The following is a 56593-nucleotide window of genomic DNA, read 5'->3' as shown; positions in this document are numbered from 1 at the left end:
GCCCGGACCCGCCCGGCGCTGACGCCCGCGCAGGCGCAGACCTCCGCGTCGTCGGAGAGCTCGACCGGGGTGGCGACGCGGTCGGCCATGAGCAGGTCCCCCGGCTCGCGCGGGCCGAGCACGGTGCCGCGGTCGTAGTGCTGGGTGATCTGGCCGATCCGGGAGAGGTCGCCGACCAGGGTCGCGGCGACGATCACGCCGTCGCGGACGACGAGCTTGCGGTGGCTGCCGATGACCGGGTTGGTCACCTCGACGACCTGGCCGTCGGCCCGCTCCGGGTCGCCGAGGACGGCGACGTCGAGGTCGGTCGCGCGCAGGCGCGCGACGGTGCGAGCGCCGTCGTACGAGACGTCCTCGCCGGCGAGGTGCCGCGCCAGCAGGCCCGCCTGCTCCCAGGCGGGCGGCACGAAGCCGGTGACCTGGCCGCCGTGCTGGGCGCAGTCGCCGATCGCGTGGATGCGCTCGTCGCTGGTGCGGAGGTGGTGGTCGACCACGATGCCGCGGCGTACGTCGAGGCCCGCGCGGCGGGCGAGCGCCGTCGACGGCCGACCACCGGCCGTCAGGACCACCAGGTCGGTCTCGAGCAGGTAGCCGTTGTCGAGGGTGAGGCCCCGGTCGTCGAGGCGGACCGCGCGAGCCCCGGTGTAGACGGTGGTGCCGAGCCGTTTCAGGTCGCGCGCCAGGATCGCGCCGGCCTTGGCGTCGACCTGGCTGCGGAGCAGGTGCTCGCCGCCCTCCACGACCTCGGTCGCGAGCCCGCGGACGCTGAGGGCGCGGGCGACCTGGAGGCCGAGCAGACCGCCACCGACGACGACCGCGTTGCGCGCGTGCCGGACCTCGCGCTCGAGCCGCCGGCAGTCGTCGAGGGTGCGGAAGGCGTGCACCTTCTCGTGCAGCCGGCCGTCCATCCGCACCAGCCCGCGGATCGGCGGCAGCGTCGGGATGCTGCCGGTGGCCAGGACCAGCCGGTCGTAGCCGACCCTGCTGCGGTCGGCCAGCTCGACCTCGCGCTCCTCGCGGTGGATCTCGACGACCCGGGTGCCGAGCCGCAGGTCGACGCCGTCGGGCACGCCCAGCGCCAGCGCGTCCGGGCTGTGGGTGCCCTCGAGGACGGCGGACAGCAGGATCCGGTTGTACGGGGGGTGCGCCTCGTCGCCCAGCACCGTCACGTCCGGGAGCTCCTGGGCGAGGCGGCTGGCCGCCATCCCTGCGCCGACGATCACCGTCGTCATGCGCGAGCCTGCGCTGGTTTCGAGGCTCGCTTCGCTCGCACCTCAACCGGCGCATCGGTGGTTGAGGTGCGAGGCGCGCCAGCGCCGAGCCTCGAAACCACCATGGTCACCGCGCAGGCGCAGACCTTGAACTCGGGCATCCGGCTCGACGGGTCCAGGGCGTCGTTGGTGAGCCGGTTGGCGCCGACCCAGTGGAAGGGCACGAACACGGTGTCGGGGCGGATGGTGTCGACGACCCGCGCCGGTGCCTTCAGCTCGCCGCGTCGGGTGGTGATCACGACCGGCTCGCCGTCGTACGCCCCGATCCGCTGGGCGAGCATCGGGTGCAGCTCCACGAACGGCCCGTCGTCGGGCAGCTCACGGACGCGGCGAGTCTGGGCGCCGGACTGGTACTGCGCGAGCACTCGGCCCGTCGTCAGGTGGAGCGGGTACGCCGCGTCGACGGGCTCGGCGGGGCCGCGGTGCTCGACCGCGACGAACCGGGCCCGTCCGTCGTCGTGCGCGAACGCCTCGGCGAAGAGACGCGGGCCGGCCCAGAAGACGCCGTGCTCCTCGCGGATCCGGTCGTAGGTGATCTCGGAGTAGTCGGCCCGTCCCCCGGCCGACGCCCGGCCCAGCTCGGCGAAGACCTCCTCGGGGTCGGTCGCGAAGTCGTGGCCCAGCCGTGCCGCGAGCCCGGCCATCACGTCGAGGTCCGACCGCACCCCCTCGGGCGGCGCGACCGCCTGCTGGCGCAGGATCACCCGGCCCTCGAGGTTGGTCATCGTGCCGGTCTCCTCGGCCCACTGCGTGACCGGCAGGACGACGTCGGCGATCGCCGCTGTCTCGCTCAGCACGATGTCGGAGACGACGAGCAGGTCGAGGTCGTCGAGTCGTGACCGGACGTGGGTGGCGTTCGGCGCCGAGACCACGATGTTGCTGCCGAAGACCAGCAGCGCCTTCGGGCCGCCGTCGGTGCCCAGCGCGTCGAGGAGCTCGTACGCCGAGCGCCCCTTGCCGGGCACGGACTCGACCGGCACGCCCCACACCCGCGCGACGTGCTCGCGAGCGACCGGGTCGTCGATCATCCGGTAGCCCGGCAGCTGGTCGGCCTTCTGCCCGTGCTCGCGACCGCCCTGGCCGTTGCCCTGCCCCGTCAGGCAGCCGTAACCGGCGTTCGGCCGACCGGGCATGCCCAGCGCGAGCGCCACGTCGATCCAGGCGAGCACGGTGTCGGTGCCCTGCGCGTGCTGCTCGGCGCCGCGGGCGGTGAGGACCGTGACCTTCGCCGCCCCTGCCAGCAGCGTGCCCATGTCGCGCAATTGCGCGGCGTCGACACCCGTGACGCGCTCGACCCGCTCGGGCCACCACGACGCGGCGGCCCGGCGTACGTCCTCCCAGCCGGTCGTCCGGGCAGCGACGTACTCCTCGTCGACGGCGCCGGCCGCGTCCAAGAGGTGCAGCAGGCCGAGGGCGATCGGGAGGTCGGTGCCGGGCACCGGCTGGAGGAACGTGTCGGCCCGGTCGGCGGTCGGCGTGCGCCGCGGGTCGATCACCACCACGTGGCCGCCGTTCTCGCGGAGCCGGTCGAGGTGCCGCGCGGCCGGCGGCATCGTCTCGACGAGGTTGCTGCCGACCAGGACCAGCACGTCGGTGTGCTCGATGTCGGCCAGCGGGAAGGGCAGGCCGCGGTCGATGCCGAACGCCCGGTTGGACGCCGAGGCCGCCGACGACATGCACCAGCGACCGTTGTAGTCGACCTGGCTGGTGCCCAGGGCGACCCGCGCCAGCTTGCCGAGCTGGTAGGCCTTCTCGTTGGTGAGCCCACCGCCCCCGAACACCGCCACCGCGTCCGCGCCGTACGACGAGCGCAGGTCACGGAGCCGACCGGCGACGAGGTCGAGCGCCTCCTCCCAGCCGGCCGCACGCAGCTCACCGGTGGCGCGGTCCCGCACGAGCGGCGTGGTCAGCCGCTCGCGGTGACCGCGCAGCCCGGTGGCGGTCCAGCCCTTGCGGCACAGCGCTCCCTCGTTGACGGGGAACTCCGCCCAGGGCTGGACCTCCAGCTCGCGGCCCGCCCGCTCCAGCGACATGCCGCACTGGAGCGAGCAGTAGGGGCAGTGGGTCTTCGTCAAGGTCGGCCTCAGACCCCGACGACGGCTGACCGCCGCAGGTAGACCGCGTAGGTCACCAGGGCGCAGACGACGTAGTAGGCGGTGAAGACCACGAACGCGCCCTTCGTCGCCGAGAGCGGGTCGTCCACCCACGGCGAGCTGAACGCGATCGGGATCAGGAAGCCGCCGAGGGCGCCCGCAGCGCCGATCACGCCGAGCGCGGCGCTGGCCTGCTTGGTCGCCGCCATGATCGCCGCGGTCCGCGCAGGGGTGCCGGCCTCGGTCGCTGCCTCTGCGTCGCGCCGCCAGATCGCCGGGATCATCTTGTACGCCGAGCCGTTGCCGACCCCGGTGCACGCGAAGATCAGCAGGAAGAAGCCGAGGAACCACGGGAAGAGCGACTGGTTGTCGCTGGCGATCGCCGGGTCGGCGGCCGGGTTCGGCTCGAGCTGCATCAGCGTCACCAGGACGGCGAGCGTGAACACCACCAGGCCGCCGAACGCGATCAGGGTGATCTTCGCGCCGCCGTACTTGTCGGCGAGCCAGCCGCCGAGCGGGCGCATCACCGAGCCGACGCCGGCCCCGAGGAAGGCGTAGTAGGCGAAGTAGATGCCGGTGCCGAGCGGAGCGGGCTCGGGCACCCAGAAGTTCAGCTTGATCAGCAGCGGCATCGCGGCCGAGTAGCCGATGAACGAGCCGAACGTGCCGATGTAGAGGAAGGCCATGATCCAGGTGTGCGGCTTGCGCACCACCTGCAGCTGCTCGCGGGGCTTCGACGTGGCGCCCGTGAGGTTGTCCATCCAGAGGTACGCCGCGATGAACGCCAGCACCGCGAGGCCGGCGTACACGTAGCCGGCGGTCTGCAGGTGGATGCCACCCTCGCTGGCCTTGACGAGGCCGAAGATGCCGGCGCCGCCGACCATCACCGGCAGCAGCAGCTGGATGATCGAGACGCCGAGGTTGCCGCCGGCGGCGTTCAGCCCGAGGGCGGCGCCCTTCTGGGCGGCCGGGTAGAAGAAGTTGATGTTCGCCATCGAGCTGGCGAAGTTGCCGCCACCGAAGCCGGCGGTCGCGGCGATCAGGCAGAAGGCCCAGTACGGCGTGTCCGGGTTCTGGACCGCGACCGCGAAGAGGAGCGTCGGGACGAGCAGGAGCGCGGCGCTGATCATCGTCCAGTTGCGGCCGCCGAACCTCGGCACCGCGAACGTGTAGGGCAGCCGCAGCAGCGAGCCCACCAGGTTGGGCAGCGCCACCAGGAGGAAGAGCTGCTGCGGGGTGAACGTGAAGCCCATCTGCAGCAGGAACGCCGAGCTCACGCTCCAGATCAGCCAGACCGAGAAGCCCAGGTGCTCGGCGAAGATCGACCAGACCAGGTTGCGGCGCGCGACCTGGCGACCGCCGTTCTCCCAGAACTCGGGCTCCTCCGGGCGCCAGTCGTCGATCCAGTGGGGGCGCGGGGCCGGGGCTGCCGCGGTCTCGGGCGGGGCGCTGGCCCCGGTGTCGGTGACGGTCATGAGGGAGCTCCTGGGGGTGTCGGGTCCTCCCACGCTCGGCCGCCGACGTTTCACCCGCCTCGGGCCGCCGTACCGGAACCGTCAACTTGTCCTCACGACCTCACGCCGCGCACGACCTCACACGCCGCCCTCCAACGGACGGCGCCCGGCGGCAAACCGCTCGTCGTACGAGACACACCGCTCGTCGTTTCGACACCGCCACTCGGCGCGGATCCCGCTCGCACCCCTGCCCGGCACCCGCACGGCTGGGCAGGGTGACGGCCATCACATCCGACAGAGCACCACCCGGCCAGCGGAAGGTACGAGCCCGTGACCGACACCCCCCAGCCGCAGGACCAGCCGCACGACCCCATGCACGACCAGGCGGCCCGGCACGACCCGATCTACGACACGCTCCACCAGGAGCCCGACTTCGTCGAGCTCCGGCGTGCCTACCGCGCCTTCGTCTTCCCGGCGACCGTCGCGTTCCTGAGCTGGTACCTGCTCTACGTCCTCATGTGCAACTGGGCGACCGACTTCATGAGCCACACGCTGTGGGGCAACATCAACGTCGCCCTCGTCTTCGGGCTGCTCCAGTTCGTCACGACGTTCCTGCTGGCCTGGATCTACAGCCGCTACTCCACCAGTCGCCTGGACCCACTGGCACGACGGCTCGACGAGCAGTACGTCGCCGAGCTCGAGGGGAGGGGCTGACATGGATGGCGACCAGCTCCTCACCACCGGCCTCTTCCTGGCCGTCGTCGCGGTGACCGTCGGCATCACCTTCTGGGCGAGCCGCCAGACCTCGGGCGCGACCGACTTCTACGCCGGCGGCCGTGGTTTCTCGGGCGTCCAGAACGGCCTCGCGATCGGCGGCGACTACATGTCGGCGGCGTCGTTCCTCGGCATCTCCGGCGCCATCGCCCTGAGCGGGTACGACGGCTTCCTCTACTCGATCGGCTTCCTCGTCGCGTGGCTGGTGGCCCTGCTGCTGGTCGCCGAGATGCTCCGGAACTCCGGGCGCTACACGATGGCCGACCAGCTCGCGTTCCGGATGCGCCAGCGCCCCGTGCGCACCGCGGCCGCGACCTCGACCGTCGTCGTGTCGATCTTCTACCTGCTCGCCCAGATGGTCGGCGCCGGCGCCCTGGTGGCCCTGCTGCTCGGCGTCAGCAGCGACACCGCCAAGAACATCACCATCTTCGCCGTCGGCGCGCTGATGATCTTCTACGTCACCGTCGGCGGCATGAAGGGCACCACCTGGGTGCAGATCGTCAAGGCCGTGCTGCTGATGGCAGGGTCCGCGCTGATCGTGGTCCTGGTGCTCGCGAAGTTCGACTTCAACCTCTCCGACCTGCTCGGCACCGCGGCGTCCAACAGCGGCAAGCCGGGCTTCCTCGACCCCGGCCTGAAGTACGGCGTCAGCGAGACCAGCAAGATCGACTTCCTCTCGCTCGGCATCGCGCTCGTCCTCGGCACGGCCGGCCTGCCGCACATCCTCATCCGCTTCTACACGGTGCCGACCTCACGGGACGCGCGGAAGTCGGTGCTCTGGGCGATCGGCCTGATCGGCGTCTTCTACCTCTTCACCCTGGTGCTCGGCTTCGGTGCCGCGGCCCTGCTCAACAAGGAGGACTACGCGAAGGTCGCGGCGTCCGGCGGCAACCTCGCCTCGCCCCTGCTCGCCCAAGCGGTCGGCGGCGGCGACGGTACGACGGGCGGCGCGATCCTGCTCGCCCTGATCTCCGCGGTCGCCTTCGCGACCATCCTCGCGGTGGTCGCCGGCCTGACGCTGACCTCCTCGGTCAGCATCGCCCACGACATCTACAACGGCGTGATCCGCCGGGGCGAGGCCTCGGAGGGCGACGAGCTCAAGGTCGCGCGCTGGGCGGCGCTCGCCATCGGCCTGGTGGCGATCCTGCTGGCGATCCCGGCGCAGCGGCTCAACGTCGCGTTCCTGGTGGCGCTCGCCTTCGCGGTCGCGGCCTCGGCCAACCTGCCGGCGATCCTCTACAACATGTTCTGGAAGCGGTTCAACACCCGCGGTGCCGTCTGGAGCATCTACGGCGGCCTGATCTCCGCGGTCGGGCTGGTGATCTTCTCGCCGATCATGTCCGGCAAGGGTGTCGACCCGGTCACCGGCAAGAACCTGTCGCTGCTGCCGACCAGCATCGACATCTCCTGGTTCCCGCTGGAGAACCCGGGCATCGTCTCGATCCCGCTCGGCTTCTTCCTCGGCTGGCTCGGCACGGTCACCTCACGGGAGCCCGCCGCCGAGGACCGCTACACCGAGCTCGAGGTCCGCGCCCTCAGCGGTGCCGGCTCCGAGAAGGCCGTCCAGCACTGACCTCTCATCCACCGGTACCCGCCACGTCCTAGTGTGGCGGGTACCACTACTTCTGCCTCAGGAGAGATCCCCGTGAGTGACGAGACTCTGTCCAACCTCCTCAAGGAGGACCGCCGGTTCGAGCCGCCGGCGGAGATCGCCGAGCACGCCAACCTCAAGGAGGAGGCGTACGAGCGGGCGGCCTCGGACCGCGACGCGTTCTGGGCCGAGCAGGCCGAGCGCCTGGACTGGGCCGAGAAGTGGGACCGGGTCCTCGACTGGGACGACGCGCCGTTCGCCAAGTGGTTCGTGGGCGGCAAGCTCAACGCGTCGTACAACTGCGTCGACCGGCACGTCGAGGCCGGCCGCGGCGACAAGGTCGCGATCCACTGGGTGGGCGAGCCGCTCGACGACACCCGCGACATCACCTACGCCCAGCTCAAGGACGAGGTCAGCAAGGCCGCCAACGCGCTCACCGAGCTCGGCGTGCAGACCGGCGACCGGGTCGCGATCTACCTGCCGATGATCCCCGAGGCCGTCGTCGCGATGCTGGCCTGCGCGCGGATCGGCGCCCCGCACACGGTCGTCTTCGGCGGCTTCTCCGCCGACGCGCTCGCCTCTCGTCTCGACGACTGCCAGGCCAAGGTCGTCATCACCTCCGACGGCGGCTACCGCCGCGGTGCGCCGTCGGCGCTCAAGCCGGCCGTCGACGAGGCACGCACGAAGACCGACGTCGTCGAGAAGGTGCTCGTCGTACGCCGTACCGGCCAGGACGTCGACTGGGACGACGCCGTCGACGTGTGGTGGCACGACGCCGTCGACAACGCGTCGGCCGAGCACACCCCCGAGGCGTTCGACGCCGAGCACCCGCTCTACGTCATGTACACGTCGGGCACGACCGGCAAGCCGAAGGGCATCCTGCACACGACGGGCGGCTACCTGGTCGGCACGTCGTACACGCACTGGGCGGTCTTCGACCTCAAGCCTGAGACGGACGTCTACTGGTGCTCGGCCGACATCGGCTGGGTGACCGGGCACTCCTACATGGTCTACGGGCCGCTCGCGAACGGCGCGACGCAGGTGATGTACGAGGGCACGCCCGACGCTCCCGAGCGCGGCCGCTGGTGGCAGATCATCCAGGACTACAAGGTCACCATCTTCTACACGGCGCCGACCGCGATCCGCTCGTTCATGAAGCAGGGCCGCGAGATCCCGGACCGCTTCGACATGTCGTCGCTGCGCATCCTGGGGTCGGTCGGCGAGCCGATCAACCCGGAGGCCTACGTCTGGTACCGCCACGTCATTGGTGGCGACCGGACCCCCGTCGTCGACACCTGGTGGCAGACCGAGACCGGCATGATCATGATCAGCCCGCTGCCCGGCGTCACCCACGGCAAGCCCGGCTCCGCGATGATCCCGATCCCCGGCATCAGCGCCGACGTGGTCACCGAGGAGGGCACGTCGGTGCCCCACGGCTCCGGCGGCTACCTCGTGCTGACCGAGCCGTGGCCGTCGATGCTGCGCACCATCTGGGGCGACGACGAGCGGTTCAAGGACACCTACTGGTCCAAGTACGCCAAGGAGGGCTGGTACTTCGCCGGCGACGGCGCCAAGAAGGACTCCGACGGCGACCTCTGGGTGCTCGGCCGGGTCGACGACGTCATGAACGTCTCGGGCCACCGGCTCTCGACCACCGAGATCGAGTCGGCGCTCGTGTCGCACCCGAAGGTCGCCGAGGCCGCGGTCGTCGGCGCCAAGGACGAGGACACCGGGCAGGCCGTCTGCGCGTTCGTGATCCTGCGCGAGGAGGCGGGCGACGGTGGCGAGGACATCGTCGAGGAGCTGCGCAACCACGTCCGCAAGGAGATCGGCGCGATCGCCAAGCCCCGCCAGATCATGATCGTTCCCGAGCTCCCGAAGACCCGCTCCGGCAAGATCATGCGCCGCCTGCTCCGGGACGTGGCCGAGCACCGCGAGGTCGGTGACGTCACCACCCTCGCCGACTCCACGGTGATGGACCTGATCAAGGACAAGGAGTCCTCCGGCGGCACCGAGGAGTAGCCGACCCGGCGCCAGTTTGCCGTCGACCCGGCGCCAGTTTTGCATCGTGGTGCGCAAACTAGCGCCGGGTCGACGTTCGATAGGGTGGCCGCAGGTGAGCCGGGAAGTCTGGTCGGCAGTCCTGCCGTCGACCCTCGCCGAGGAGCACCGTGACCGATCGACCCGACGGCCACCCGCCTCAGGATCCGAGCCCGCGTGGTGGACCGCGTCTGTTCGCGCGCGGGTCCTTCCTCGAGAGCTCTCGTACGGCGGAGGTCCTCCGCGCTGAGACGACCGGCGGCCTGCTCCTGATCATCGCCGCGGGCATCGCGCTGGTCTGGGCGAACACCCCGTGGAAGGACGCCTACTTCGACCTCCGCGACGCGGTGGTCGGCCCCGACGCCGTCCACCTCGACCTGCCCCTCGGGCTCTGGGCGGCGGACGGCCTGCTGGCGATCTTCTTCTTCGTCGCGGGCCTCGAGCTGAAGCGGGAGTTCGTCGCGGGTGACCTCCGGGACCCGCGCCGCGCCGCCCTCCCGGTGATCGCAGCGGTCGGCGGCATGGCGGTGCCCGCGTTGATCTACGTGCTCTGGAACCTCGGCACCGACGACCTGAGCGGCTGGGCGATCCCGACGGCGACCGACATCGCGTTCGCGGTCGCGGTGCTCGCCGTGATCAGCACCCACCTGCCGTCCGGGCTGCGGACCTTCCTGCTCACCCTGGCGGTGGTCGACGACCTGCTCGCGATCACGGTCATCGCGGTCTTCTACACCGACGAGCTGCACCTGCCCTACCTCGCGCTCGCACTGGTGCCCATCGCGCTCTTCGGCGTCCTCGTGCAACGCCGGATCAGCTCGTGGTGGCTGCTCCTCCCGCTGGCCTTCGCCGCCTGGATGCTGGTCCACGAGTCCGGCGTGCACGCCACCGTGGCCGGCGTGCTGCTCGCGTTCACCGTCCCGGTCCTGCGCCGCGACGGGCAGGAGGGCCCCGGCCTGGCCGAGCACCTTGAACACCTGGTCCGGCCCATCTCCGCCGGCTTCGCCGTACCGGTCTTCGCCTTCTTCGCCGCCGGCGTCTCCATCGGCGGCTGGACCGGACTCACGGACTCACTCAGCGACCGGGTCGCCCTCGGCATCGTCTTCGGCCTCGTGCTCGGCAAGCCGATCGGCATCGTCGGCTGCACGTGGCTGCTGCACACCTTCACGCACGCCGACCTCGACGACGAGCTCTCCTGGACCGACGTGGTCGGGATGGCGATGCTCGCCGGCATCGGCTTCACGGTCTCGTTGCTGATCGGGGAGCTGGCGTACGACGACCACTCGGAGACCGGCGAGCGGGTGAAGGTCGCCGTGCTCTTCGGCTCGGTCGTCGCCGCGAGCCTCGCCGCCGTCGTGCTGCGCCTGCGCAACCGGGTCTACCGGCGGCTGTGCGAGATGGAGGAGGTCGACTCCGACCACGACGGCGTACCCGACCTGTTCGAGGGCAGCGAGCTCAGGGATCGGTGATCTGCTTCGGCAGCAGCGCGCCGAGCACCGCCGGCAGGGTGATCGCGCCCACGAGCGCTCCCTTCGAGCCCGGACCCTCGACCACCGCGACGATCGGGCTGTGCTCGGCGGCCATCAGGGCGGCGATCTCCAGCACCGTCTCGTCGGGACCGACGACCGGGAGCCGCGACTTCTCCTTGGGCAGCAGGTCGGCGACCGTCCGTCCCTCGAGCGCATCGCACATCGTGCTGACGAAGTCGTCGTCCACGACCCCGGCCAGGGTCCGGTCGTCGCGGATGTAGCCCGGGATGATCAGCCTCAGCACCTGGGAGCCCGGCAGCACGGCGACCGGGTGGTTGCGGTCGTCGACGACGATCAGGCCGAGCCGGTTCTCGCCGGTGATCAGGCGAGCGGCGTCGACCGCACCCCAGTCCTGACGGACGACCGGATAGGGCTCCGCGAGCTCACGCGCCTGCACGAGGGCGACGCTATCCCAGCACTGGCGATAGGGTCGGTCGCGGTGTGCCGGGAAGTCTGGTCGGCGTCTCAGACCCGACCCTCCAGGAGCCGCCCATGACCGCCGTCGCCGTCGCCATCTTCGTCGGCGCCTACGTGCTCCTCGTGACCGAGAAGGTCGACCGCACCAAGGTCGCCCTCGGCGGTGCGGCGCTGATGCTCCTGCTGGGCATCACGGACGCCGAGCACGCGTTCTTCTCCGGCGAGACGGGGATCGAGTGGAACGTCATCTTCCTGCTGCTCGGCATGATGGTGATCGTCTCGGTCCTGCGGCGCTCCGGAGTCTTCGAGTACGTCGCGATCTGGACGGCGAAGCGCACGCGCGGTCGGCCCTATCCGCTCATGGTCACGATGTGCGTCCTCACCGCCACGGCCTCCGCGCTCCTGGACAACGTCACGACGATCCTGCTCGTGGCGCCGGTGACGTTCCTGGTCTGCCAGCGCCTCGGACTACGCCCGGAGCCCTACCTCATGGCCGAGGTCTTCGCGTCCAACATCGGAGGCGCGGCGACCCTGGTCGGCGACCCTCCGAACATCATCATCGCGGCGCGCGCAGACCTGAGCTTCAACGACTTCCTGGTCAACCTGACGCCGATCGTCATCGTGCTGATGGCGGCGTTCTGCCTCCTGTGCCGCTGGATGTTCCGCTCCTACTTCGTCTACGACCCGGAGCGGGCTGCTTCGGTGATGCGGCTCAACGAGCGGGAGGCGATCACCGACCGGATCCTGCTGGTCAAGGCGCTGTCGGTCCTGGCCCTCGTGCTGCTCGGCTTCGTCCTCCACCCGGTGCTGCACTACGAGCCGTCGGTGGTCGCGCTCCTCGGGGCCGGGCTCCTCCTCCTGATCACCGACGTCGAGACCTCGGACGCGATGCGGGAGGTCGAGTGGCCGACGCTCGCCTTCTTCGGCGGCCTGTTCATCATGGTCGGCGGACTGGTCGAGGCAGGGGTGGTCGACCGGATCGCGACGGCACTCGCCGACGCGACCGAGGGCCGGCTCGGGCTCGCAACGATGGTGCTGCTCGGCGGGTCCGCGGTGCTGTCCGCGATCGTCGACAACATCCCGTACGTCGCCACGATGAGCCCCATCGTCAGCGAGCTCGCGGCCGGGCACGGCGACGAGGGCCACGTGCTGTGGTGGGCGCTGGCGCTGGGCGCGGACCTCGGCGGCAACGCCACCGCGATCGGGGCGTCGGCCAACGTCGTCGCCCTCGGCATCGCGGCCCGCGAGGGACACCCGATCGGGTTCTGGCAGTTCACGAAGTACGGGCTGGTCGTCACGGCCGTGACCGTGGCTCTGTGCGTCCCGTACCTGTGGCTGCGGTACTTCTGAGGATGCCGGTCGGTAAGGTCGTCCCATCAGCGACCGAACGACCCGAGGGATGCGCATGGCCCAGCAGGTGAACGACGACGAACCGACCATCGGCCGGCTGGTCCACGACGCCACCAAGGACATCTCCACGCTGGTCCAGAAGGAGATCCAGCTCGCGAAGTCCGAGCTGAAGGTGAGCGTCAAGGCCGGCGGGATCGGCATCGGCATGTTCGCGGCCGCCGTCTTCCTGCTCGTGCTGGCCATCATCATGCTGTCGGTCTCGATCGCCTACTTCATCAACTGGAACGGCGACGGCCTCGCCCTGCACTGGGCGTTCCTGATCGTGTTCGGCTTCTACGTGGTGCTCGCAGGACTGCTGGTCTTCCTCGGCGTGCGCAGCGTCAAGAAGGTGCGTGCGCCCGAGAAGGCCATCGAGCAGGGACGCGAGATCCCCAAGGCCCTCAAGGGTCAGACGAGCTGACTACCCGGCACAGTCGCCGGTGCTGACCTGCTCGGACCGGCTGACTCCCTCGGCCGCCGCCTGGGCGACCTGGTCGGCGGTCAGCGCATAGCCGGTGTCGTGGTCGTTGACCGACGCCGCGAAGACGACGCCGACCACGTCGCCCTTCGAGGAGACGATCGGGCCGCCGGAGTTGCCGGGACGGATCAACCCGCGCAGCGAGTACACGTCGCGGATGACCGAACCGTTGCCGTAGATGTCCGGGGACCGCAGCCGCTGCTTGGCCCGGATCCGCGCAGGCTGCACGTCGTACGGGCCGTCCTCGGGGTAGCCGAGGATCGCGACGCCGGTGCCGGCTCCCGCGCTGCGGTCGAAGGGGAGGGTGGCGGTGTCGCCGCTGTCGAAGGCGAGGACGGCCACGTCGACGTCGGGGTTGTAGTAGACGACGTCGGCGTCCAACGTGGTGTCGCCGACGACCACCTCGGGGTCCTTGACGCCGGCGACCACGTGGGCGTTGGTCATCAGGCGGTTCTGGGCGTAGAGGAAGCCCGAGCCCTCGACGCCGCGCCCGCAGGAGTTGTCGCCGTGGATCTTGACGACGCTGGCGGCCGCGCGCTCGACGTCGGGGTCGTGCAGCAGCCGCTTGGGACCGGGACCGACCTCGACGATCCGCTCGGGGGCGAACGGCTCCAGGTAGCGGGGGAAGAAGCTGGTGCCCACGACGTTGTTGAAGGCCTGGAGCGCACCGTCCGCGGTGTCGGGCAGTGCCTCGTCGACGTGGGACAGGACGGTCGACTCGCGTACGAGCGGGGTGATCCCACCGATCCGCGAGCCGGAGATCGCGACGCCCAGGGCCCAGGCGACGATCAGCACGGCCACAGCGCTGAGCAGGGCGCCACCGACGGCGTCGAGCGCCCGGACCGGCTGCCAGGTGATCTTGTCGCGGATCCGGGAGCCGACGAACTGGAAGATCGCCTGGCCGAGCGACGCCGCCAGGATCACGATGAAGAGCGCGCCGAGGGAGACCTTGATCGACGGGTTGGCGTCGCCGAGGGCGGTCGGCGCCAGCCAGACCCCGAAGAGACCGCCGAGCAGCAGCCCGGTCGTGGCGAACGCTCCGGTGATGAAGCCCTGCCAGTAGCCGGAGAGCGCGTAGGCGAGGACGAGCACGACGAGCAGCCAGTCGAGCAGGTTCATCGTTCACCCCCGCGGCGCTGTTCGTCGTCGATGTCGAGCAGGTCGGCGGAGCGGCGTTCCTGTCCGGTGAACATATAAGCGGGTAGATCCCGAATGCGCGACTCGTTCCAGGGGACGGACCATCCCAGGAAGTCCAGGAGGCGGGCGATGATGCCGCCCGTGAAGCCCCACAGGATGACGTCGTGGTCGGGTCCGATCAGGAACCCGGGGCTGCGGTAGTCGCCGATCGGCATCCGGACGGTGACCCGGTGCTCGGGGTCGACCAGCTCGGCCAGCGGCACGTGGTGGATGGCGTGCACCTCGGCGCGGCTCACGACCGACACCTCCGTGGGCTCGCTCCACCACCCGAGGACCGGGGTGACGGCGAAGTTGCTGGGCGGCAGCCAGAGCTCGGGCAGCCGCCCGAAGATCGTGACCGAGCTCGGCTCGACGCCGACCTCCTCCTCCGCCTCACGCAGGGCGGCCTCGACCACGTCCTCCCCCGGGTCCAGGGACCCGCCCGGGAAGGACACCTGGCCGGGGTGCGAGCGCATGTCGTGGGCGCGCTCGGTGAGGAGCAGCTCGCCGCCCTGCGGTCCGTCGCCGAAGAGCATCAGCACCGCGCCGCGGCGGGCGTCGCTGCCGGGCGGTGGGACGAACCGGGTCAGGTCGGACGCCTCGATCTCGCGGGCCGCCTGCTCGACCGGGCGCAGCCACTCGGGGAGCTGGGGCGCGTCCGGAGCGCTCACAGCGCGATCCCCAGGTGGTCGTCGACCAGGTCGACCAGGTCGTCGACCGAGTCGACGCCGCCGGGGACCACCTCGACGTCCCCGTCCGCACTGACGAACAGGAAGATCGGGATGCCCAGGAACCGCGGGACGGGGTCGTTGCCGTTGATGTCACCGCCGGGGTCGGCGAGCAGCGGGTAGGCCACCCCCGACTTCTTCGCGAGCTGGAGCGCCGCGCCCGGCTGCTCGTCCTGGTAGTCGATCCCCAGCACCGGCACCTGGTCGCCGTACTGCTGGTAGAAGTCCTGGACCGCGGGCATCTCCTTGCGGCACGGGCCGCACCACGACGCCCAGAGGTTGACGATCATCGGGCCCTGGAGGGTCGAGAGATCGACGTCGGGTCCGCCACCCAGGCAGGGCAGCGTGAGGTCGGGCAGCCCGCCGTCGGTCGCGTCCCCGGGGGCACAGTCCTCGACCGCGGTCTCGCTCTTGAGCTTGCGCAGCTCCGGGGTGTCGACGTCGACCTTCGACTGGCCGGGCGGCTTGACGTCGTCGGAGTTGCACCCGGACAGCAGGAGCGCGGCCGCCGCCGTGGCGGCCAGCAGCGCACGCCTCATGCGCGGCCTTCGGTCTTGACCAGATTGGCCGCGGCCTCGGGGTCGGTCGGCCCCTCGCCGTACGACGGGCACCAGTGGGCGACGGTGCACGCACCGCACGCGGGCTTCTGCTTGTGGCAGACCCGGCGGCCGTGCCAGATCAGGTGGTGGCTGAGCATCGTCCAGTCGCGCTTCTCGAAGAGGTCGCCCACGGCGTGCTCGGCCTTGACGGGGTCGGTCTCCTCGGTCCAGCCGAAGCGGCGCGCGAGCCGGCCGAAGTGGGTGTCGACGGTGATGCCGGGGATGCCGAACGCGTTGCCGAGCACCACGTTGGCCGTCTTGCGGCCGACGCCGGGCAGCTTGACCAGGTCGTCGAGCCGGGGCGGCACCTGGCCGCCGTGGTCCTCGACCAGCGCGGCGCTCAGCTTGAGGAGCGACTCGGTCTTGGCCCGGAAGAACCCGAGCGGCCCGATGATCCCCTCCAGCGTCTCCCGGTCGGCCGCGGCCATCGCCCGGGCGTCGGGGTAGGCCGCGAAGAGGGTCGGGCGGACGGCGTTGACGCGCTTGTCGGTGGTCTGCGCGGAGAGCACGGTGACGACGAGCAGCTGGAACGGGTCGTCGAAGTCGAGCTCGCACTTCGCGTCCGGGTAGGTCTCGCCCAGGACGCGGTCGATCTTGCGCGCACGGCGCACGAGACCGGTGCGCGTCTCGGCGGTGGGGGCAGGCACGGCGCAAGCGTACGGCGACCCGGGGACACTCTCCGATTCGGCTCGGACCCGGCGCGGATTCGCCCGGTCGGGCGACTTGCGGACGCCGGTGCACCCTGTGAGGTTTCCCACTGGCTAGGATCTACGCGGAACCCGTGTGCTCACGGGTCATCTTCACGAGGAGGATCCGTGGACAACGACGTACTCCGTCAGGCACCGCTGTTCAGCGCGCTCGACGACGAGGCCGCCACCGCCCTGCGCGGCTCGATGGCCGAGAGCCGCCTGCGCCGGGGGGACGTGCTGTTCCACGAGGGCGACTCCGGCGACAAGCTCTACGTCGTGCTCGACGGCAAGGTGAAGCTCGGGCGCACCTCCTCCGACGGTCGCGAGAACCTGCTCGCCATCCTCGGTCCCGGCCAGATGTTCGGCGAGCTCTCGCTCTTCGACCCGGGCCCGCGCTCGGCGACCGTGACCGCGGTGACCGACGCGACCTTCGCCTCGCTGTCGCACGAGGACCTGCTGCGCTGGCTCGAGGGTCGCCCGGTGGTGGCCCGCGGCCTGCTCGCGCAGCTCGCCGGCCGCCTGCGCAAGGCCAACGACGTCGTTGCCGACCTGGTCTTCTCCGACGTGCCCGGCCGGGTCGCCAAGGCGCTGCTCGACCTCGCCGACCGCTTCGGCCGCACCGCCGACGACGGCATCCACGTGCACCACGACCTCACGCAGGAGGAGCTGGCCCAGCTGGTCGGCGCCTCCCGCGAGACGGTCAACAAGGCGCTCGCCGACTTCGCGTCGCGCGGCTGGCTGCGCCTCGAGCCCCGCTCGGTCGTGATCATGGACGTCGAGCGGCTCGGCCGCCGCGCCCGCTGAGAAAGTTCGTCTGCACTGACCCCCGGACCACCCCGTCGCAGCGTCTGACGGGGTGAGAGGGGGCTCGGACCCGTGACCGGACCGTACGACGAGGACGCGTTCCGCGCGTTCGTGCTGGCGCGCACGCCGGCGCTGTCGCGCACGGCGTACCTGCTCACGGGCGACGCCCACCTCGCCGAGGACCTCGTCCAGACGGCGCTGTTCAAGGCCGCGAAGGGCTGGCACCGGATCGAGGGCGACCCGGAGCCGTACGTCCGGCGCATCCTCTACACGCAGAACGTCTCCTGGTGGCGCCAGCGCCGCCACGTGCGCGAGCACCACCTCGGTGGGTACGACGCGGCCGCCGCCACCGCCGACACCGACCTGCGCCTCAGCCTCGAGGAGGCGCTCGCCCGGCTCACCACCAAGCAGCGCACCGTGCTGGTGCTGCGCTACTTCGAGGACCTCACCGAGGTGCAGACCGGCGCCGCCCTCGGCATCAGCGCCGGCACGGTGAAGTCGACGACGCGCCAGGCCCTCGCCCGGCTCCGCGCCCTCGCCCCCGACCTCGCCGAGCACGTGGGAGACCCGCGATGACCCTCCATGACGAGCTCGAGCGGATCGCCACCCGGGCGCCGGTGGCCGACGTCCCCGACGACACCTGGCCCCGCGCCCGACGCGCCCGACGCCGCGACCTCGGTCTGACCGTCGCCGGCGTCGCCGCCGTGCTGGCGCTCGTCGCCGGCGCCGTCGCCTGGCTGCCCGACCACCTCGACCCGCCCGTGGCGGCCACGGGGTCCCTCGGCGTTCCCGACCAGCTGTACGGCGTACCGGAGCGGATGTCGGACCGGGAGAACGACGGCTCGTGGATGCGCGACGAGGTCACCGACGACCCGACCGTCGTCGGCGTCGGCGCCGCCGCGTGGGTGACCGACCAGGGGTTGCCGGTCGTGGTCGATGCCGAGCGCGGCGACTACCACCTGCTCGACCTGCGCGACTTCGCCGGCAACAACGAGACCTTCGCGCGCGGCCTCGGCGTCCCCGTGGTCGCGCTGTCGCCCGACGGCACGGAGCTGGCCTACGGGTACGCCGTCTTCGGACCGCACGCCGCGGACGCACCGATCCCCAGCGGGGTGCGCGTGGTCGACCTGACGACGGGCGCGCTGCGCGAGATCCTCGTGCCGGGCGAGGAGGGCACCGCGATCGACCGGATCGAGTGGTCGGAGGACGGGCGCTGGCTGGCGTTCACCGGCCGGCCGCAGGACACCTGGACCGCGGGGACCATGGGCTCGCGGGGACCGGGCGTGATCGGCCGCGTGCCCCCGGGGTCCGACACGGCCACCGTCCGGTCGCTGGCGGCCGCCGACCCGGGCATCACGATCAACGACCTCGGCTCCGTCGGGCTGGACGTCGGGACGTTCAAGGTGTGGTCCGGCAAGCAGGTCATGGAGCCGGACGCGCTGCTCGACGCGCCGCTCAGCCAGCGGCTCGGCACCACCGCCGACGGCCTCGAGGTGCGGCTCCCGGACGACGCTGTGGTGGTCAGGCCCGCGGTCGGCGCCGAGCGACCGGTCATCGACGTACCTGCCGAGATCGCGCCGTCCCTCTCCCTGGCGACCGCCCTGATGACCGCGGACCGCCCGACCGTCGAGCGACCGGCGCCGGACTGGCCGTGGAGCGACGAGCACCGCGCCGCCGTCGTCGGGCTGTACGCCGGACTCGGGGTCGTCTTCCTGATCGCCCTCCGCCGGACCCGCCGCCGCCACCGTCAACGGGTGGCGAGGTAGGCGAGCTGGGCCCGCACCGACCACTCGGCGGCGCCCCAGAGGGACTCGTCGACGTCGGCGTACACGACCTCGACGACCCGGCGCGGCAGCGCCTCGTCCTCGGCCAGCTCCGCTGTCAGGGGTACGCCGAGCTCGCGCAGCGCCGCCTCGACCTGGGCCAGCCGCTCGCGGCGGTGCGCGAGGTAGAAGTCGAGCACCCCGAGCGCGTCGTCGAGCACCGGGCCGTGGGCCGGCCACAGCGTCCGCACCTCACCGGAGACGACCAGCGAGCGCATCCGCGCGATGGAGTCGAAGTAGGGGCCGAGCTGCCCGTCGGGGTGGGCGACCACGGTCGTGCCGCGGCCGAGCACCATGTCGCCGGTCAGCAGCGCCCCGTCGCCGGGCAGCACCAGCGAGATCGAGTCGGCGGTGTGGCCGGGGGTGGTCAGGACCCGCAGCGACAGCCCGTCGACGGTGAGGTCCTCGCCGTCGACCAGCGGCGGCGCGTCCACGCACAGCGCCGGGTCCAGCGCCCGCACCGCGCACCCCTTGCGGGCCGCGAACTCGGCCGCGACCTCCGCGTGGTCGAAGTGGTGGTGGGTGAGCAGCACGAGTCCGACGTCCCCGAGCTCGGCGGTCAGCCGCTCGAGGTGGCCGTCCTCGATCGGGCCGGGGTCGACGACGACCGACGCCGACGCGCCCGGCTCCTGGAGCACCCAGGTGTTGGTGCCGTCGAGCGTCATGATCCCGGGGTTCGGCGCCAGCAGGCACCGGCCGCGCGTCCCGAAGTCCCCGCCCGACCAGTCGTTCGTGGGGGGCGTCATGGCCGCCGACGCGCCGCGACGAGCGGGCGCAGCCGGTCGGGCATCGACAGCGTCCAGCCCTCGCCCAGCGGCTCCACCGAGGGCGTGAACATCTCCACGGACCGCGACGCTGCCACCGCCAGCACCTCCTCGGGCGACTCGTGCTCGCCGACCTCCATCGAGGTGAGGTACGTCGGCGGCATCAGCGCCAGGTCGCCCGCGTCCGCCTGCTCGGCGGCGACCCGGGCCGGGATCCAGTCCACGGACGACGACTCGGTCGACACGTCGCGGGTCACCTGCCCCGACGGCAGCGACGCGACGAAGAACCAGGTGCGGTAGCGCTTCGGCTCGAAGATCGGCGTCAGCCACGCGTCCCACACGCCCAGCAGGTCGGTGCGCAGCACCAGCCCGCGCCGGTTGAGGAAGTCGGTCAGCGACAGCTCGCGTGACTCGAGCGCGACCCGGTCGGCCTCCCAGTCGTCGGCGGTCGTGTCGGCGACGACGTTCGTCTCCGACGTGCCGGCCAGCAGCACGCCGGACTCCTCGAAGGTCTCGCGTACGGCGGCGCACACCAGCGCCCGCGCGGTCTCCTCGTCGCAGCCGAGCCGAGCGGCCCAGTCGGACGGCGACGGACCAGCCCAGGCGACCGTGGTGTCGAAGTCGCGCTTGTCGACGCCGCCACCCGGGAAGACACACATGCCGCCGGCGAAGTCCATCGAGACCTGGCGCCGCATGTAGTAGACCTCGGGGCCGTCGGCCGAGGGACGCATCAGGATCACGGTCGCGGCGTCGCGCGGCTCGGCCGGCTCCTGCCGGCCCTCCTCGAACTCCCGCGCGACGTCGACGAGCTTGTCCGGCAGCGGGACCGGCGGGAGCGGGATCCTCACCCGCGCGTCCGCACGACGACCTCGACCTCGACCGTCGCGTCGAGCGGGAGCACCGGTACGCCGACGGCCGAGCGGGCGTGGATGCCCGCGTCGCCGAACGCCTTGCCGAGCAGCTCGGAGGCGCCGTTCGCGACCTGGGGCTGCCCGGTGAAGTCCGGCGTCGAGGCCACGAAGACCACGACCTTCACGACCTGGGCGACGCGGTCCAGGTCACCGACGACCGACTTCACCGCCGCGATCGCGTTGAGGGCGCACTGCTGCGCGGCCTCCTTCGCCTCCTCGGGCCCCACCTCGCCGCCGACCTTGCCGGTCAGCATCAGCTCGCCGTTCTTCATCGGCAGCTGGCCGGAGGTGAAGACCAGGTCGTCGGAGACCACGGCGGGCACGTACACCGCCACCGGTGCCGGCACCTCGGGCACGGACAGCCCGAGCTCGGCGAGGCGGTCCTCCGGGGCGCTCACTGGAGCGGCCGCTTGAAGTAGCCGACCAGGTTCTCCGGGTTCATGCCGGGCGCGATCTGCACCAGCTCCCACCCGTCGGCCCCGAAGTTGTCCAAGATCTGCTTGGCCGCGTGCGTGAGGATCGGCGCGGTCAGGTACTCCCACTTCGTCATGCTCGGCACCCTACTCGGGGCGGACGCCGGGTCCACCCGTGGTCGGAGCCGACCGCGGTCCTCGGCCGGACTCAGTCTCGACCGAGGATCAGGCCGAACGCTCCGCGCTCGCGGGAACCCCGCGCCGGGCGGCGTGGCGGGCGGCCACCGAGGCGGCGTACGCCGCGCGGCGCCGGGCGACGATGCCGGTCGGGTCGGCCGGGCGCTCGGCCAGGTGCGGCTCGAGGGCCTCGGCGAGGGCGCCGCGGAGCAGGACCAGCGCCTCGGCGCGGAGCTGCGAGATGCGGGACTCGGTGACGCCGAGCTCGGCGGCGATCTCCGCCATCGGGCGCTCCTCGAGGAAGTAGCCGCGGACGACGGCCTGCAGCCGCTCCGGGAGCTCCTCGATCGCGTCGACGAGGTAGGCCATCTGCTCGGCCTTCTCGACGACCTCGGACGGGCCGGGGGTCGCGGCGGGCAGCACGTCGGCGATGGAGTGGTCGGCGCCGTGCAGCGGCAGCACGGCCGCCCGCGACACGTCGGCGTCGGTGCGGGCCACCTCGGCCGGCGTGAGGCCGAGCGACTGCGCGACGGCGGCGTCGTCGGGGAACGCTCCCATGGCGGTCGCCAGGCGCTGGCGCGTCGCCTCGATGTCGCGACTCCGTCGGCGCACCGCACGCGAGGCCCAGTCGATGGAGCGCAGCTCGTCGAGCAGCGCACCTCGCACCCGGGTGGTCGCGTAGGCCGAGAAGGGGACCCCGAGCGAGGAGTCGAACGCACGGGCGGCGGTGACCAGGGCGACCAGGCCCGCGGAGCGGAGGTCGTCGCGGTCCACGGAGGCCGGGATGCGGGCGGACAGCTCACGCACGAGGTGCGCCACCAGGGGCACGTACTCCTCGGCGAGCAGGCTGGGGTCGGTGGAGTCGGGCTCAGTCCGTTGGCTCGTCACACCGTCAAAACGCTTCACGAGAGGAATCCTGACGCGATGCTGAGAGTTTTGTGAACCGGAGTGTCCGAAATGAGTCAAACGGACTATGCCAATTACTCGGGTACTAGGGTCGGTCGCGACACGCCCGACTTGAGTGAAACTTGCGAAAAGCCGCAGGTCAGGCAACGAAATCGGACGAAACCGGTCCAAGAAGCCGCCGAACCCGTCGTGACGCGGCCCGCCGACACGGTCTGGACCACCTAGTCCCCCCTCGTCGAAAACGTTTGCGTAGTCGGTTGACCTCCACCCGTGTTGAAGTCCTAGGTTCGGCGGGTGACCACGACCGTCCCGAGCTCGTCCGCAGGGCGCGCGCCGCGCGAGCGGCTGCTCTCCCCGGCGTACGCCGCGACCACGGTCGGGATGTTCGCGCTGGTCGCGTTCGCCGCCTTCGAGGCGACCGCCGTCACCACCGTGATGCCGACCGTCGCCCGCGACCTCGACGGGATCGGTCTCTACGCCCTCTCCTTCGCGGCGCCGCTCGCGAGCGGGGTGGTCGGCATGGTGGCGGCCGGCGCCCGCAGCGACCGGCACGGCCCGGTCGGCCCCCTTGCGGTCGCGCTGGTGCTCTTCGCGGCCGGCCTCGTGGTCTGCGGCACCGCCCCGACGATGGAGGTCCTGGTCGCCGGGCGCGTGGTGCAGGGGCTCGGCGCCGGCGCGATGACGGTCTGCCTGTACGTCGTGGTCGGCCTGGTCTTCCCCGCGGTCCTCCAGCCAGCCGTCTTCGCGAGCTTCGCGGCGGCCTGGGTGCTGCCGTCCCTCTTCGGGCCGGCCATCGCGGCGTTCGTGGCGCACGCGATCGGGTGGCGCTGGGTCTTCCTCGGCGTGGTCGCGCTGGTCGCGGCGTCGACGCTGCTGATCCTGCCGGCCCTGCGCGGGCTCGAGCCCCGCACCGGGAGCGCGGAGACGCCACGCTCCCGCCTCGCGTGGGCCGCGGTCGGCGCCACCGCCGTCCTCGCCCTCGAGCTGCTCGGGTCGCGCAGCGGCCCCGCGGGCCTGCTCGGGCTGCTCGCGCTCAGCGTCGTCGTGGTCGCGCTCCGCCGGCTGCTGCCGGCCGGCGCCCTGCTCGCGCGGCGTGGGCTGCCCGCCGTGATCGGCACCCGCGGGCTGCTCAGCGCCTCCTTCTTCTGCGCGGAGGCCTACATCGTCTTCGTGCTCCAGGACCGCTGGGGCCTCACCCCCGGCACCGCCGGCCTGGCCCTGACCGCCGTCGGCCTCGTCTGGGCAGGCTCGAGCCAGGTGCAGTCGCGCCTCGGCGCCCGGGTCTCCGACGTCACCGCGATGCGCTGGGGCACCGCCCTGGTGCTCGTCGGCACGGCCGCGCTGCTCGCCGTGGTGGTCGGCCACGGGTCGCCCGTGCTCGCGATGACGGCGTACGTCGTCGCCGGCGCCGGCATGGGCTTCGGCTACCCCCGCACCGGGGTGGCGATGCTCGCCGCCTCGACCGACGCCGACCGCGGCTTCAACTCCTCGGCCCTGTCGATCGCCGACTCCCTCGGCGGCGCGCTGTCCCTGTCGCTGTCGGGCATCGTGTTCGGCGCCGCGACCCGCGCGGGCGTCGACCCGTTCGTGTCGGTCTTCGCGCTCGCGGGCGGGCTTGCCGTCCTCGGTGTGGTCACGGCCTCGCGGACGTCACCGAGCTGAGCTTGTCGGGCGCGCGCACGATGTCGATGCGGGTGATCAGCTCACCGTCGACCGTGAACGACAGCACCGAGTGGATCTCGTCGTCGACGTAGAACGCGACGCCGGTGCGGCCGTTGACGTCGACGACCTCCGCGCGACCGGGCCTGCGGGTGACGCCGGCCATGAAGCGGGCGACCCGGTCCGGGCCGACCACCGGCCGCCGGGCCGCGTTCACGACGCCGCCCCCGTCGCTGGTCAGCACCACCGACGGGTCGAGCAGCCGGACCAGGCCGCCGAGGTCACCACCGGCGGCGGCGCCGAGGAACGCGCCGACCACGCGGTCGTGGGTCCCCGGGTCCACCGCGACCCGCGGCGTGCCCGCCGCGACGTGCTGCCGGGCCCGGCGGGCGAGCTGGCGCACCGCCTCCGGCGTCCGCCCGACCGCCTCCGCGACCTCGGGGAACGGCACCTCGAAGATGTCGTGCAGGACCCAGGCCGTCCGCTCGGCCGGCGTCAGCCGCTCCAGCGCGACCAGCAGGGCGTAGCGGACCGAGTCGTCGAGGCTGACCCGGTCCTCGACGAGCGGGCCGACCACGGGCTCGGGCAGCCACGGCCCGACGTACGACTCGCGACGCACCCGGGCCGACCGCAGCGTGTCGAGCGCGGCGCGAGCCACCGTCACCGTCGCCCAGGCGCCGACGTCGCGCACGGGCTCGCGCTCGTCGGCGGCGACCAGGCGCAGCCAGCACTCGGCGACGACGTCCTCGGCCTCCGCGTGGCTGCCGAGGATCGCGTAGGCGACCCGCACCAGGCGCGGGCGCTCGGCGTCGTACGCCGGGGCGAGGTGGTCGGTCACCGGTCGGCCAGCCACTGGTCGAAGGTGATCCGGCCGCGCGGACCGTCCTCCGTCGGCAGCAGGCCGCCCGAGCGCATCGCCCTGCCGGCTGCTCCCGGCAGCCGCACCGGGACCACCCGCCGCCCGCCGGCGACCCGCCGCGCCAGGTCGACCATGTCGTGGACCTCGGGCCCGGCCAGGTCCGGCACCCGGCCGGAAGGACCGGCGGCGGCCAGGTCGACCAGCGCCTCCGCGACCTCGCGTGCCGCGACCGTCTGGCTCCGCATCCGCGGCACCAGCGAGAACGGGCCGACGCGCACGAAGCCGAGGGCCTGCTCCGCGAACTCGTGGAACTGGGTGGCCCGGAGCACCGACCACGGGGTCGCCCCCTCGGCGAGCACCAGCTCCTGCAGCCGCTTGCCGGCGTAGTAGCCGGTGTCGACGCGGTCGATCCCCACGATCGAGAGCGCCACCACGTGCGCCGCGCCCGCAGCCTGGAGGTGACGGGTGACGCCACCGAAGAACGCCTCGGCCTCCTCACGCTTCTGGGTGCGGACGCTGGTGACGTCGACGACCGCGTCGACCCCGACCAGTCGCTCGGCCAGCCCGGCGCCGGTGGTCAGGTCGACGCCCTCGCCGCGAGAGAGCACGACGACGTCGTGTCCGCGCTCGTGGGCGACCTCGACGACGTGCCGGCCGACGGCCCCGGTCCCGCCGGCCACCGCGATCCTCATGCCGCCACCTCCGTCCGCGCTCCGGCACGGGCCGGCACCAGGAGGAGCACGGCCAGGACCAGGGTCCCACCGAGGGCGACCACGTTGCCCACGGCGTCGACCGCGGCGAGGTCGTCGAGGTGGTGCAGGTGGTAGCCGAGGTGGAGGACGGAGAAGGTCGTCCAGGCGGCGCCGAGCAGCAGCGTCGTACGCCGCTCGCGCCAGGCGATCGCCAGCACGCCGGCGACGGCGAGCGCGAGGTAGAGCCCGCCGACGTCACGCACGAGGTGCTCGTTGTAGGGCCCGTCGCCCCCGACCCACATGCGGTTGAGGCCCGGGAAGCTGTCGTAGAAGGACCGGGGCGCCAGGGACGCCCACCAGCCGACGTACGACGCCGACGCGGTGAGCACCCCCGTCGCCACGGTGAGTGTCGTCGTGTTCACACCCGGATGACGAGACAGCCCCGTCCGGGTGTGACATCAGCCGACGAGCAGGTCCGGCTCGGTCTTCTCGCGGACCTCGTCCTCGGTGACGCCCGGGGCCAGCTCGACCAACCGGAGACCCTCGGGCGTGACGTCGATGACGGCGAGGTCGGTGATGATCCGCTGGACGCAGCCGCGGCCGGTGTAGGGCAGCGAGCACTCGTCGACGATCTTGTAGGTGCCGTCCTTGGCGACGTGCTCCATCAGCACGATCACCCGCTTGGCACCGTTGACGAGGTCCATCGCCCCGCCCATGCCCTTGACCATCTTCCCGGGGATCATCCAGTTCGCGATGTCGCCAGCCCTCGAGACCTGCATCGCCCCCAGGATCGCGGCGTCGATCTTGCCTCCGCGGATCATCCCGAACGACGTGGCCGAGTCGAAGATGCTCGCCCCGGGCCGCAGCGTCACGGTCTCCTTGCCGGCGTTGATGAGGTCGGCGTCGACGGCGTCCTCGGTCGGGTACGCACCGGTGCCGAGCACGCCGTTCTCCGACTGCAGGACCAGCTCCACACCGTCGGGGACGTAGTTGGGCACCAGCGTCGGCAGCCCGATGCCGAGGTTCACGTACGAGCCGTCCGACAGCTCCGAGGCAGCCCGCGCCGCCATCTCCTCACGCGACCAGCTCATGACGCCCCTCCATCACGCACGGTCCTCTTCTCGATCCGCTTGTCGGCCGCCTGCTCCGGGGTCAGCGCAACCACCCGGTGCACGAACACGCCCGGGGTGTGGACCTGCGCCGGGTCGATCTCGCCGGGCTCGACGAGCTCCTCGACCTCGGCGATCGTGGTCCGCCCGCACATCGCGGCGAGGTTGTTGAAGTTGCCGGCGGACTCGCGGTAGACGAGGTTGCCGTGCCGGTCGCCCTTCCAGGCGCGCACCAGGCCGAAGTCCGCGACGATCGCGTGCTCCAGCACGAACTCCTTCGGCCCCTCGGCCGTCTCGAACGTCTGGGTCTGCTTCGCGGGCGAGGACACCTCGACGTTGCCCTGGTCGTCGTACTTCCACGGCAGCCCGCCGTCGGCGACCTGGGTGCCGACCCCGGTGCCGGTGAAGAACGCGGCGATCCCGGTGCCGCCCGCGCGCATCCGCTCGGCGAGCGTGCCCTGCGGTGTCAGCTCGACCTCCAGCTCCCCGGCGAGGTACTGGCGCGCGAACTCCTTGTTCTCCCCGACGTACGACGAGACCATCCGGCGGATCCGCTTCTGCGCCAGCAGCAGGCCCAGGCCCCAGTCGTCGACGCCGCAGTTGTTCGACACCGCCTCCAGGTCCGTCGTACCGGACTCCAGCAGCGCCTGGATCAGCACCGACGGGATCCCGCAGAGCCCGAACCCGCCGACGGACAGCGTCGCGCCGTCTGGGATGTCCGCGACCGCCTCCGCGGCGGTCGTCACCACCTTGTCCACGCCTGGCCTCCTCGTTGTGACCTGCCTCGCGATGGAGTTTAGGGGTGCCGCTCCGCTGGCTACCCTCGGTCCATGTCCGTGCCGAGCACCGCCGACTGGTCCCGCGTGCGGCTGCACGTCGTGACCGGCAAGGGCGGCACCGGCAAGTCCACCGTCGCCGCCGCGCTCGCCCTGGGACTCGCCTCGCACGGCAAGCAGGTGCTCCTCTGCGAGGTCGAGGGCCGCCAGGGCATCGCCCGGATGTTCGACGTCGACCCGCTCCCGTACGCCGAGCGCCGGATCGCGACCGGGCTCCGCCACGAGGACCGCACCCCCGGCGCGGTGCACGCGCTGCACATCGACGCCGAGTCCGCGCTGCTCGAGTACCTCGCCATGTACTACAAGCTCGGCCGCGCCGGGAAGGCGCTCGACCGCTTCGGCGTGATCGAGTTCGCGACCACGATCGCCCCGGGTGTCCGCGACGTGCTGCTCACCGGCAAGGTCTTCGAGGCCGTGCAGCGCAACAGCCGCAACAAGGCCGCGATCCAGTACGACGCGGTCGTCCTCGACGCACCGCCGACCGGCCGGATCACCCAGTTCCTCAACGTGAGCGGCGAGCTCGCCGGGCTCGCCAAGGTCGGGCCGATCAAGAGCCAGTCCGACACGATGATGACCCTCTTCCGCTCCCCGCGGACCGCCGTCCACCTGGTCACCGTCCTGGAGGAGATGCCGGTGCAGGAGACCGCCGACGGCATCCTCGACCTGGTGGCGGCCGGCCTGCCCGTCGGCGGAGTGATCGTCAACCAGGTCCGTTCCCGTGACATCACCGACGGCGACCTGGACGCCGCACGCGACGGACGGCTCGACACCGGTCGCCTGGCCGCCGACCTCGAGGAGGCCGGCGTGGACCTCGACGAGGGGCTGGTCGACGGACTGGTCGCCGAGGCGCACGACCACGCCGTACGCCGCGCGCTCGAGGACAGCCAGCGCGCGGTCGTCGCCGGGCTCGACCGACCGTCGTACGAGCTGCCCCGCCTGCCGGGCGGGGTCGACCTCGGCGGCCTCTACGAGCTCGCGGCCATGCTCAAGCAGCAGGGGCTGGCATGACCGCCGCACAGAGGAGGGCCAGACCCCGCGTCGGCCCGCTCGCCGGCCGCCCCGGACCCGCCCCCGAGATGGACGTCGACGCCCTGCTCGACGACCGCGGGATCGGCATCATCGTCTGCTGCGGCTCGGGTGGCGTCGGCAAGACGACCACCTCGGCCGCCCTCGCGCTGCGGGCCGCCGAGCGCGGCCGCCGCGTCGTCGTCCTCACCATCGACCCCGCGAAGCGGCTGGCCCAGTCGATGGGCATCGAGCAGCTCGACAACACCCCCCGACCGGTCACCGGGCTGCGCACCAACGCCAAGGGCAACCGCAAGGGCGGCGGGCTCGACGCGATGATGCTCGACATGAAGCGCACCTTCGACGAGGTGGTCGAGAGCCAGGCCGCTCCCGAGAAGGCGCGCCAGATCCTGGAGAACCCCTTCTACATCGCGCTCTCGAGCTCGTTCTCCGGCACGCAGGAGTACATGGCGATGGAGAAGCTCGGGCAGATCCACGCCGACGCCCAGCGCGACGGCAGCTACGACCTGATCGTGGTCGACACCCCGCCGTCCCGCTCGGCACTCGACTTCCTGGACGCGCCGGAGCGACTGTCCAGCTTCCTCGACGGTCGCTTCATCCGCCTGCTGCTCACGCCCGCGAAGGGGCCGGCCCGGATGATGACGGCCGGTCTCGGCATCATCACCGGGGCGCTGAACAAGATCCTCGGCACCCAGGTGCTGCGCGACATGCAGACCTTCGTCGCCGCCTTCGACACGCTGTTCGGCGGCTTCCGGCAGCGCGCTCAGAAGACCTTCGAGCTCCTCCAGGCCGACGGCACGGCGTTCCTGGTGGTCGCTGCTCCCGAGCCCGACGCGCTGCGCGAGGCGGCGTACTTCGTCGAGCGGCTCGCCGACGACGACATGCCCCTCGTGGGCATGATCGTGAACCGCGCGAGCCCGGTGCCCCGCGGCACGCTCTCCGCCGACGAGGCGATGGCCGCCGCGACCCGGCTGCGTCAGCGCGACCCGGGGTCGCTCACGGCAGGCCTGCTGCACCTGCACGCCGACCAGTCCCGCATCGTAGAGCGCGAGGAGCAGCTGCGCGCACGGTTCGCGGCCGCGCACCCGCAGGTGCCCACGGCCGTCGTGCCGGCGCTACCGGGCGACGTGCACGACCTCGCCGGCCTGCGCCGGGTCGGTGAGCTGCTCGCGAAGAGCTGAGCCTGGACTCAGACGCTGACGACGGGCGAGACTCCGCCCTTCTCGCGCGCCGTCTCGAGGACGGAGCGCCACGAGGCGTTCGGACGACGACGCAGCAGCGCGCGGCGCTCCCGCTCGGTCATCCCGCCCCAGACCCCCCACTCGATCTGGTTGTCGAGCGCCTCCGCGAGGCACTCGGTGCGCACCGGGCAGCCGGAGCACAGCTGCTTGGCCTTGTTCTGCTCGGCCCCACGGACGAACAGCTGGTCTGGCTGCGACTCGCGGCACGCAGCCGCACTCGCCCAATCCTCAACCCACATATCGGATGTCCCCACATCACTACCGGGATCGACGGCGTCCCCATGACGCCTTGCCCGGGAGGTTTCCCCTCGGTGAGCAAAGTTAAGAGAATGCTGAGCGTGGGGACAGACCAAATGTGCCCAGATCGTCTAGTCCATTCGGACTAGTCCGCCCGGGTGAGACGCCCGGATCGAGGAATCGGGCTCTCTACGACCGGTCCCGTATCCTCGGAGCCATGTCCGAGCCGCGCGACGAGCGCCTGTCCGCCGGTCGCGTCGCCTCCCACCTCGCGGTGATGGTGGCCGTGGCCGCCATCCTCGGCGTCGTCGTCGCCGGCCTCGCGATCCCGTTCGCCGGGGTCCTCGGCGTCGGCGCCCGCAACGTCGCGAAGGCGATGGACAACCTGCCGGCCGAGCTCGAGACGGACCCGCTCCCCCAGCGCACGAAGCTGATCGACGCCGCGGGCAACACGATCGCGACGTTCTACGACGAGAACCGGGTCAACGTCTCGCTCGACCAGGTCTCACGGACGATGATCGAGTCGATCATCTCGATCGAGGACGCGCGCTTCTACCAGCACGGCGCCCTGGACCTGAAGGGCACGGTCCGCGCGCTCGTCACCAACCAGGCGAACTCGGGCGTCGTCCAGGGTGGTTCGTCGATCACCCAGCAGATGGTGAAGATGACCCTCCAGACGCAGGCCCACACGAAGGCCGAGCGGGCGGCGGCCACGGAGGACACCTACGCGCGCAAGCTCAAGGAGCTGCGCTACGCGATCGCGTTCGAGCAGAAGCACTCGAAGGACTGGATCCTCGAGCGCTACCTGAACATCGCCTACTTCGGCGACGGCACCTACGGCATCCAGTCGGCCGCCCGCCACTACTTCGGCGTCAACGCGAAGAACCTCAACCTGCGGCAGTCCGCGATGCTCGCCGGCCTGGTGAAGAACCCGTCCGGCTACGACCCCACCAACTCCCCCGACCGGGCGCTCGAGCGCCGCAACGTCGTGCTGGACCGGATGGCCCAGCTCAACGTGATCACCCGGGAGAAGGCCGACAAGGCCAAGGAGATGAAGCTCGGCCTGCACGTCGTTCCGGCGAAGAACGGCTGCGTGAACTCGCAGGCGCCGTTCTTCTGCGACTACGCGTGGAACTACCTGCTCGCCGACCCGTCGCTCGGCAAGACGGTCGGTCAGCGGCGCCGGACGTTGAAGTCCGGCGGCCTCACCATCCAGACGACGATCGACCTGCGCGACCAGCGGGCCGCCGACGAGTCCGTCGGCAACCACGTCGCTCCGACCGACCAGGCCATCGGCGCGCTCGCCATGGTCGAGCCCGGCACCGGCGACGTGAAGGCGGTCGCCCAGTCGCGCCCGATGGGCAGCATCAAGAAGGACGGTCAGACCTACCTCAACTACGTGGTGCCGTCGAAGTACGGCGACTCCGCCGGCTTCCAGGCGGGCTCCACGTTCAAGATCTTCGTGCTCGCCTCGGCGATCAACAACGGCACCTCGCTGAACACGACGATCGCCTCCCCGCAGACCAAGGACATCCCGATGTCCGACTTCCCGGACTGCGATGGCAACTTCGCGAGCACCGACGTGTGGAACGTCAACAACTCGACCGGCGAGGGCACCTTCAACCTCTACACCGGCACCCAGAACTCGGTGAACACGTTCTTCGCCCAGCTCGAGGAGCGCACCGGCCTGTGCCAGCCGTTCAAGCTCGCCAAGTCCATGGGCATCGAGCTGACCGACCCCGACCGCGAGCGGGTGCCGTCCTTCACCCTGGGCGTGCCGAACGTGAGCCCGCTGGAGATGGCCGAGGCCTACGCGACGGTCGCGGCCCGCGGGCTGCACTGCTCGTCGCGGCCGGTGACCGCGATCCTCGACTCCGAGGGGCGGACGCTCAAGGAGTACCCGAAGGACTGCAAGCAGGTGATGCCGAAGGGCACCGCCGATGCCGTCAACGACATCCTGCGCGGCGTCCAGGAGACCGGCTTCGGCGCCCAGGCCGGCATCGCCCTCGACCAGCCGTCGGCCGGCAAGACCGGCACGATCAACGACAACATGGCCGTGTGGTTCTGCGGCTACACGCCCAACCTCGCGACGGCGTCGATGATCGCCGGCGCCAACAGCCTGGGCCAGCCGATCACCCTCAACGGGCAGACCCTCGCGGGCCAGTACGTCGTCTCCGCGCACGGGTCGACCACCGCCGGCCCGATGTGGGGCGACGCGATGAAGAAGATCTCGGCCTGGCTGCCCGACGAGGACTTCGTGACCCCGGCCAGCGACATCGTCAACGGCGTCCAGGTCTCGGTCCCCTCGACCTCAGGCATGAGCGTCGACCAGGCCGAGAGCACGCTCGAGGACGCGGGCTTCTACCCGACGGTCTCCAGCCCGGTGAACTCGGGCAGCTCGGAGGGCACCGTCGCCTACACGTCACCCTCCGGCGGCTCCTACGCCTCGAAGGGCTCGTCGGTCACCATCTACCCGTCCAACGGCAGGCCCCCGCGGGGCCACGGTGGTGGCGGTGGCGGGGGCCAGGACCACGGCGGGCGCGGCGGGCGCTGAGCCGGTAAGAGCCCCCGGGGCTCAGCCCAGCTGGCGGCGTACCTCCGCCGCGACCGCACCGCCGTCGGCACGGCCCTTCACCTGGGGCGTGACGACGCCCATCACCCTGCCCATCGCCTTCATGCCCTCGCCGGCGGCGCCGACCTGGGCGACGGCGGCGGTCACCAGGTCGGCGATCTCCTGCTCGCTGAGCTGGGCGGGGAGGTAGTCGGCGATCACGGCCGCCTCGGCGGTCTCCTTCTCGGCCATCTCGGTGCGCCCGCCATCGGCGAACGCCGTCGCTGCCTCGCGGCGCTTCTTGGCCTCGCTGGACAGCACCCCGATGATGTCGTCGTCGCTGAGCTCACGGGCTGACTTGCCGGCGACCTCGGCGTTGGTGATCGCGGTGAGCACCATCCGCAGCGTGGAGGAGCGCACCTCGTCGCGGGACTTGATCGCGGTGGTGAGGTCGGCGCGCAGACGGTCCTTGAGGTCGCTCATGTGGCCCATTGTGGCAGCCTTGCCCCGGTGACCACCTCGTCGTTCCTCCGCCGCTCGGCGCTCAGGCTCCTCGGCGGCGGTGCGGCGGCGGGAGCCGCCCTGACGGCGTACGCCCTGGTCGAGGCGCGGGCCTACACGCTGCGCCGGGTCACGGTGCCGGTGCTGCCGCCGGGCAGCCCGGACCTGCGGGTGCTGCACCTCAGCGACGTGCACATGACGCCGGGCCAGACCCGCAAGCAGGAGTGGCTGCGCGGTCTCGCGGACCTGCGGCCCGACCTCGTCGTCGACACCGGCGACAACCTGGCGCACGACCAGGCCGTCCCGGTCGTCCTGGACTCGCTGGGCGACCTGCTCGACGTGCCCGGCGTCTTCGTCTTCGGGTCCAACGACTACTTCCGTCCCTCGCTGCGCAACCCGGTCCGCTACCTGCTCCCCGACGACGGCACCCGACACACGGACACGCCGAAGCTGCCGTGGCCGGCCCTGCGCGAGGGGTTCACCTCGGCGGGCTGGGCCGACCTGACCAACCGGCACGCGACCCTCGAGGTGCGCGGCGTGCGGATCTCCTTCGCCGGAGTCGACGACCCCCACCTCGGCTACGACCGCCTCGACGACGTCGCCGGTCCGGCCGACCCGGACGCCGACCTGCGGCTCGGCGTCGCGCACGCGCCGTACCTCCGGGTGCTGGACCGGTTCGCGGCCGACGGGTACGACGCGGTGCTGGCCGGGCACACGCACGGCGGCCAGGTGTGCGTCCCCGGCATCGGTGCGCTGACCACCAACTGCGACCTCGAACCGGCGCGCGCCAAGGGCCTGCACCGGCACCCGGCGGGCTCGCGACCCGGCGATCCGGGGTCGTCGTGGCTGCACGTCTCGGCCGGCCTGGGCACCAGTCCGTACGCCCGGATCCGGGTCGCCTGCCGCCCGGAGGCCACCCTCCTGACCCTCGTCGCGACCCCGGGACCGACCGGGGGCTGAACCGATTTCGGGAGGCCGGAGGTGCTCGGGTATGGTTGCCCCCGGCCTGCTCCGGTGGGCCGATCGGGCTGTGGCGCAGCTTGGTAGCGCGCTTCGTTCGGGACGAAGAGGCCGCAGGTTCAAATCCTGTCAGCCCGACAGTGTGATGTCTCAGGACATCGTGGACACCCGGACCTACGGAAACGTAGGTTCGGGTGTTTTTCATTTGGGAGTTCGTGGCTGGTAGTCCTTGCTGAGGTCGATGGTGAGTTCGCGGAGTAGTTCGCCGGTGATGGCGTTGATGACGCGGACGTCGAGGTCGTGGACGAGCAGGATGACGTGGGTTCGGGCGTGGGTTCGTCCGATGCCGATGTGGCGTAGTTGGCCGTGGACGCGCAAGGTGACGGTGCCTGCTTTGTCGACGATGTCGTGTCGGATCCGGTCGTGGGTCTCGGCGTTGCGGGCGGGGCCGGGCAGCGCCTTGGGCATTGACTCGTAGAGGGTCGCTGGGGTGGCCCGGTGCGGTAGCGATCGGTGCGGCCGGTGCTGGTTGTACTCGGTGACGAATTGGTCGAGCAGGGCTTGCAGTTCGGCGATGGTGGCGGGTTGGGCGGGTTGGGCTCGTAGCCACTTCTTCATGGTCTGCTGGAACCGTTCGACCTTGCCGCAGGTGGTGGGGTGGTTGGGTCGGGAGTTCTTCTGCTCCACGTGCCAGTCGCGGAGCTGTTGCTCGAAGCCGTTGCGTCCGCCGCGGTGTCCGGTGCTGGCCAGGCGGACGGTGTAGACCATCCCGTTGTCGGTGAGTGTGGATGCTGGGATGCCGTGCTGACCTGCGGCTTCGCGGAAGGTGGCCTTCACGATGGGGGTGGTGATCGCCCGGTGGGCTGAGACGTGCAGGGCGTAGCGGGTGCAGTCGTCGAGCCAGGTGATGATCTCGGTGTTCTGGCCGGTTGAGAGCCGGTAGTGGGTGAAGTCGGACTGCCAGCACTCGTTCGGCATCGCGGCCTCGAACCGGATGTAGGACGACTTCGGTCGCTTCTTCGGTTCCGGGGTGATGGCGCCTGCGCGGGTGAGGATGCGGTGGATCGTGGCCCGGGACAGGGTGGTCTGGTGGTGGTGGGTCAGGTGCCAGCCCAGGGTGTCGGCGCCGGCGTCGTGTCCGGCCGCGAGGAGCTCTTTGCGTAGCTGTAGGACGAGCTCGACGGTCTCGGGTGGGGTCGCGCCCGGGGTGGTCTTCGGCGCCCTGGAGCGGGGCTCGAAAGCGGCCTCGCCCTCGACGCGGTAGCGGGCGAGGAGCTCGTAGACCCACGACCTCGAGACGCCGTAGTCGGCGACCACCTCCGCGACGGTGCGGTTCTCGAGGGTGACGGCGGTGATGACCAGGCGGGCCTTCGACATCCCGCACGTCTATCCGCCGGTGTGGCGACACCCGCCCTGCTGTCCGGCATGTCGTGAGACATCAGTCCGGGATGACCTGAGACATGTGTCCGGGATGTCCTGAACCAGCACCCTGTCAGCCCGACAGCGAGGGCCCGGATCCGCATCGCGGATCCGGGCCCTGCTCTGTCTCCGGCCCCGGTCCAGTCCGTGGTTTCCCAGGCCCGCTCGGTGGAATGCTGGCGACATGGCTGACGAGGAGCGCGACGAGCCGTCGCTCGAGATGCCGCGGCTGCGTCTCCGCCGCCCGCGCGGTCGGCGCCGCGCCGTACCGGAGCCCGAGCCGGTGCCGGCGACCAGCGGTGAGCAGGCAACCGAGACGCTCCCTCAGGTGGAGGAGACGGTTGCCGACGCACCGCCGCCCGTGCCGCCGCCCGTGCCGGAGCCGGTGCCGGCGGTTAGCGGCGAGCAGGCAACCGAGGTGCTCCCGCAGACGACCCAGCTGGTTGCCGACGCACCGCCGCCCGTCGACGCCGAGCCCGAGCCGGAGCCCCGCGAGCCTCGCCATCTCCCCCGGCCGCCCGCGTGGGTCGCCGTCGTCGTGACGGGCCTGCTGGTCGGCCTCGTGGTGGTCGGGCTGACCTGGGCGTCGCTCCGGACCTGCGAGAGCGTCCAGGGAACCTCGACGTGCGGGACGGCCGGCTACCCGATGCTCGCCCTGGTCCTGGTCGTCGCCATCGTCGTGGGCAGCCTGCTGCTCCGGCTCGCGCAGGTGCCCGACCCCGTCAGCACCAGCATCCTGGGCATCGGCGTCGCGTCGGTGCTCGCCCTGGTCTTCCTCATCGACCACCTCGACCAGGTCGCCATGGTCGGGGTCATCCCGGCCCTGTGCGCGCTGACCTTCGCCGGCGCGCACTGGCTCACGACCGCGGTCATCGAGCCCAGCGACCGCTGACGCTCCGTCGAGCCTAGGAGCGCGAGGCGGCGATCAGCTCCGCGATCTGCACCGTGTTGAGGGCCGCACCCTTGCGCAGGTTGTCGTTGGACACGAAGAGCGCGAGGCCGCGCCCCTCGTCGACGCCCTCGTCCTGACGGATCCGGCCGACGTACGACGGGTCCTGGCCGGCCGCCTGGAGCGGGTTGGGGATGTCGGAGAGCTCGACGCCCGGCGCCCCGGTCAGCAGCTCGCGCGCCCGCTCGGCCGACAGCGGCCGGGCGAACTCGGCGTTGATCGCCAGCGAGTGACCGGTGAAGACCGGCACGCGCACACAGATGCCGGACACGGGGAGGTCGGGGATGCCCAGGATCTTGCGCGACTCGTTGCGCAGCTTCTGCTCCTCGTCGGTCTCGTTCAGACCGTCGTCGACGATCGAGCCCGCCATCGGCAGCACGTTGTAGGCGATCGTCCGCTCGTACTTCACCGGCTCCGGGAAGGTCACCGCCGAGCCGTCGTAGGCCAGCTCGGTGGCCTTGTCGCCGGCTGCCGCGACCTGACCGGACAGCTCCTCCACGCCGGCGACGCCGGAGCCGGAGACGGCCTGGTAGGTCGACGCGATCAGCCGCACCAGCCCGGCCTCGTCGTGGAGCGGCTTGAGGACCGGCATCGCCGCCATGGTGGTGCAGTTCGGGTTGGCGATGATGCCGCGACCGGCGGCGAGCACGCCCGCCATCGCCTCCGGGTTGACCTCGGAGACGACGAGCGGGATGGCCGGGTCCTTGCGGAACGCGCTGGAGTTGTCGACGACGATCACGCCGGCCTCGACGAACTTCGGGACCAGGGCGCGCGAGGTGGTCGCACCCGCGGAGAAGAGCGCGATGTCGAGACCGCTGGGGTCCGCGGTCTCCGCGTCCTCGACGACCACGTCGCGACCCGCGAAGGGCAGCACCTTGCCCGCGGAGCGGGCGGAGGCGAAGAAGCGGACCTGGTCGACCGGGAAGCCGCGCTCCTCGAGGATCTGGCGCATCGCGACGCCCACCTGGCCGGTGGCGCCCACGACTCCGATGTTGACCATCTCAGCGACCCGTTCCGCCGTAGACGACGGCCTCGACCTCGGTGGAGTCCAGGTCGAACGCCGTGTGCACCGCGCGCACGGCCTCGTCGACCTGGGCCTCGTCGACGATCACCGAGATCCGGATCTCCGAGGTCGAGATCATCTCGATGTTGACGCCGGCCGAGGCGAGCGCGGCGAAGAAGCGCGCGGTGATGCCGGGGTGCGACCGCATGCCGGCGCCGATCAGGGAGACTTTGCCGACCTGGTCGTCGTACAGGAGCTTGTCGTAGCCGACCTCGTCCTGGATCCGCGCGAGCGCGCCCATCGCGGACTGGCCGTCGGCGCGCGGCAGCGTGAACGAGATGTCGGTGAGGCCGGTGGCCGCGGCGGAGACGTTCTGCACGACCATGTCGATGTTGACCTCGGTGACGGCGAGCGCCTCGAAGATCCGGGCGGCCTCGCCGACCTTGTCGGGCACGCCGACGACGGTGATCTTGGCCTCGCTCCGGTCGTGGGCGACGCCGGCGATGATCGCCTGCTCCATCTCGTGTTCTCCTGCCTTGCTGTCCGGGATGACCCAGGTGCCTTCCTTCTGGGAGAAGGAGGAGCGCACGTGGATCGGCATGTCGTAGCGGCGGGCGTACTCGACGCACCGCAGGTGGAGGATCTTCGCCCCCGAGGCGGCCATCTCGAGCATCTCCTCGGTGGAGACCTTCTCGAGCTTGCGGGCGGCCGGGACGATCCGCGGGTCGGCGGTGAAGACGCCGTCGACGTCGCTGTAGATCTCGCAGACGTCGGCGCCGAGCGCGGCGGCGAGGGCGACCGCGGTGGTGTCGGAGGCGCCGCGACCCAGCGTGGTGACGTCCTTGGTGTCCTGCGAGACACCCTGGAAGCCGGCGACGATCGCGATCGCGCCGTCCTTGATCGCCGCCTCGATCCGACCGGGCGTGATGTCGATGATCTTCGCCTTGCCGTGGGCGGAGTCGGTGATGACGCCGGCCTGGGAGCCCGTGAACGACTGCGCCTTGTGGCCGAGCTGGGCGATCGCCATGGCGACCAGCGCCATCGAGATCCGCTCGCCGGCCGTGAGCAGCATGTCGAGCTCGCGCGGCGGCGGCAGCGGCGTCACCTGCTCGGCGAGGTCGCGGAGGTCGTCGGTCGTGTCACCCATCGCCGAGACGACGACGACGACGTCGTTGCCCGCTCGTCGGGTGTTCACGATGCGCTGTGCGACGCGCTTGATGCCGGTCGCGTCCGCGACCGACGATCCGCCGTACTTCTGCACGACAATGCCCACGGTGTGGTCCTTGATGCTCGAGGTCTGTCCTCGAGCGATTCTATCGAGACTCGGGATCCACCGATTCGAGTATCTCATCGGCGGCCGCGAGCAGCTCCTCCTCCTCGATCGGCGCATCGGCGTCGAGGCGGTCGTGGGCGACCACGGAGACCAGCGCGTTGAGCGCGGCACCTGCGAGGTTGCCCCACGAGGAGACGTAGGAGAACTGCCACCACCACAGCGCCTCGTCGACGTTGCCGAGCCGGAAGTGCCGCAGCCCGTTCTCGAGGTCGGTGGCGATGCTCGTCAGGTCGTCGGACAGCTGGCTCTCCACCACCTCGGGCACGTAGGGGTCGAAGACGAACGCGTAGGTGTCGAGGCCACCCAGCATGTCGGCCAGCGCCACGCGCATCTCGTCGAGGTCCGCCTCGGGCCCGACGTCGGGCTGGTACTCGGCGATCGGGGTGAAGTCCTGCTGCGCGCCCAGGCGGGCGCCGGCGAGCAGGACCTGGCTGATCTCGAGCAGCAGCAGGGAGATGCTGCGGCCCCCGTCGGCCTCGCGGGCGATCGCGCGCAGCGCGATCAGGAAGCTCTCGATCTGGTCGGCGATCTGCCCGGCGAACTCCGCCGTCGCGGGATCGGCCGCACCGCGGGTCGGTTGCGTCTCAGTCATCTGCGGATCGCCTCCCAGCGAAAGCCCTGCCCAGCGTCACTTCGTCGGCGTACTCGAGGTCGCCGCCTACCGGCAGTCCACTCGCCAATCGCGTCACACGCAAGCCGATCGGCTTGAGCATCCGGGTGAGATAGGTCGCGGTCGCCTCACCCTCGAGGTTGGGGTCGGTCGCCAGGATCGTCTCGGTGATGGTGCCGTCGGAGAGCCGGACCATCAGCTCGCGGATGCGCAGCTGGTCGGGCCCGATGCCGTCGATCGGCGAGATCGCGCCGCCGAGCACGTGGTAGCGACCGCGGAACTCACGGGTGCGCTCGATCGCGACGACGTCCTTGTACTCCTCCACGACGCACAGCACCGTCGGGTCGCGCCGCGGGTCGCGGCAGATCCGGCACTGGTCGTCCTCGGAGACGTTGAAGCAGATGCTGCAGAACTTCACCTTCGCCTTGACCTCGATCAGGACGTCGGCGAGACGGCGTACGTCGGTGGGGTCGGCCTGCAGCAGGTGGAAAGCGATCCGCTGCGCGCTCTTGGGACCGACGCCCGGCAGCCGGCCGAGCTCGTCGATGAGGTCCTGGACGACGCCTTCGTACAACGCAGACCCCGCTAGAAGCCGAGCTGGCCGGGGGCACCGCCCTCGGGGAAGCCACCACCCCCGGTGAGCGGTCCGAGCGCCTCGCCGGCGAGCGCGTCGGCCTGGGCCTTGGCGTCCCGGTAGGCCGCCACGATCATGTCGCCCAGGTCGGAGAGGTCGTCGGCGTCGCCGCCGTCGAAGCCGCCCGCCTTGATCTCGACGCCGACCAGCTCGCCGACGCCGTTGACCGTGACCGTGACCGCGCCGCCGGCGACGGTGCCGTCGACGGTCTGCTCGGCCAGCCGGGCCTGGGCGTTGGCCAGCTCCTGCTGCATCTGCTGGGCCTGCTGCATGAGGGAGTTCATGTCGAAGCCACCCATGCCGAGCGCCTCCAGCGGGTTCTGGGGGTTCTGGCTCATCTCTCCACCTCTCGGTCGTGCGTGGTCATCAGGGTCGTGGGGGTCGTCGGGATCACTGGTGCGGGATCTCCTCGATCATCTGCGCACCGAGCTCCCGCTGGAGCAGCTCCGCGGCGCTGACACCCTGGTGCTCGGCGTCCAGGTCGTCGGGGTGCGCGTCCGCGTCGGCGGTCGCCCAGTCGGGGCCTCGCTGCTCCGGCGGCTGGTCGGCCGAGCGAGTCTGCTGGATCGCCTCGCGGGCGGCGGCGCTGGCCGCGCCGGTGGCCTCCGGCGCTGGCGTGTCGGCGGGGTCGGCCTCCCAGGGCGCGGGCGCCTCGGTGGTCGCGGGAGCCGCGGAGACGGCCGGGGCCTCGGGCACGGCCGGGGCCGGCGTGGTCGCCGCCTTGGTCACGGTGGGGGTGCCCTCGGCCTGGGCGCTCGGGTCGACGATCGTGTCGATCTTCCAGCTCGCGCCGACGACGTCGACCGCCGCCTGCCGCAGCACGTCGTCGCAGCCGCCGCTCACGAAGGAGTCGCGGGCGCCGGCATTGGCGAACCCCAGCGTCAGGGTGCTGCCGTCGACCGCGACGACCTGGCAGTTCTGGGTCAGGTGCATCCAGGCGAGACGACGCATCCCCTTGGTGGCGTCGACGATGTCGGGCCACAGGCGGCGTACGTCGACCAGCGTGAGCTCGCCCGACGGCGCCGCCGCGACCGGCTCGGGTGCGGGCTCGGGAGGCGCAGCGGCCGCGGGGGGCTCGACGGGCTCGACCGCGGGAGCGGGCTCGGCCACCGGCGCAGGCTCGGCCGGGGCGGCGACGACCTGCGGCTCGAGGACCGGCTTCGCCGGGTCCGGGGCCGAGGGTCGGTCGGCGATCGGGGCCGGGCGGTCCTGGGCGGGCGGACTGGGGGCGGCGACGGTGGGCGTCGGCGCACCACCGCTGATCGACATCCGCTTCTCGAGCCGGTCGAGGCGGGCGAGCGCGCCGTTGGCGGCGTTGTCGGAGCCGGGCAGCAGCACCCGGGCGCAGAGCAGCTCAAGCAGCAGCCGGGGCGCGGTGGCGCCGCGCATCTCGGTCAGCCCGGAGGCGACGATGTCGGCGGCCCGGCTGAGCTCGGCGGGACCGAAGCGGGCGGCCTGGGCGACCAGCCGCTCACCCTGGTCCTCGGAGACGTCGATGAGACCGGTGGCGGGCGCGTCCGGGACGGCCGCGACGATGACCAGGTCGCGGAGCCGGCGCAGCAGGTCCTCGGTGAAGCGGCGGGGGTCCTGACCGGTCTCGATGACCTTGTCGACCACGCCGAAGACGGCCGCTCCGTCACCGCCGGCGAACGCCTCCACGACGTCGTCGAGCAGGGTGTCGGGGGTGTAGCCGAGCAGCCCGGTCGCCAGCTCGTAGGTCACCCCGGCCGGCCCGGCACCGCCGAGCAGCTGGTCGAGGACGGAGAGGGTGTCGCGCGCGGAGCCCGCGCCCGCCCGGACCACCAGCGGCAGCGCCGCCGGGTCGATCGTCACGCCCTCCTTGGCGCACAGCTCGGAGAGGTACGCCGAGAGCAGCCGCGGCGGGATCAGCCGGAAGGGGTAGTGGTGGGTGCGCGAGCGGATGGTCGGCAGCACCTTGTCGGGCTCGGTCGTCGCGAAGATGAAGCGCAGGTGCGGCGGCGGCTCCTCGACGAGCTTGAGCAGGGCGTTGAAGCCCTGCGTCGTGACCATGTGGGCCTCGTCGATGATGTAGACCTTGTAGCGGCTGCGCACCGGCGCGAAGAACGCCTTCTCGCGCAGGTCGCGGGCGTCGTCGACGCCACCGTGCGACGCTGCGTCGATCTCGATGACGTCGATGGAGCCCGGGCCGCCCCGGGCCAGGTCGCGGCAGCTCTCGCACTCGCCGCACGGGTCCGCGATCGGCGCCTGCTCGCAGTTGAGCGCACGCGCCAGGATCCGGGCGCTGGTCGTCTTGCCGCAGCCGCGCGGTCCGGAGAAGAGATAGGCGTGGTTGACCCGGTTGTTAGCCAGCGCGGCCCGCAGCGGCTCGGTGACGTGCTCCTGGCCGATGACCTCGGCGAAGGTCTCCGGCCGGTAGCGGCGGTACAGCGCGAGGGGGGACTCCACGCATGAACCCTAACCTCACGCCCCGACACCTGAGCTCGCGAAGGTGTCGACCCGGGCGGGAGATCGAGGAGGGTCGGCGTGGACCCGAGCGCTGCGAGGGGCGGCGCGACCCGTCTCGAGATCCGGCGAGGTCCGTAGGGCCTCGGGTCCGGACATGAAGAGGCCCCCCGCGTACCCGGTAGAGCTCGCTTACCCTTGCTGCCTTCCGGCCCTGGGGGAGTTCGGCAAGATGCCGCCACGCGGGGGGTTGGCCCGAGTGTAGGTGAGTCGCGCGCGGCGCTCCAAGACGGGGTGCCCGCGGCCCAGCCGGGTCGCCCGGGTCGATTTCGCGGCGCCGTACGACGGCGGGTACGCTCCTGCGCGGAGGATTCGCCTAGTGGCCTATGGCGCTCGCTTGGAAAGCGGGTTGGGTGAAAGCCCTCAGGGGTTCGAATCCCCTATCCTCCGCCACGGAACGGCGCCGCAGCTGCGGCGCCGTTCGTCATGTCCGGCCGGACCGGCTCAGTCGGCGCTGCCCTCGGGGAAGGTGACCTGGTCCCACGTCGGCCCGGGCACGACCTCGCAGCGGCCGGTGGTGGCCTCGCAGGTGATGAGCGGCTGCGTCGAGCCGGCCGTCAGACCCTGGGCGTCCGCCGAGCCGTCGAGCGCGTAGCCGGCCACGACCGTGTCGTCGATCCACGACACCAGGTCGACCTGCGGGGGTACGCCGGTCAGCCGCACCCGCTCGCCGCCGGCCGTGACCAGGCGGTCCTGCGGCGCGTAGTCCTCGTAGACGTCCTCGACCGTCCAGCGGCCGTCCGGGCTGTGGAGCCCGTCGAGCGCCGGCGCCGACGCGTCCTCGTCGCGGACCGTGACGTCGCCGGTGGCGAGGTCGATCGCCACCGCATCGGTCGCGCCCCGGTAGTAGGCGGTGCCGTCGGCGAACCCCTCGAGCCGCGGCTCGGCGTCCTCGTAGAGGTCGGCGAGGTCGTCGTCGGAGGAGGGGTCGCCCATCCCCTTCGTGGTCCGGGCGACCTCGTCCCCGGTGGTCGTGTCCACCACGACGACCACGGCCTGCGGCGTGCCGTACTGGTCCTTCTCGCCGGAGCCGAAGTCCATGAACATCAGGTAGCGGCCGTCGCGGGTCGCCCGCAGGTCGGAGGCGTCGGCCGCGACCTCGCGCGCCGTGCCGTCGCCGGTGGAGTAGGAGAGGGGGTCGACGTAGTAGCGGCCGTCGGGGCCGGTCTCGTGACCACCGGAGGTGAAGAACACCCCGTCGCCGGCCAGCACGAAACGGTCGACCTTCGCCCCCACGGCCAGGTCCGAGCCGTCGCCCAGGCGCACGGTGTCGCCGACGGCGTACACCAGGCCGGACGTGTCCAGCGGCGTCGAGGCCGACGGCCAGTCGGAGCCGGCCGCCCCGCCGCCGTCGGAGTCTCCGCAACCGGTCGCACCGGCGGCGAGGAACAGTGCGGTCAGCGCCGCGACCACCCGAGCGCGCAGCCTCATCCCAGCCGCCCGTGCAGGCGGGCGAACCCACCGCTGACGTGCTGGTCGGTCGCGACGTAGTGGTGGCTGGCCGCCTCCAACGCGTCGGCGAGCAGCTCGAGCCCCGACGAGGTCACCCGGGTGTTCGCGGCGACGGGCTCGACCCGACCCAGGACCGCGCTGCTGAACGCGGCCGCCGAGGGCACGTCGCCGAGCAGGTGGGCGGGGAGCGTCACGCCGTCCACGATGCCGCTCTGCGTCTTGAACGTCGAGGCCGGGTCACCGAGCGCGGCAGCGGCCTTGGTCAGGCTGCCGGGCTCGGCCTCGAGCTCGCCGCCGACGGTCCCGGCATCGAGCCCCAGCGCGCTCAGCGGCGTCTTCGTCATGAACGGGCTGGCCCACAGCTCGTCGTCGTCGTTGCCGCCGAGGAGGCCGTCGAGCCAGTTGCTGGACTTCGCGTGCTGGTAGGCGCTCGACCCCGACTCGTACGTCGCGACCAGCTCGCCGTCGACCTCGACGATGCCCTCCGCCATGTTCGGGAACTCGTAGGAGTCCGCCGAGCCCTCGTCGTAGTCGGCGTGGCCGTGCTGGACGACCATCGTGCTGGCGTTGGTCCGACCCTCGGACGTGCTGTAGATGAAGCCGTCGTCGCGCACCACGACGCCCTGCGTCTGCGGCGGGGTCGAGTACGCCGGGGGCGAGCCCGGCACCCAGGACCCGGTGGGACCCTTCTCGTAGACGCGGAGCTGGTTGGCGTAGAAGTCGCCGACGTAGAGCTTGCCGTCCCGGTAGGCGGTGTAGGAGGCGTTGACGTCGTCGCCGAGACCCTGCACCGAGGCCGGGTCGACCGCCGCGCCGGAGGAGGCACCGCTGATCGCGTCCAGGGAGTAGGTGTAGACCGAGCCCCCGGAGCTCACGTAGACGTTGTCGCCGTCGACGGTGACCCCGCCGGCGTGCCCCAACGGCTCGTCCACGCCGGCGCCGGCTGTCAGGACGACCTCGTTGACCTCCCGTCCGGTGTGCGGGTCGATCACCGACAGCACCGACGGCTCGCCGTGCTTGTAGTAGGTCTGCAGAAGCATCCCGCTGGCCGGGTCGTAGCCGAGACCCTGCGGCGTGAGTCCCCGGTCGTCGCCGGCCGCCTGGGTGTTCGGGATGAGCGGTCCCGACGTGCTGCCGTAGTCGTCGAGCCAGTCCTCGGTCTTGTCGAGGCCGCGCTGCACCCAGGTCCGGGTGTCGTCGTCGAGCGCGTCGAGGTCGACGTCGCCCGCGTCGCCGGTGAGCACCGCGGCGGCGGCCGAGAGCTCCGCGTCGTACGCCTGCGCGATCTCGGTGACCTGGGCGCTGACGAGCGACGCGAGCAGGTTCTCGAGGATCGCGGGCATGCCCGGCGCCCGGTTGCGCCAGAAGGCGATGGACTGGTCGGCCGCCGCGCAGGCCTGCTCGTAGGCGTCGGCGACGTGGCCGAGGGCCCCGACCGTCTGGATCAGCAGCACCCGCCCGGCCACGGCCCCCTGGAGGACCGCCGTCGTCCGGGAGAGGAACGCGCTCGCCCCGTCGCCGGTCCACACCGGGATGCCCGCGGCGTCCCGGACCTCGTCGCGGGCGGCGTCGATCGCGTCGGCGGCCCCGACGAGCACCCGACGGCGCTCGCGGACGGCTCCCGCGTCACCGGAGGTGAGGCGTCGGTACGGGATCTCCGGGTCGCGCACGGTCGCGTCTCAGGTACGCCGGCGCCGGGCGAGGACCGGGCGCAGCATCAGCGTGACGACGATGAGACCGCCGCCGATCAGGCCCCACCACACGGCGTTCTCGCGGGTGCTGGCGAGGAGGTCGGCCTCCGGCTGGGGTGCCGTCGCCCGGGCCTCCGTGGCGGTGCGCGCGACCGTGCGCTCCACCTTCCCGGACTTCGAGGGCGCGAGCGCCCGGGTGAGCGCCTCGTAGGGCTGCACGACCCCCGCACCGGTGAGCGGGGTCGGGTCGTCGGTGGTGCCGTCGGCGGTGTTCACCAGCCGGGCGACGAGCTGCGGCGCCAGGTCGTCGGGGAAACGCTCCGCCATCAGCGCGAGCACGCCGGCCACCTCGCCGGCGGCCGCGGCGGTCGACGTCTGGTCGACGAGGCAGGAGGCGCCGTTGAGGCCGTAGGACACCGCGCCGTACGACGGGGCCGCGACCGCGGTGCGGGAGTTCTTGAGCACGTTCGCCAGCGCGCCGTCCGGGTCGCCCGAGGAGTTCACGGCGACCACACCCGGGTAGCCGGCGGGAAAGATCACCGGACCGGCGTCCTCGGTGCGAACCTTCGGGTCCTCGGGATCGGTCGCGAAGTCCGCAGCGAACTCCGTGCCATCGTCGGGCCGGTCCCCCGACGCCGCCACGAGCACCACGCCGGCACGTTGCACCGCACGCACCGCCTTCCGGAGACCAGGGTCCGGACGCACCGCGAACGGCACGACCGCGACCTTGATGTTCATGAAGCTCGCGTAGGTGGCCACCCACTGGAGCCCGGAGGTCAGCACCGTTGCCGAAGGTCGGTCGGCGTCGTCAGCAGACCCGCTGTCGCGGTAGACGCGCACGTCGACGACCTGGGCGTCGCGCGCGAACCCGACCGGTTGCCCGTCCGGCCGGTCCTCCCCCGCGATCAGTCCGGCGACCTCGGTCCCGAGCGGGTCCTGGAGGAGCTCGTCCCCCGAACCCACGAAGACGCCGGTGCCGTAGACAGGGACCACGTCACCGCGGATGCCCGGACCGAGCACCGCGACACGCACCGGCGTGGTCACGCGCGGGCGGAGCCGCTCGACGGCCGTCTGGGCGTCGGCGATGCCGAGGTCCTCGTACGGCGCGCTCGCCCGCCCGGTCTGGCTCGCCGCGACCGTCTCGTCGACGGCGAGGCAGCTGTTGTCGGCGGCGTACGAGGGGGTCGCGCCGAGCGTCACCACCGCGGCAGTCAGGCCGATCGCGAGGGTCAGGGAGGCGGTCAGCCGCATGCGGCGTCGTCCTGCTCCACGGGCGGCGACAGCGCGGCGTCGCGCGACAGGTTGACCCCGCAGTCGAAGAGCTCGACCCAGGTGTCCGGGACGACGGCGACGGGGTAGTCGCCGTAGCCCAGCGCGTCCGCGACGCCGTCGCCGACGAACGGGTTGGCCCGCCCCTTGGAGTCGATGAAGAACGGGGCGCCGCTGTCGGGAGAGGTCCACCCGCCGGACAGCACGTAGGCGCCGCGACCGGCCTCGACGGCCTGCTCCTTCTTGCCGCTCGCTATGGGCTCGCTCGTGGAGGACGGTCCGGGCGACCGCAGCTGCACGCGGGGGGACTCCCCGGCCGTGGCCTGGAGCTCTGCGCACGGCGCGTCGATGCTCCCCTCGGGGACGGTGGTCGGCCAGCCGGCGCCCTCGAGGACCGGGGTGCCACGGGGCACCCGCGGTGCGGCGTCGACCGGCTTCGGCCCGACCACGGTGTTGTCGGGAGCGACGACGTTGCTGTAGACGACGGCCTCGAACGGGTCGAGCTCGACCGGGCCGGTGTCGGTGAGCAACAGCTGCTCGTCACCGGCGGTCAGCAGCTCGCCGACCTTGTGGTCGCCGATGATCCCCGCGTCGTCCTCGGCCGCGTAGTCCGGCTTCTGGCCGTACTTCGTGATCGCGAACGTCTCCCAGTCGAGCGGCGCGCCGGTCGGGAACAGGTTGATCCAGTCGCGGCTGACCGGGATGGCGTTGCCCGTCGTCTGGAGGTTGAGCGCCGCGAGCAGGTTGTCGGTCTGGTTGCCCTGAGGCACGACCGGGAGCAGGACGGCGCCTCGATCCTCCTCGCCGGGCACGTCGGCAGTGCTGGTGGGCACCACGACGAAGTACTGACCCCCGTTGGTGACCGTGATGCCATGGCCGGGGATCGCCGTGGTGTCCGGGGTGCTGGAGATCGCGACCGAGATCCCCGCGCCGGCCGCCGTGCAGGCCGTCCAGCCGGTGCCGATCAGTAGCGACGGGGTCGGCATGCTCGCCGGGGCACCCAGGATGCCGATGTCGTCGCCGATGCGTTGCTCGTCGATCACGCTCTGCGCGATCGAAGTCGGCGTGGCGTCCGATCCCAGGATGAGCTGGGCACTGGTCGAGTTGATCACCGGGCGCAGGACGGGGTCGCTGCTCTCCTCGAGGATGACATACGGCGACCCCCGGTCCTTGGAGATGATCAGTCCGGGCTTCTTCCAGTCGCTCGGGGCGGTCGGCGAGAACACGCCGGCCATCGCGGCACCGGCACCCAGGAGCACGGCCAGGGCGACCCCGCCGACGACGGTGCGACCGGGCCGGGCCGGCTCCACCTCGCGCCCACCGGGGGCGCCGGAGACGAAGGCGGTGACCAGACGCCGGCGGCTGAACGAGTACGCCTCGACCAGGTCCTTCTTGGTGGCCACGGTGTCCTCCTAGCTCCGGATCGCCGCGAAGACGCCGACGGCGACCACCGTGACCGGCAGCAGGGCCAGCAGGGCGACGCTCTCGGCGACGTCGCCGAGGCGGCCACGGCGTACGGAGGGTGCGGCGGGCAGGAGCGTCACCGCGAGCAGCACGGCCCCGGCGCCGGCGAGCACCACGGCGATCGTGGGGCGCCAGTCGGGGTGCAGCCACAGGGCGGCGACGGCGGCGGACAGCAGGCCGACGATGCCGGAGACGAGGCCGACGAGCACCTCGGGGCCGGTGCGGTACTGCCGGGTCCGCAGCATCACGACCAGGCAGCAGAGCACCGCCAGGATCGCGCCGGACAGGCCGAGCGAGACGGCGAGCGGTGCGATCAGCACCAGCAGCAGACCGACCGTCGCGGAGACGGCGACCAGGATCTCGTGGGCGATGCGGGCGTCCGCGCCGACCCGGCCGGGGTCCACGGGTCGCGGCTCCGCGGTGATGTCGGCGACGTTGTAGAGCTGGTCGACGGACGTTCCGGTCGCGCCGAGCGCGAGCCACGGGAAGACGCTGCCGAGGATGACGACCACGACCAGCGCGACCGTCAGCACGACGGCGGGGTCGAAGTCAGCGGCCTGCATCAACAGGCCGGTGATCAGGAAGACGGCGCCGGCGACCACGGGTGGCAGCACCAGCGCCCGGCCCTGGCCGAGGCCGACCAGGCAGATCAGGCCGGCGCCCATCGCGGCGCCACCGGCGGCGGCGACCGGGGGGCCGAAGAACTGGGCGTCGGTCACCAGCATCAGGCCGGCGACCGCGGCGTACAGCGCGCCCATCCACGCCACCGCGACGGCGGCCTCGGGCTCGCGCTGCGCGCGGGAGAGCACGATCGCCCCGGTGACGAGGGCGGCGGCGACCACGACGGCGGCGACCCCGGCGAGCAGGGAGTCGCGCTGGATGAGGAGGGCGACGGCGCCGAGGGCCATGAAGAGGCCCGCGGCCCACAGTGCGGTACGTCGTCCGGCTGCGGGCGACCACGGCCGGAGGTCGTGCTCGACGATGTCGGTCATCGCCTCGACGACGTCGTCGTAGACCCGGGGCGGCTCGTCGTCGACGCCGGCGGCGACGGTGATCAGGCCGCCGTCCTCGACGCCCTGGATGACCAGGCCGGCGTCGGTCGCGAGCTCGCGGCCGTCGGCGGTGACGAGGCGGTAGCCGCCGTAGACGGTGCCCGGGTCGAGCAGACCGACGCTGCGGGCCAGCTCGGGCACCAGCTCGGCCACCGGCACGGCGCCGGGGAGCACGAGGTCGACCCGTCGGGTGCCCGACGCGACCGTCACCCGCACCAGGCCCGAGGCCACTGGGGCTTGGGTCATCTCGTCATCCCTCCCGTGATGTCGCGTGCTGAGTCAGGGAGAGGGGCCGGCGCAGCGCGCCGACCCCTCTCCCGTGCGTTGCCTCAGATGTCGAACGAGGCTGCGCCGCGCTGGTCGGCGGCGCGGTAGTCGGCGTTCGACTGGTGCACGGTGGTGCTGGTCTCCTGGAGCAGGTCGCGCATCTCCTGCATCGCGGTGTCCCACTTGGTCTTGGCGACCTGGTAGGACTGCTGCGCGTTACCGGTCCAGTCGCTGCGCAGCGGAGCGAGCTCCGACTCGAGGCGGTTGAGCCGGTCGTCGATCTGCTTGACCGTGTTGCCGAGGTCCTGGGCGGCCATGTCGAGGCCGGCGTGGTTGACGCGAAGTCCGTCGAGAGACATCTCACTCACTTCCTTGTCCGGTGCCCGGTCAGCCGAGGCGACCGGCGACGCGGCTGTAGGTGGAGGACTGCGCCTGGTCCGTGTTGACGTTGTCCTTCTCGGTCGACGTCAGCGACGCCTGGAACTCGTTGAGGGCGTTCGTGATCACGCGCTGCTTCTCGTTCCACGCCTGGTGGAGCGCGAAGAACGCGGTGCCACCGGCACCGGCCCACTTGCCCTGGACGCCGGCGATCTGGCCCTCCAGCGTCTTGCTCATCGAGTCGAAGTCCTGCTTGGCCTCGGCCACCAGGCCTGCGGCCCGGGTGAGTGTGCCCTCACCCTGTCCCATCTCTGCTGCGCCCGACATAGCGCCAACTCCTTCCCCCGTGGCGGCTGTCAGGCCGCTCGAGACTGATTGTGTTCGTGGATGAACATCAGCTCGGTCCGTTGTTCCCGAGCCGGACAGACGTCGATTACCCGGGGGGTAGGGCGTTAAACCTCACACTCCGCAACCTGGGGACCGACCGGCCCGACAGGTGGGTCAGCCGCCGAGCGACCAGGTGCTCGCCATCTCCCAGACCTCGCGGAACCAGCCGGACGAGACGACGATCGAGGCGACCACCAGCGCACCGCAGAGACCCTCGGCGACCTCGGCACGTCGCGACCACCAGGCCGACCGCCAGCCCCGGCCGGTCGCCACGGCGACGATGACCAGGGCGACCCCGAGCAGCACGACGGCGACCGTCAGGCCGCGTAGGAAGGACTCGTCCAGCAGGCGCAGCATCACGACGAGGAGCGCGAGCCAGCAGCCCAGCCCCGCCGTACGCAGCAGGGCGCCGGCGCCGCGGTGCCGGTAGCTGCGCGCGGCGAGCAGCAGGGCCGCGCCGGCGAAGCCGACCAGGCAGCGCGCGCCGATCCGGTCCACCCGGAGGTCGGCCGTCGCGAGCAGGAGCGGCGCGGACACGACGGCGACGACGGCGATGGCGGCGGCGGCCGCGGTGAGCATCCGGGCGCCGTGGCCGGCGACGGCCGAGACGGCCGAGCGCGGGACGACGGCGCGACCGCGCTTGCCGGTGGAGCGCTCGCGGGCCGACCACGCGGTGACGGCCAGGCGCTCGAGGTCGATGAGGTACTGGTCCGGCACGTCGACCACCATCCCCGGCACCACCCGGGCGGCGAGGACGGCGAGGACCAGGAGGATCGACCAGGTGAGCCGCGGCGGCGCGCCCGCCAGCGTGCACAACCAGGTCAGCCCGAAGACCCCGGCACCGGTGATGATCCAGACCTGGAGCGCCTCGTCGGCCTCCCGGCCGAGCGACCGCGCGGTCGCCGCGGCCAGCGCGCAGACCAGCCCGCAGAGCCCGACGATCATCGGCAGCCGCTCGACGTGCGGGTCCCAGGCGAGCGCGAGCGTGGCGGCCCCGGCGAAGGCGGGGGCGGCGACGGCACGCTGCCCGGCGTACCGCCCGATCGGCAGCACCCCGATCACGCCCGCCGCCAGCAGCACGGCGACGGTCGCGGTGCGGAGCCGGTCGGTGCCGGCGGTCGCGGCCAGCCAGCCAGCCGTCACGGCGCACGCAGCGGCGAGGACGGTGACGACCGTCGCCGCGGTGTCGGCGCGCCGGGTGGCCGGCGCGGGTGCCTCCGTCCGGTGCCCGCGGCCGGCGGCCGGCACGACGGCGGTGGTCGCGACCAGGACGTCGCCCGGGCGTACGCCGGCCCGCGCGAGCGGGAGGTCGGGGGGCAGCACCGCGCCGACCCGGCTGCACAGCATCGGCACGGTCGACAGCCCGGCCTGGCGGGCGTACACCTCCGCGACGTCGACGGCCGCGGCACCGGAGGGCACGACCAGGTCGAGCACGCCGACCGGCCCGTGCACGCTCAGCGCCAGGTCGGCGGTCGCGTTCGTGGTCACGTCGTCCACCTTCCCCCAGGACGGGAGGCGTCAACCTCGCCGTGGCGGGGTAGTTCCAGGAGGGACAGCTCGGCCTACGGGGGGCCGGGACCGTAGGGAGGACTGCGTTGACGACGACGCTGCGCGGCACACGCCTGGACGAGCCGGAGATGCCCACCGGGCAGCTCGTCCTCCAGCCGCCGCCCCAGATCGAGCCCAACGAGGGCGCCAGCGGCGTGCTCATGAACGCGATCCCGATGCTGGGCAGCCTCGGCTCGATCGTGCTCGTGGCCACCATGGGCAAGGCGAACGGCGGCCGCGGCCTGATCGCCGCCGGCATGTTCCTCTTCGCCACCCTCGGCTTCATCATCGTGCAGCTCGACCGGCAGCGTAAGCAGCGCTCGCAGCAGGTCACCGGCTCGCGGACCGAGTACCTGCGCTACCTCGCCAACGTCCGCAAGGTCGCGCGGGAGGCCGCCGACCAGCAGCGCCGCGCGCTGACCTGGCACCACCCCGACCCGACCGCGCTGCCCGCGCTCGCCGACGAGCGCTCCCGGGTCTGGGAGCACGGCACGGCGGACCCCGGCTTCCTGCACGTGCGGTACGGCGTGTGCGCGCAACCGCTCGCGCTCGAGCTGGTGCCGCCCGAGAGCACGCCGATCGACCAGGTCGACCCGGCCGCCGCGTCGGCCCTGCACCGGCTGCTCGTCGTGCACCGGCTGCAGCCCGACCTGCCCGCCTCGATCGACCTGCGCGCCTTCGACCGGGTCGAGGTCTGCGGACCCGAGGAGCCCGCGCGGTCCCTCGCTCGGTCGCTGATCTGCTCGGCGACCGCCTTCCACGCCCCCGAGCACCTCGTCGTCGCCGTGCTCAGCTCCGAGCAGAACCTCGCGCACTGGGACTGGGTGAAGTGGCTCCCGCACGCCCAGAGCTCCCGCCAGTCCGACGCCGTCGGTCCGATGCGGATGGTGTCCACGTCGCTGGCCGACCTGGCCGGGCTGCTGCCCGCCGACCTGGCCGACCGGCCGCGCTTCGGTGCCGACGAGCGACCCTCGGCACCGCACCTGCTGCTGGTGATCGATGGCGGCGAGCTGCCGCCGGGCAACCACGTCGTACCTCCCGACGGGCTGCACGGCGTCACCCTCATCGACCTGCCGGCCCGGTGGGACGAGCTCGAGGACCCGACCCGGCTGCGCATCCAGTTCGACGACGACGCCGACGTCGACGCGCACGGGCGGCACGGCGTACACGCCCTGCGCCTGCGCGAGGAGCCGATCAAGGCGCGCGCCGACGTGTGCCCGGTGGCGACCGCTGAGGCCTTCGCCCGGCGCCTGACCCCGCTGCACACGGTGGCCGGCGCGGTCGAGTCGACCGGCGAGATCACCGGACCCACCGACTTCATGGAGCTCCTGGCGCTCGGCGACGTGCACTCCTTCGACCCGGCACGTGCCTGGCGCCCGCGCCCCGCGCGCGACCGGCTCCGGGTGCCGATCGGGCTCGGCGAGGGCGGCTCGGTCGTCCACCTCGACATCAAGGAGTCCGCGCAGCAGGGCATGGGCCCGCACGGGCTCGTCATCGGCGCGACCGGCTCGGGCAAGTCGGAGTTCCTGCGCACGCTGGTGCTCGGTCTCGCGATGACGCACTCCCCCGAGCAGCTCAACATGGTGCTCGTCGACTTCAAGGGCGGCGCGACCTTCGCCGGGATGACCGGGATGCCGCACGTCTCCGCGGTGATCACCAACCTCGAGCAGGAGCTCACCCTCGTCGACCGCATGCAGGACGCGCTGTCCGGCGAGATGGTGCGCCGCCAGGAGCTGCTGCGCGACGCCGGCAACTTCGCGTCGATCCGCGACTACGAGAAGGCGCGTACGGCGGGCGAGGACCTCGCGCCGATGCCGTCGCTCTTCGTGGTGGTCGACGAGTTCTCCGAGATGTTGTCGGCGAAGCCGGAGTTCATCGACCTCTTCGTGGCGATCGGCCGGCTCGGTCGCTCGCTCGGCCTGCACCTGCTGCTCGCGTCGCAGCGGCTCGAGGAGGGCCGGCTCCGCGGCCTGGAGTCGCACCTCTCCTACCGGGTCGGCCTCCGCACCTTCAGCGCCACCGAGTCCCGCTCGGTCCTCGGTGTCCCCGACGCCTACGAGCTCCCGGCCGACCCCGGCCTGGGCTACCTCAAGCCCGACCCGGCGACGATGCTGCGCTTCAAGTCGGCGTACGTCTCCGGTCCGCCGGCGCAGGCGCTGGTCCGTCGCGACGAGGGCGGCCACGTCCGCGGCATCCTGCCGTTCACGATCTCCGAGGTGCAGAGCCTCGACCTGCCGGAGCCCGAGACGGAGGTCGTGGTCGCCCAGCCCGGGCCGGCCGAGACCGAGTCGCTGTTCTCCATCGCCGTCCGGCACATGGAGGGGCAGGGCACCCCGGCCCACCAGGTCTGGCTGCCGCCGCTCGACGCGCCCGACACCCTCGACGACCTGATGCCCGACCTCGCCCGGGATCCCCAGCTGGGCCTGGTCTCCGGGCACTGGCGCGGGTTCGGCGGGCTGGTCGTGCCGCTCGGCACCGTCGACCGTCCGCGCGAGCAGCGCCGCGACACCCTCACCATCGACCTCAGCGGCGCCGGCGGCCACGCGGCCGTCGTCGGCGGGCCCCGCAGCGGCAAGAGCACCGCGCTCCGGTCGATCGTCGCGAGCATGTCGCTGACGACGACGCCCCAGGAGTCGCAGTTCTTCGTGCTCGACTTCGGCGGCGGCACGTTCTCGCCGTTCGTGGACCTGCCGCACGTGGCCGGTGTCGGCACCCGCGCCGAGCCGGACGTCGTACGCCGGATCTTCGCGGAGGTGCGTGGCATCGTGGACCGCCGCGAGGCCTACTTCCGCGCCAACGGCATCGACTCGATCGAGACCTACCGGAACCGCCGGGCCGCAGGCCGCGTCGACGACGGGTACGGCGACGTCTTCCTGGTCGTCGACGGCTGGAGCACGCTCCGTGCGGACTTCGACGACCTCGAGGCCGAGATCCAGCAGCTCGCCACCCGCGGCCTGACCTTCGGCCTGCACGTCATCGTCGGAGCCGCCCGCTGGGCCGACTTCCGGGCCGCGATGCGCGACCTCTTCGGCACCCGCCTCGAGCTCCGCCTGGGTGACCCGATGGACTCCGAGATCGACCGCAAGGTGGCGGCGCTGGTCCCGAGCGGCCGCCCGGGCCGCGGCCTGGTGCAGGGCAAGCTGCACTTCCTCGCCGCACTGCCGCGCGTCGACGGGGTCAACGACGCGGACAGCCTCGGCGACGGCGTCGAGAACCTGATCAAGCAGGTCAGCGCCGCCTGGTCCGGCCCGGCCGGGCCGAAGCTGCGGCTGCTGCCGGAGCGGATCTCTCTCGACGACGTCCGCGCCCTCGGCGCGGAGAGCGCCGGTGCCCGCGACCTGCTGCTCGGCATCAACGAGAAGGACCTCGGCCCGATCGGCCTCGACGTCGACGCCGAGCCGCACCTGCTCATCTTCGGCGACGGGCAGTCCGGCAAGAGCGGTGTGCTGCGGGCCTACGCGCAGGAGATCATGCGGACCCGCACGCCCGAGGAGGCGCAGCTGGTGGTCGTCGACTACCGGCGCTCGCTGCTCGGTGAGGTGCCGGACGAGTACCTGCTCAGCTACCTCACCTCCGGCACCCAGGCGCAGCCCGGGCTGCAGGAGCTCGCGACGTACCTCGAGGGCCGGATCCCCGGTCCCGACGTCACGCCCGAGCAGCTGCGGGGGCGGTCGTGGTGGACGGGCGCGGAGGTCTACGTCCTGATCGACGACTACGACCTGGTGGCGACCCAGCAGGGCTCACCCGCGCTGTCGCTCGCGCCGTTGCTGGCCCAGGCCCGTGACGTCGGGCTGCACGTGGTCGTCGCCCGCCGCTCGGGCGGTGCGTCCCGCGCGCTCTACGAGCCGGTCATCCAGGGCCTGCGCGACCTCGCCATGCCCGGCCTGCTGCTCTCCGGCAGTCCGGAGGAGGGTCCGCTGCTCGGCAACCAGAAGCCCCATCCCGCCCCGCCCGGCCGCGGCCGCCTGGTCTCCCGCGACCGCGGCGTCGAGGTCGTGCAGATGGCCTGGAGCGAGCCGACGCTCTAGGCCTGGGGCCGGTCGAAAGAGTTTCATCGGCCGGCCGACGTTTCTCACGCCTGGACGATGAAGTTTCGTCGTCCAGGCGTGAGTTTCATCGGTCGGCCGATGAAACTCCCTCAGACGTGCGTGTGCTCCCCCGGACCGTGCACCTTGGTGCCGGGCAGGTCCTTGAGGTCGTACGTGATCTCGAACGTACGGCGGTAGCCGGTGTGCGCGACCCGCCAGCCGTCCGGCGTGAGCACGTAGCGGTCGGAGTAGAACGCCGCGCCCTCGAGCATGAACTGGAAGGCCGGGACGATCACCTTGTCCTGGAGGTACCAGCGGGCCGTCGCGGTGTCGCCGTCGACCGCGATCTCGGGGTGGTGCACCTGGTGCATGGTCAGGAATCCCTCGGGGAGGTTCTCCTTCATGTAGGCGACCAGCGCGTCCCGGTTCTCGAAGAGCAGGCCGTTGTAGTCGCCGGTCGCGTCGGGCAGGAAGCACCCGGCGAACTCGTCCCACGCCTTGGTGTCCAGGGTGCGGAGGTAGCGGTACTTCAGCTGGCTGATCGCGGTGATGTCGTCCACAAAACTAGAACGTATTCCAGTTTTGCCGCCAGCGACACCGGAAACGTTTGACCTGCTCGTAACGCGGGGTCAATCTCCCGGCGATCTGAACGATCCAATCTTGTTCTCGAACGGGCGTCCCATCCACCGACGACCGGACACCGAACTGATCACCACACCTGATCCGGAGGCCACGATGGACGAGCAGAGCACCACCGACACACCGATCGACCGCGTCGCCGAGCAGCGCGCGCTGCTGCGGCTGCGCCACTCCGCGGCGCTGACCAGCCTGATGGTCGAGCGCACCGACCTGCGCGGCGTGCACGCGCTGGCCGACACCATCGACGACGCGATCCGCTGGTCCGCCTGAGGACGTCCCCCCCCCCCCCCCC

General features: G+C 72.0%; 53 protein-coding genes, 2 tRNA genes and 1 other RNA gene (1 of these 56 cut by a window edge). 19 read left to right on the top strand and 37 right to left on the bottom strand.

Going from position 1 to position 56593, the window contains the following annotated elements:
- The 3 genes in view from ACFPYL_RS03190 to ACFPYL_RS03180 are tightly spaced (at most 8 nt apart) and all read right to left on the bottom strand, a layout consistent with a single transcriptional unit that may run on beyond the window.
- Window positions 1–1232, bottom strand: partial view of an FAD-dependent oxidoreductase gene (locus tag ACFPYL_RS03190; RefSeq protein ID WP_379150263.1) — the 5' portion only. Its footprint begins 118 nt before the window's first position; the window shows 1232 of its 1350 coding nt (coding positions 1–1232); the start codon lies at window positions 1230–1232; its stop codon lies beyond the left edge, outside the window.
- Window positions 1229–3346, bottom strand: coding sequence for a molybdopterin oxidoreductase family protein (locus ACFPYL_RS03185; protein ID WP_379150261.1), 2118 nt, complete (start codon window positions 3344–3346; stop codon window positions 1229–1231). The genes ACFPYL_RS03190 and ACFPYL_RS03185 overlap by 4 nt, the downstream gene beginning before the upstream one ends.
- Before the next feature lie 8 nt (window positions 3347–3354).
- Entirely contained in the window at window positions 3355–4839 is a 1485-nt protein-coding gene (locus ACFPYL_RS03180) for an MFS transporter (protein WP_379150259.1), read from the bottom strand.
- Between the two features lie 309 nt (window positions 4840–5148).
- Here ACFPYL_RS03180 and ACFPYL_RS03175 point away from each other — a divergent pair, with 309 nt between their 5' ends.
- The 4 genes from ACFPYL_RS03175 to nhaA all read left to right on the top strand — a co-directional run bounded on the left by ACFPYL_RS03175 (window position 5149) and on the right by nhaA (window position 10689).
- Window positions 5149–5532: a DUF485 domain-containing protein gene (locus ACFPYL_RS03175; protein WP_379150257.1), complete on the top strand. Its 384-nt coding sequence runs from the start codon at window positions 5149–5151 to the stop codon at window positions 5530–5532.
- A 1-nt stretch (window position 5533) separates the two neighbouring features.
- Window positions 5534–7165 carry a solute symporter family protein gene (locus ACFPYL_RS03170; RefSeq protein ID WP_379150255.1) on the top strand — a complete coding sequence of 544 codons (1632 nt, stop codon included), beginning with the start codon at window positions 5534–5536 and terminating at the stop codon, window positions 7163–7165.
- 72 nt (window positions 7166–7237) lie between these two features.
- Entirely contained in the window at window positions 7238–9205 is a 1968-nt protein-coding gene (gene acs / locus ACFPYL_RS03165; RefSeq protein WP_379150253.1) for an acetate--CoA ligase, read from the top strand.
- Window positions 9206–9354: 149 nt separating this feature from the next.
- Complete coding sequence (gene nhaA / locus ACFPYL_RS03160) at window positions 9355–10689, top strand: Na+/H+ antiporter NhaA (protein ID WP_379150251.1); 1335 nt, start codon at window positions 9355–9357, stop codon at window positions 10687–10689.
- Here nhaA and ACFPYL_RS03155 read toward each other — a convergent pair.
- On the bottom strand, window positions 10676–11146 hold the full coding sequence (locus ACFPYL_RS03155) for a CBS domain-containing protein (protein WP_379150249.1): 471 nt from the start codon (window positions 11144–11146) through the stop codon (window positions 10676–10678). The two genes, nhaA and ACFPYL_RS03155, sit on opposite strands and share 14 nt — an antisense overlap.
- A gap of 95 nt (window positions 11147–11241) precedes the next feature.
- Between ACFPYL_RS03155 and ACFPYL_RS03150 the strand changes: the two genes are divergently transcribed.
- Both ACFPYL_RS03150 and ACFPYL_RS03145 read left to right on the top strand, forming a co-directional pair.
- Window positions 11242–12516 (top strand): ArsB/NhaD family transporter, encoded by a 1275-nt coding sequence (locus tag ACFPYL_RS03150; RefSeq protein WP_379150247.1) that lies wholly within the window; start codon window positions 11242–11244, stop codon window positions 12514–12516.
- Window positions 12517–12571: 55 nt separating this feature from the next.
- Window positions 12572–12976, top strand: coding sequence for a phage holin family protein (locus tag ACFPYL_RS03145; protein WP_379150245.1), 405 nt, complete (start codon window positions 12572–12574; stop codon window positions 12974–12976).
- Here the strand turns inward: ACFPYL_RS03145 and ACFPYL_RS03140 are convergent, their stop codons facing one another.
- The 4 genes from ACFPYL_RS03140 to nth are packed head-to-tail and all read right to left on the bottom strand — an operon-like array spanning window position 12977 to window position 16183.
- Window positions 12977–14152: a MarP family serine protease gene (locus tag ACFPYL_RS03140; protein ID WP_379150243.1), complete on the bottom strand. Its 1176-nt coding sequence runs from the start codon at window positions 14150–14152 to the stop codon at window positions 12977–12979.
- On the bottom strand, window positions 14149–14880 hold the full coding sequence (locus ACFPYL_RS03135; protein WP_379150241.1) for an NUDIX hydrolase: 732 nt from the start codon (window positions 14878–14880) through the stop codon (window positions 14149–14151). Before ACFPYL_RS03135 ends, ACFPYL_RS03140 begins: the two co-directional genes overlap by 4 nt.
- Window positions 14877–15476, bottom strand: a complete 600-nt coding sequence (locus tag ACFPYL_RS03130; RefSeq protein WP_379150239.1) for a TlpA disulfide reductase family protein — start codon at window positions 15474–15476, stop codon at window positions 14877–14879. The genes ACFPYL_RS03135 and ACFPYL_RS03130 overlap by 4 nt, the downstream gene beginning before the upstream one ends.
- Entirely contained in the window at window positions 15473–16183 is a 711-nt protein-coding gene (gene nth, locus ACFPYL_RS03125) for an endonuclease III (protein ID WP_379150237.1), read from the bottom strand. The genes ACFPYL_RS03130 and nth overlap by 4 nt, the downstream gene beginning before the upstream one ends.
- A gap of 168 nt (window positions 16184–16351) precedes the next feature.
- On the opposite strand from nth, the gene ACFPYL_RS03120 reads away from it, so the two are divergent.
- From ACFPYL_RS03120 to ACFPYL_RS03110, 3 genes are all read left to right on the top strand, one after another.
- Entirely contained in the window at window positions 16352–17029 is a 678-nt protein-coding gene (locus ACFPYL_RS03120) for a Crp/Fnr family transcriptional regulator (protein WP_379150235.1), read from the top strand.
- A gap of 72 nt (window positions 17030–17101) precedes the next feature.
- Entirely contained in the window at window positions 17102–17605 is a 504-nt protein-coding gene (locus ACFPYL_RS03115; RefSeq protein ID WP_379150233.1) for a SigE family RNA polymerase sigma factor, read from the top strand.
- A complete protein-coding gene (locus tag ACFPYL_RS03110) occupies window positions 17602–18795 on the top strand; it encodes a hypothetical protein (RefSeq protein WP_379150231.1) in 1194 nt (397 codons plus the stop codon). The genes ACFPYL_RS03115 and ACFPYL_RS03110 overlap by 4 nt, the downstream gene beginning before the upstream one ends.
- Here the strand turns inward: ACFPYL_RS03110 and ACFPYL_RS03105 are convergent.
- The 5 genes from ACFPYL_RS03105 to ACFPYL_RS03085 form a co-directional block, all read right to left on the bottom strand.
- Complete coding sequence (locus ACFPYL_RS03105; RefSeq protein WP_379150229.1) at window positions 18777–19598, bottom strand: MBL fold metallo-hydrolase; 822 nt, start codon at window positions 19596–19598, stop codon at window positions 18777–18779. The genes ACFPYL_RS03110 and ACFPYL_RS03105 overlap by 19 nt on opposite strands.
- Window positions 19595–20464 carry an NUDIX hydrolase gene (locus ACFPYL_RS03100; RefSeq protein WP_379150227.1) on the bottom strand — a complete coding sequence of 290 codons (870 nt, stop codon included), beginning with the start codon at window positions 20462–20464 and terminating at the stop codon, window positions 19595–19597. The genes ACFPYL_RS03105 and ACFPYL_RS03100 overlap by 4 nt, the downstream gene beginning before the upstream one ends.
- Window positions 20461–20925 carry a RidA family protein gene (locus ACFPYL_RS03095; RefSeq protein ID WP_379150225.1) on the bottom strand — a complete coding sequence of 155 codons (465 nt, stop codon included), beginning with the start codon at window positions 20923–20925 and terminating at the stop codon, window positions 20461–20463. Before ACFPYL_RS03095 ends, ACFPYL_RS03100 begins: the two co-directional genes overlap by 4 nt.
- Entirely contained in the window at window positions 20922–21077 is a 156-nt protein-coding gene (locus tag ACFPYL_RS03090) for a DUF4177 domain-containing protein (protein WP_091110903.1), read from the bottom strand. The genes ACFPYL_RS03095 and ACFPYL_RS03090 overlap by 4 nt, the downstream gene beginning before the upstream one ends.
- Before the next feature lie 88 nt (window positions 21078–21165).
- Window positions 21166–22023, bottom strand: coding sequence for a sigma-70 family RNA polymerase sigma factor (locus ACFPYL_RS03085; protein WP_379150223.1), 858 nt, complete (start codon window positions 22021–22023; stop codon window positions 21166–21168).
- 294 nt (window positions 22024–22317) lie between these two features.
- Between ACFPYL_RS03085 and ACFPYL_RS03080 the strand changes: the two genes are divergently transcribed.
- A complete protein-coding gene (locus tag ACFPYL_RS03080; RefSeq protein ID WP_379150222.1) occupies window positions 22318–23685 on the top strand; it encodes an MFS transporter in 1368 nt (455 codons plus the stop codon).
- Here the strand turns inward: ACFPYL_RS03080 and sigJ are convergent.
- Genes sigJ through ACFPYL_RS03055 form a run of 5 tightly spaced genes read right to left on the bottom strand, consistent with a single transcriptional unit; the run spans window position 23657 to window position 27100 of the window.
- Complete coding sequence (sigJ, locus tag ACFPYL_RS03075; RefSeq protein ID WP_379150220.1) at window positions 23657–24535, bottom strand: RNA polymerase sigma factor SigJ; 879 nt, start codon at window positions 24533–24535, stop codon at window positions 23657–23659. The two genes, ACFPYL_RS03080 and sigJ, sit on opposite strands and share 29 nt — an antisense overlap.
- Entirely contained in the window at window positions 24517–25233 is a 717-nt protein-coding gene (locus ACFPYL_RS03070; RefSeq protein WP_379150218.1) for an SDR family oxidoreductase, read from the bottom strand. The genes sigJ and ACFPYL_RS03070 overlap by 19 nt, the downstream gene beginning before the upstream one ends.
- Window positions 25230–25655 carry a hypothetical protein gene (locus ACFPYL_RS03065; RefSeq protein ID WP_379150216.1) on the bottom strand — a complete coding sequence of 142 codons (426 nt, stop codon included), beginning with the start codon at window positions 25653–25655 and terminating at the stop codon, window positions 25230–25232. The genes ACFPYL_RS03070 and ACFPYL_RS03065 overlap by 4 nt, the downstream gene beginning before the upstream one ends.
- Window positions 25656–25691: 36 nt before the next feature.
- Entirely contained in the window at window positions 25692–26324 is a 633-nt protein-coding gene (locus ACFPYL_RS03060; protein ID WP_379150214.1) for a CoA transferase subunit B, read from the bottom strand.
- On the bottom strand, window positions 26321–27100 hold the full coding sequence (locus ACFPYL_RS03055) for a CoA transferase subunit A (RefSeq protein ID WP_379150212.1): 780 nt from the start codon (window positions 27098–27100) through the stop codon (window positions 26321–26323). Before ACFPYL_RS03055 ends, ACFPYL_RS03060 begins: the two co-directional genes overlap by 4 nt.
- A 72-nt stretch (window positions 27101–27172) precedes the next feature.
- On the opposite strand from ACFPYL_RS03055, the gene ACFPYL_RS03050 reads away from it, so the two are divergent.
- Together ACFPYL_RS03050 and ACFPYL_RS03045 are read left to right on the top strand one after the other, a co-directional pair.
- Window positions 27173–28186 carry an ArsA-related P-loop ATPase gene (locus tag ACFPYL_RS03050; protein WP_379150210.1) on the top strand — a complete coding sequence of 338 codons (1014 nt, stop codon included), beginning with the start codon at window positions 27173–27175 and terminating at the stop codon, window positions 28184–28186.
- A complete protein-coding gene (locus tag ACFPYL_RS03045) occupies window positions 28183–29385 on the top strand; it encodes an ArsA family ATPase (protein ID WP_379150208.1) in 1203 nt (400 codons plus the stop codon). Before ACFPYL_RS03050 ends, ACFPYL_RS03045 begins: the two co-directional genes overlap by 4 nt.
- Window positions 29386–29393: 8 nt before the next feature.
- On the opposite strand, the gene ACFPYL_RS03040 is transcribed toward ACFPYL_RS03045, so the two are convergent.
- The gene (locus tag ACFPYL_RS03040; RefSeq protein WP_379150206.1) at window positions 29394–29684 is read right to left on the bottom strand and encodes a WhiB family transcriptional regulator; all 291 of its coding nucleotides are present in this window, start codon (window positions 29682–29684) and stop codon (window positions 29394–29396) included.
- A gap of 215 nt (window positions 29685–29899) precedes the next feature.
- On the opposite strand from ACFPYL_RS03040, the gene ACFPYL_RS03035 reads away from it, so the two are divergent.
- On the top strand, window positions 29900–32236 hold the full coding sequence (locus tag ACFPYL_RS03035; RefSeq protein WP_379150204.1) for a transglycosylase domain-containing protein: 2337 nt from the start codon (window positions 29900–29902) through the stop codon (window positions 32234–32236).
- Window positions 32237–32257: 21 nt separating this feature from the next.
- Here the strand turns inward: ACFPYL_RS03035 and ACFPYL_RS03030 are convergent, their stop codons facing one another.
- Complete coding sequence (locus ACFPYL_RS03030; RefSeq protein ID WP_379150202.1) at window positions 32258–32716, bottom strand: GatB/YqeY domain-containing protein; 459 nt, start codon at window positions 32714–32716, stop codon at window positions 32258–32260.
- A gap of 27 nt (window positions 32717–32743) precedes the next feature.
- Between ACFPYL_RS03030 and ACFPYL_RS03025 the strand changes: the two genes are divergently transcribed.
- Window positions 32744–33694 carry a metallophosphoesterase gene (locus ACFPYL_RS03025; protein ID WP_379150200.1) on the top strand — a complete coding sequence of 317 codons (951 nt, stop codon included), beginning with the start codon at window positions 32744–32746 and terminating at the stop codon, window positions 33692–33694.
- 64 nt (window positions 33695–33758) lie between these two features.
- A tRNA-Pro gene (locus ACFPYL_RS03020) sits at window positions 33759–33832 on the top strand.
- A 63-nt stretch (window positions 33833–33895) separates the two neighbouring features.
- Here ACFPYL_RS03020 and ACFPYL_RS03015 read toward each other — a convergent pair.
- Complete coding sequence (locus tag ACFPYL_RS03015) at window positions 33896–35071, bottom strand: IS481 family transposase (protein ID WP_379150198.1); 1176 nt, start codon at window positions 35069–35071, stop codon at window positions 33896–33898.
- A gap of 226 nt (window positions 35072–35297) precedes the next feature.
- On the opposite strand from ACFPYL_RS03015, the gene ACFPYL_RS03010 reads away from it, so the two are divergent.
- The gene (locus ACFPYL_RS03010) at window positions 35298–36005 is read left to right on the top strand and encodes a hypothetical protein (protein WP_379150196.1); all 708 of its coding nucleotides are present in this window, start codon (window positions 35298–35300) and stop codon (window positions 36003–36005) included.
- Between the two features lie 13 nt (window positions 36006–36018).
- On the opposite strand, the gene ACFPYL_RS03005 is transcribed toward ACFPYL_RS03010, so the two are convergent.
- From ACFPYL_RS03005 to ffs, 7 genes are all read right to left on the bottom strand, one after another.
- Window positions 36019–37062, bottom strand: a complete 1044-nt coding sequence (locus ACFPYL_RS03005; protein ID WP_379150194.1) for an aspartate-semialdehyde dehydrogenase — start codon at window positions 37060–37062, stop codon at window positions 36019–36021.
- Between the two features lies 1 nt (window position 37063).
- The gene (locus ACFPYL_RS03000; RefSeq protein WP_379150192.1) at window positions 37064–38338 is read right to left on the bottom strand and encodes an aspartate kinase; all 1275 of its coding nucleotides are present in this window, start codon (window positions 38336–38338) and stop codon (window positions 37064–37066) included.
- Between the two features lie 40 nt (window positions 38339–38378).
- Window positions 38379–38990, bottom strand: a complete 612-nt coding sequence (locus tag ACFPYL_RS02995) for a DUF5063 domain-containing protein (RefSeq protein ID WP_379150190.1) — start codon at window positions 38988–38990, stop codon at window positions 38379–38381.
- Window positions 38983–39582 (bottom strand): recombination mediator RecR, encoded by a 600-nt coding sequence (recR, locus tag ACFPYL_RS02990; RefSeq protein WP_056150735.1) that lies wholly within the window; start codon window positions 39580–39582, stop codon window positions 38983–38985. Before recR ends, ACFPYL_RS02995 begins: the two co-directional genes overlap by 8 nt.
- Before the next feature lie 11 nt (window positions 39583–39593).
- Window positions 39594–39980: a YbaB/EbfC family nucleoid-associated protein gene (locus tag ACFPYL_RS02985; protein WP_379150187.1), complete on the bottom strand. Its 387-nt coding sequence runs from the start codon at window positions 39978–39980 to the stop codon at window positions 39594–39596.
- Between the two features lie 52 nt (window positions 39981–40032).
- On the bottom strand, window positions 40033–42069 hold the full coding sequence (locus ACFPYL_RS02980) for a DNA polymerase III subunit gamma and tau (protein WP_379150185.1): 2037 nt from the start codon (window positions 42067–42069) through the stop codon (window positions 40033–40035).
- A gap of 158 nt (window positions 42070–42227) precedes the next feature.
- An RNA gene (gene ffs / locus ACFPYL_RS02975) (signal recognition particle sRNA small type) lies at window positions 42228–42318 on the bottom strand.
- 113 nt (window positions 42319–42431) lie between these two features.
- Between ffs and ACFPYL_RS02970 the strand changes: the two genes are divergently transcribed.
- Window positions 42432–42519 (top strand) — tRNA-Ser (locus tag ACFPYL_RS02970).
- 51 nt (window positions 42520–42570) lie between these two features.
- Here the strand turns inward: ACFPYL_RS02970 and ACFPYL_RS02965 are convergent.
- The 8 genes from ACFPYL_RS02965 to ACFPYL_RS02930 form a co-directional block, all read right to left on the bottom strand.
- Window positions 42571–43557, bottom strand: coding sequence for a hypothetical protein (locus tag ACFPYL_RS02965; RefSeq protein ID WP_379150183.1), 987 nt, complete (start codon window positions 43555–43557; stop codon window positions 42571–42573).
- Entirely contained in the window at window positions 43554–45248 is a 1695-nt protein-coding gene (locus ACFPYL_RS02960) for a hypothetical protein (RefSeq protein ID WP_379150181.1), read from the bottom strand. Before ACFPYL_RS02960 ends, ACFPYL_RS02965 begins: the two co-directional genes overlap by 4 nt.
- A gap of 9 nt (window positions 45249–45257) precedes the next feature.
- On the bottom strand, window positions 45258–46520 hold the full coding sequence (locus ACFPYL_RS02955) for a S8 family serine peptidase (protein ID WP_379150179.1): 1263 nt from the start codon (window positions 46518–46520) through the stop codon (window positions 45258–45260).
- Window positions 46511–47941 (bottom strand): type VII secretion protein EccB, encoded by a 1431-nt coding sequence (locus ACFPYL_RS02950; RefSeq protein ID WP_379150177.1) that lies wholly within the window; start codon window positions 47939–47941, stop codon window positions 46511–46513. Before ACFPYL_RS02950 ends, ACFPYL_RS02955 begins: the two co-directional genes overlap by 10 nt.
- 9 nt (window positions 47942–47950) lie before the next feature.
- Window positions 47951–49300, bottom strand: a complete 1350-nt coding sequence (gene eccD / locus ACFPYL_RS02945; RefSeq protein WP_379150175.1) for a type VII secretion integral membrane protein EccD — start codon at window positions 49298–49300, stop codon at window positions 47951–47953.
- 83 nt (window positions 49301–49383) lie between these two features.
- Window positions 49384–49680 (bottom strand): WXG100 family type VII secretion target, encoded by a 297-nt coding sequence (locus ACFPYL_RS02940; RefSeq protein WP_056150722.1) that lies wholly within the window; start codon window positions 49678–49680, stop codon window positions 49384–49386.
- Window positions 49681–49708: 28 nt separating this feature from the next.
- Window positions 49709–50026 carry a WXG100 family type VII secretion target gene (locus tag ACFPYL_RS02935; protein WP_082574573.1) on the bottom strand — a complete coding sequence of 106 codons (318 nt, stop codon included), beginning with the start codon at window positions 50024–50026 and terminating at the stop codon, window positions 49709–49711.
- A 174-nt stretch (window positions 50027–50200) separates the two neighbouring features.
- Window positions 50201–51574 (bottom strand): hypothetical protein, encoded by a 1374-nt coding sequence (locus tag ACFPYL_RS02930; protein WP_379150172.1) that lies wholly within the window; start codon window positions 51572–51574, stop codon window positions 50201–50203.
- 149 nt (window positions 51575–51723) lie between these two features.
- Here ACFPYL_RS02930 and eccCa point away from each other — a divergent pair, with 149 nt between their 5' ends.
- On the top strand, window positions 51724–55662 hold the full coding sequence (eccCa, locus tag ACFPYL_RS02925) for a type VII secretion protein EccCa (protein WP_379150170.1): 3939 nt from the start codon (window positions 51724–51726) through the stop codon (window positions 55660–55662).
- 110 nt (window positions 55663–55772) lie between these two features.
- On the opposite strand, the gene ACFPYL_RS02920 is transcribed toward eccCa, so the two are convergent.
- Window positions 55773–56222: a nuclear transport factor 2 family protein gene (locus ACFPYL_RS02920; RefSeq protein ID WP_379150168.1), complete on the bottom strand. Its 450-nt coding sequence runs from the start codon at window positions 56220–56222 to the stop codon at window positions 55773–55775.
- Window positions 56223–56397: 175 nt separating this feature from the next.
- Here ACFPYL_RS02920 and ACFPYL_RS02915 point away from each other — a divergent pair, with 175 nt between their 5' ends.
- Window positions 56398–56571: a hypothetical protein gene (locus ACFPYL_RS02915; RefSeq protein ID WP_379150166.1), complete on the top strand. Its 174-nt coding sequence runs from the start codon at window positions 56398–56400 to the stop codon at window positions 56569–56571.
- The last annotated feature ends 22 nt before the right edge of the window (window positions 56572–56593 follow it).

The sequence above is a fragment of the Nocardioides hankookensis genome (genome assembly GCF_042658885.1).
GTDB lineage: Bacteria > Actinomycetota > Actinomycetes > Propionibacteriales > Nocardioidaceae > Nocardioides > Nocardioides hankookensis.
Note: the sequence above shows the minus strand (reverse complement) of the source record. Positions and strands in the feature narration are given on the sequence as shown.

Coding starts and splice junctions, on each gene's coding strand:
- ACFPYL_RS03180 (WP_379150259.1), bottom strand. CDS start 4,839: ATGACCGTCACCGACACCGGGGCCAGCGCCCCGCCCGAGACCGCGGCA.
- ACFPYL_RS03170 (WP_379150255.1), top strand. CDS start 5,534: ATGGATGGCGACCAGCTCCTCACCACCGGCCTCTTCCTGGCCGTCGTC.
- ACFPYL_RS03150 (WP_379150247.1), top strand. CDS start 11,242: ATGACCGCCGTCGCCGTCGCCATCTTCGTCGGCGCCTACGTGCTCCTC.
- ACFPYL_RS03145 (WP_379150245.1), top strand. CDS start 12,572: ATGGCCCAGCAGGTGAACGACGACGAACCGACCATCGGCCGGCTGGTC.
- ACFPYL_RS03140 (WP_379150243.1), bottom strand. CDS start 14,152: ATGAACCTGCTCGACTGGCTGCTCGTCGTGCTCGTCCTCGCCTACGCG.
- ACFPYL_RS03130 (WP_379150239.1), bottom strand. CDS start 15,476: ATGAGGCGTGCGCTGCTGGCCGCCACGGCGGCGGCCGCGCTCCTGCTG.
- ACFPYL_RS03110 (WP_379150231.1), top strand. CDS start 17,602: ATGACCCTCCATGACGAGCTCGAGCGGATCGCCACCCGGGCGCCGGTG.
- ACFPYL_RS03105 (WP_379150229.1), bottom strand. CDS start 19,598: ATGACGCCCCCCACGAACGACTGGTCGGGCGGGGACTTCGGGACGCGC.
- ACFPYL_RS03090 (WP_091110903.1), bottom strand. CDS start 21,077: ATGACGAAGTGGGAGTACCTGACCGCGCCGATCCTCACGCACGCGGCC.
- ACFPYL_RS03070 (WP_379150218.1), bottom strand. CDS start 25,233: ATGAGGATCGCGGTGGCCGGCGGGACCGGGGCCGTCGGCCGGCACGTC.
- ACFPYL_RS03060 (WP_379150214.1), bottom strand. CDS start 26,324: ATGAGCTGGTCGCGTGAGGAGATGGCGGCGCGGGCTGCCTCGGAGCTG.
- ACFPYL_RS03050 (WP_379150210.1), top strand. CDS start 27,173: ATGTCCGTGCCGAGCACCGCCGACTGGTCCCGCGTGCGGCTGCACGTC.
- ACFPYL_RS03045 (WP_379150208.1), top strand. CDS start 28,183: ATGACCGCCGCACAGAGGAGGGCCAGACCCCGCGTCGGCCCGCTCGCC.
- ACFPYL_RS03040 (WP_379150206.1), bottom strand. CDS start 29,684: ATGTGGGTTGAGGATTGGGCGAGTGCGGCTGCGTGCCGCGAGTCGCAG.
- ACFPYL_RS03035 (WP_379150204.1), top strand. CDS start 29,900: ATGTCCGAGCCGCGCGACGAGCGCCTGTCCGCCGGTCGCGTCGCCTCC.
- ACFPYL_RS03030 (WP_379150202.1), bottom strand. CDS start 32,716: ATGAGCGACCTCAAGGACCGTCTGCGCGCCGACCTCACCACCGCGATC.
- ACFPYL_RS03015 (WP_379150198.1), bottom strand. CDS start 35,071: ATGTCGAAGGCCCGCCTGGTCATCACCGCCGTCACCCTCGAGAACCGC.
- ACFPYL_RS03010 (WP_379150196.1), top strand. CDS start 35,298: ATGGCTGACGAGGAGCGCGACGAGCCGTCGCTCGAGATGCCGCGGCTG.
- ACFPYL_RS03005 (WP_379150194.1), bottom strand. CDS start 37,062: ATGGTCAACATCGGAGTCGTGGGCGCCACCGGCCAGGTGGGCGTCGCG.
- ACFPYL_RS02995 (WP_379150190.1), bottom strand. CDS start 38,990: ATGACTGAGACGCAACCGACCCGCGGTGCGGCCGATCCCGCGACGGCG.
- ACFPYL_RS02985 (WP_379150187.1), bottom strand. CDS start 39,980: ATGAGCCAGAACCCCCAGAACCCGCTGGAGGCGCTCGGCATGGGTGGC.
- ACFPYL_RS02965 (WP_379150183.1), bottom strand. CDS start 43,557: ATGAGGCTGCGCGCTCGGGTGGTCGCGGCGCTGACCGCACTGTTCCTC.
- ACFPYL_RS02955 (WP_379150179.1), bottom strand. CDS start 46,520: ATGCGGCTGACCGCCTCCCTGACCCTCGCGATCGGCCTGACTGCCGCG.
- eccD (WP_379150175.1), bottom strand. CDS start 49,300: ATGACCCAAGCCCCAGTGGCCTCGGGCCTGGTGCGGGTGACGGTCGCG.
- ACFPYL_RS02940 (WP_056150722.1), bottom strand. CDS start 49,680: ATGTCTCTCGACGGACTTCGCGTCAACCACGCCGGCCTCGACATGGCC.
- ACFPYL_RS02935 (WP_082574573.1), bottom strand. CDS start 50,026: ATGTCGGGCGCAGCAGAGATGGGACAGGGTGAGGGCACACTCACCCGG.
- eccCa (WP_379150170.1), top strand. CDS start 51,724: ATGCCCACCGGGCAGCTCGTCCTCCAGCCGCCGCCCCAGATCGAGCCC.
- ACFPYL_RS02915 (WP_379150166.1), top strand. CDS start 56,398: ATGGACGAGCAGAGCACCACCGACACACCGATCGACCGCGTCGCCGAG.